54 protein-coding genes are annotated in these 53,184 nt (G+C 72.4%); 11 read left to right on the forward strand and 43 right to left on the reverse strand.

The window, feature by feature from the left end:
* Nucleotides 1-734: 734 nt before the first annotated feature.
* Together rdgB and rph are read right to left on the reverse strand one after the other, a co-directional pair.
* The gene (gene rdgB / locus ABD284_RS23945) at nucleotides 735-1,382 is read right to left on the reverse strand and encodes an RdgB/HAM1 family non-canonical purine NTP pyrophosphatase (protein ID WP_344148049.1); all 648 of its coding nucleotides are present in this window, start codon (nucleotides 1,380-1,382) and stop codon (nucleotides 735-737) included.
* Nucleotides 1,379-2,056, reverse strand: a complete 678-nt coding sequence (gene rph / locus ABD284_RS23950; protein ID WP_386699362.1) for a ribonuclease PH — start codon at nucleotides 2,054-2,056, stop codon at nucleotides 1,379-1,381. The genes rdgB and rph overlap by 4 nt, the downstream gene beginning before the upstream one ends.
* Before the next feature lie 244 nt (nucleotides 2,057-2,300).
* Here rph and ABD284_RS23955 point away from each other — a divergent pair, with 244 nt between their 5' ends.
* The gene (locus ABD284_RS23955) at nucleotides 2,301-3,059 is read left to right on the forward strand and encodes a hypothetical protein (RefSeq protein ID WP_344148055.1); all 759 of its coding nucleotides are present in this window, start codon (nucleotides 2,301-2,303) and stop codon (nucleotides 3,057-3,059) included.
* Nucleotides 3,060-3,104: 45 nt separating this feature from the next.
* Here the strand turns inward: ABD284_RS23955 and ABD284_RS23960 are convergent, their stop codons facing one another.
* The 7 genes from ABD284_RS23960 to clpS all read right to left on the reverse strand — a co-directional run bounded on the left by ABD284_RS23960 (nucleotide 3,105) and on the right by clpS (nucleotide 7,884).
* Nucleotides 3,105-3,875 (reverse strand): MBL fold metallo-hydrolase, encoded by a 771-nt coding sequence (locus ABD284_RS23960; protein ID WP_344148058.1) that lies wholly within the window; start codon nucleotides 3,873-3,875, stop codon nucleotides 3,105-3,107.
* 225 nt (nucleotides 3,876-4,100) lie between these two features.
* Nucleotides 4,101-4,910, reverse strand: a complete 810-nt coding sequence (locus ABD284_RS23965; RefSeq protein WP_344148061.1) for a thioesterase family protein — start codon at nucleotides 4,908-4,910, stop codon at nucleotides 4,101-4,103.
* 151 nt (nucleotides 4,911-5,061) lie between these two features.
* Nucleotides 5,062-6,009, reverse strand: a complete 948-nt coding sequence (locus tag ABD284_RS23970) for a PLP-dependent cysteine synthase family protein (protein ID WP_344148064.1) — start codon at nucleotides 6,007-6,009, stop codon at nucleotides 5,062-5,064.
* Between the two features lie 8 nt (nucleotides 6,010-6,017).
* Nucleotides 6,018-6,296 (reverse strand): MoaD/ThiS family protein, encoded by a 279-nt coding sequence (locus ABD284_RS23975; protein WP_344148067.1) that lies wholly within the window; start codon nucleotides 6,294-6,296, stop codon nucleotides 6,018-6,020.
* Nucleotides 6,297-6,509: 213 nt separating this feature from the next.
* Nucleotides 6,510-6,932 (reverse strand): M67 family metallopeptidase, encoded by a 423-nt coding sequence (locus tag ABD284_RS23980; protein WP_344148070.1) that lies wholly within the window; start codon nucleotides 6,930-6,932, stop codon nucleotides 6,510-6,512.
* Between the two features lie 64 nt (nucleotides 6,933-6,996).
* The gene (locus ABD284_RS23985) at nucleotides 6,997-7,566 is read right to left on the reverse strand and encodes a DUF2017 domain-containing protein (protein ID WP_344148073.1); all 570 of its coding nucleotides are present in this window, start codon (nucleotides 7,564-7,566) and stop codon (nucleotides 6,997-6,999) included.
* 27 nt (nucleotides 7,567-7,593) lie between these two features.
* Nucleotides 7,594-7,884 (reverse strand): ATP-dependent Clp protease adapter ClpS, encoded by a 291-nt coding sequence (clpS, locus tag ABD284_RS23990; RefSeq protein ID WP_344148076.1) that lies wholly within the window; start codon nucleotides 7,882-7,884, stop codon nucleotides 7,594-7,596.
* Between the two features lie 214 nt (nucleotides 7,885-8,098).
* Here clpS and ABD284_RS23995 point away from each other — a divergent pair, with 214 nt between their 5' ends.
* Nucleotides 8,099-9,409, forward strand: coding sequence for a nicotinate phosphoribosyltransferase (locus tag ABD284_RS23995; RefSeq protein ID WP_344148079.1), 1,311 nt, complete (start codon nucleotides 8,099-8,101; stop codon nucleotides 9,407-9,409).
* A gap of 40 nt (nucleotides 9,410-9,449) precedes the next feature.
* Nucleotides 9,450-10,025, forward strand: a complete 576-nt coding sequence (locus tag ABD284_RS24000; protein WP_344148082.1) for an isochorismatase family protein — start codon at nucleotides 9,450-9,452, stop codon at nucleotides 10,023-10,025.
* 88 nt (nucleotides 10,026-10,113) lie between these two features.
* Here the strand turns inward: ABD284_RS24000 and ABD284_RS24005 are convergent, their stop codons facing one another.
* The 14 genes from ABD284_RS24005 to ABD284_RS24070 form a co-directional block, all read right to left on the reverse strand.
* Complete coding sequence (locus tag ABD284_RS24005) at nucleotides 10,114-10,899, reverse strand: FkbM family methyltransferase (RefSeq protein WP_344148086.1); 786 nt, start codon at nucleotides 10,897-10,899, stop codon at nucleotides 10,114-10,116.
* Nucleotides 10,900-11,037: 138 nt separating this feature from the next.
* The gene (locus ABD284_RS24010) at nucleotides 11,038-12,048 is read right to left on the reverse strand and encodes a tryptophan--tRNA ligase (protein ID WP_344148089.1); all 1,011 of its coding nucleotides are present in this window, start codon (nucleotides 12,046-12,048) and stop codon (nucleotides 11,038-11,040) included.
* Nucleotides 12,049-12,135: 87 nt separating this feature from the next.
* The gene (locus tag ABD284_RS24015) at nucleotides 12,136-13,986 is read right to left on the reverse strand and encodes a serine/threonine-protein kinase (RefSeq protein ID WP_344148092.1); all 1,851 of its coding nucleotides are present in this window, start codon (nucleotides 13,984-13,986) and stop codon (nucleotides 12,136-12,138) included.
* A 169-nt stretch (nucleotides 13,987-14,155) separates the two neighbouring features.
* The gene (locus ABD284_RS24020) at nucleotides 14,156-15,184 is read right to left on the reverse strand and encodes a zinc metalloprotease (RefSeq protein WP_344148094.1); all 1,029 of its coding nucleotides are present in this window, start codon (nucleotides 15,182-15,184) and stop codon (nucleotides 14,156-14,158) included.
* Nucleotides 15,185-15,288: 104 nt separating this feature from the next.
* On the reverse strand, nucleotides 15,289-17,022 hold the full coding sequence (locus tag ABD284_RS24025; protein ID WP_344148096.1) for a DEAD/DEAH box helicase: 1,734 nt from the start codon (nucleotides 17,020-17,022) through the stop codon (nucleotides 15,289-15,291).
* Between the two features lie 152 nt (nucleotides 17,023-17,174).
* Nucleotides 17,175-17,348: a hypothetical protein gene (locus ABD284_RS24030; protein ID WP_344148099.1), complete on the reverse strand. Its 174-nt coding sequence runs from the start codon at nucleotides 17,346-17,348 to the stop codon at nucleotides 17,175-17,177.
* A 6-nt stretch (nucleotides 17,349-17,354) separates the two neighbouring features.
* Nucleotides 17,355-18,155 carry a class E sortase gene (locus ABD284_RS24035; protein WP_344148102.1) on the reverse strand — a complete coding sequence of 267 codons (801 nt, stop codon included), beginning with the start codon at nucleotides 18,153-18,155 and terminating at the stop codon, nucleotides 17,355-17,357.
* Between the two features lie 514 nt (nucleotides 18,156-18,669).
* Complete coding sequence (locus ABD284_RS24040; protein ID WP_311544202.1) at nucleotides 18,670-18,915, reverse strand: DUF3039 domain-containing protein; 246 nt, start codon at nucleotides 18,913-18,915, stop codon at nucleotides 18,670-18,672.
* Nucleotides 18,916-18,969: 54 nt separating this feature from the next.
* Nucleotides 18,970-19,557, reverse strand: coding sequence for a YqgE/AlgH family protein (locus ABD284_RS24045; protein ID WP_344148106.1), 588 nt, complete (start codon nucleotides 19,555-19,557; stop codon nucleotides 18,970-18,972).
* Between the two features lie 63 nt (nucleotides 19,558-19,620).
* Entirely contained in the window at nucleotides 19,621-21,063 is a 1,443-nt protein-coding gene (locus ABD284_RS24050; RefSeq protein ID WP_344148109.1) for an NAD-dependent malic enzyme, read from the reverse strand.
* A 311-nt stretch (nucleotides 21,064-21,374) separates the two neighbouring features.
* On the reverse strand, nucleotides 21,375-22,097 hold the full coding sequence (locus ABD284_RS24055) for a cytidylate kinase-like family protein (protein WP_344148111.1): 723 nt from the start codon (nucleotides 22,095-22,097) through the stop codon (nucleotides 21,375-21,377).
* A 258-nt stretch (nucleotides 22,098-22,355) separates the two neighbouring features.
* On the reverse strand, nucleotides 22,356-23,303 hold the full coding sequence (locus ABD284_RS24060) for a tetratricopeptide repeat protein (protein ID WP_344148113.1): 948 nt from the start codon (nucleotides 23,301-23,303) through the stop codon (nucleotides 22,356-22,358).
* Nucleotides 23,304-23,413: 110 nt separating this feature from the next.
* Complete coding sequence (gene icmA, locus ABD284_RS24065; RefSeq protein ID WP_344148116.1) at nucleotides 23,414-25,144, reverse strand: coenzyme B12-dependent isobutyryl-CoA mutase large subunit; 1,731 nt, start codon at nucleotides 25,142-25,144, stop codon at nucleotides 23,414-23,416.
* 126 nt (nucleotides 25,145-25,270) lie between these two features.
* Entirely contained in the window at nucleotides 25,271-25,843 is a 573-nt protein-coding gene (locus ABD284_RS24070) for a MarR family transcriptional regulator (protein ID WP_344148119.1), read from the reverse strand.
* Between the two features lie 167 nt (nucleotides 25,844-26,010).
* On the opposite strand from ABD284_RS24070, the gene ABD284_RS24075 reads away from it, so the two are divergent.
* Nucleotides 26,011-27,681 carry a glycosyl hydrolase family 18 protein gene (locus ABD284_RS24075; RefSeq protein WP_344148122.1) on the forward strand — a complete coding sequence of 557 codons (1,671 nt, stop codon included), beginning with the start codon at nucleotides 26,011-26,013 and terminating at the stop codon, nucleotides 27,679-27,681.
* 76 nt (nucleotides 27,682-27,757) lie between these two features.
* On the opposite strand, the gene meaB is transcribed toward ABD284_RS24075, so the two are convergent.
* Nucleotides 27,758-28,702 (reverse strand): methylmalonyl Co-A mutase-associated GTPase MeaB, encoded by a 945-nt coding sequence (gene meaB / locus ABD284_RS24080; RefSeq protein WP_344148125.1) that lies wholly within the window; start codon nucleotides 28,700-28,702, stop codon nucleotides 27,758-27,760.
* Between the two features lie 205 nt (nucleotides 28,703-28,907).
* Between meaB and ABD284_RS24085 the strand changes: the two genes are divergently transcribed.
* Nucleotides 28,908-29,321 (forward strand): PPOX class F420-dependent oxidoreductase, encoded by a 414-nt coding sequence (locus tag ABD284_RS24085; RefSeq protein WP_344148128.1) that lies wholly within the window; start codon nucleotides 28,908-28,910, stop codon nucleotides 29,319-29,321.
* Between the two features lie 34 nt (nucleotides 29,322-29,355).
* Here ABD284_RS24085 and ABD284_RS24090 read toward each other — a convergent pair whose 3' ends face one another.
* From ABD284_RS24090 to ABD284_RS24100, 3 genes are all read right to left on the reverse strand, one after another.
* A complete protein-coding gene (locus ABD284_RS24090; protein WP_344148131.1) occupies nucleotides 29,356-29,967 on the reverse strand; it encodes a DinB family protein in 612 nt (203 codons plus the stop codon).
* Nucleotides 29,968-30,130: 163 nt separating this feature from the next.
* On the reverse strand, nucleotides 30,131-30,835 hold the full coding sequence (locus tag ABD284_RS24095) for a carbon-nitrogen hydrolase family protein (protein ID WP_344148134.1): 705 nt from the start codon (nucleotides 30,833-30,835) through the stop codon (nucleotides 30,131-30,133).
* Nucleotides 30,836-30,927: 92 nt separating this feature from the next.
* On the reverse strand, nucleotides 30,928-32,121 hold the full coding sequence (locus ABD284_RS24100; protein WP_344148137.1) for an acetyl-CoA C-acetyltransferase: 1,194 nt from the start codon (nucleotides 32,119-32,121) through the stop codon (nucleotides 30,928-30,930).
* Between the two features lie 84 nt (nucleotides 32,122-32,205).
* Between ABD284_RS24100 and mce the strand changes: the two genes are divergently transcribed.
* Nucleotides 32,206-32,667, forward strand: coding sequence for a methylmalonyl-CoA epimerase (gene mce / locus ABD284_RS24105; RefSeq protein WP_344148140.1), 462 nt, complete (start codon nucleotides 32,206-32,208; stop codon nucleotides 32,665-32,667).
* 557 nt (nucleotides 32,668-33,224) lie between these two features.
* Entirely contained in the window at nucleotides 33,225-34,565 is a 1,341-nt protein-coding gene (locus ABD284_RS24110; RefSeq protein ID WP_344148143.1) for a DivIVA domain-containing protein, read from the forward strand.
* A 209-nt stretch (nucleotides 34,566-34,774) separates the two neighbouring features.
* Here the strand turns inward: ABD284_RS24110 and ABD284_RS24115 are convergent, their stop codons facing one another.
* The 4 genes from ABD284_RS24115 to ABD284_RS24130 form a co-directional block, all read right to left on the reverse strand.
* Entirely contained in the window at nucleotides 34,775-35,512 is a 738-nt protein-coding gene (locus ABD284_RS24115; RefSeq protein WP_344148146.1) for an alpha/beta hydrolase, read from the reverse strand.
* Nucleotides 35,513-35,600: 88 nt separating this feature from the next.
* Nucleotides 35,601-35,918 (reverse strand): ATP/GTP-binding protein, encoded by a 318-nt coding sequence (locus ABD284_RS24120; protein WP_344148149.1) that lies wholly within the window; start codon nucleotides 35,916-35,918, stop codon nucleotides 35,601-35,603.
* Between the two features lie 312 nt (nucleotides 35,919-36,230).
* On the reverse strand, nucleotides 36,231-37,421 hold the full coding sequence (locus ABD284_RS24125) for a 3-hydroxyacyl-CoA dehydrogenase (RefSeq protein WP_344148152.1): 1,191 nt from the start codon (nucleotides 37,419-37,421) through the stop codon (nucleotides 36,231-36,233).
* A 129-nt stretch (nucleotides 37,422-37,550) separates the two neighbouring features.
* A complete protein-coding gene (locus ABD284_RS24130) occupies nucleotides 37,551-37,937 on the reverse strand; it encodes an SCO5389 family protein (RefSeq protein ID WP_344148155.1) in 387 nt (128 codons plus the stop codon).
* Nucleotides 37,938-38,244: 307 nt separating this feature from the next.
* Here ABD284_RS24130 and nucS point away from each other — a divergent pair, with 307 nt between their 5' ends.
* The 4 genes from nucS to ABD284_RS24150 all read left to right on the forward strand — a co-directional run bounded on the left by nucS (nucleotide 38,245) and on the right by ABD284_RS24150 (nucleotide 42,426).
* Nucleotides 38,245-38,922 carry an endonuclease NucS gene (gene nucS / locus ABD284_RS24135; protein ID WP_344148158.1) on the forward strand — a complete coding sequence of 226 codons (678 nt, stop codon included), beginning with the start codon at nucleotides 38,245-38,247 and terminating at the stop codon, nucleotides 38,920-38,922.
* Between the two features lie 267 nt (nucleotides 38,923-39,189).
* Nucleotides 39,190-40,719, forward strand: coding sequence for a M20/M25/M40 family metallo-hydrolase (locus tag ABD284_RS24140; RefSeq protein ID WP_344148161.1), 1,530 nt, complete (start codon nucleotides 39,190-39,192; stop codon nucleotides 40,717-40,719).
* A gap of 429 nt (nucleotides 40,720-41,148) precedes the next feature.
* Entirely contained in the window at nucleotides 41,149-41,760 is a 612-nt protein-coding gene (locus ABD284_RS24145; RefSeq protein ID WP_344148164.1) for a cob(I)yrinic acid a,c-diamide adenosyltransferase, read from the forward strand.
* 66 nt (nucleotides 41,761-41,826) lie between these two features.
* Complete coding sequence (locus ABD284_RS24150; RefSeq protein ID WP_344148167.1) at nucleotides 41,827-42,426, forward strand: hypothetical protein; 600 nt, start codon at nucleotides 41,827-41,829, stop codon at nucleotides 42,424-42,426.
* Nucleotides 42,427-42,463: 37 nt separating this feature from the next.
* Here the strand turns inward: ABD284_RS24150 and ABD284_RS24155 are convergent, their stop codons facing one another.
* From ABD284_RS24155 to ABD284_RS24210, 12 genes are all read right to left on the reverse strand, one after another.
* A complete protein-coding gene (locus ABD284_RS24155) occupies nucleotides 42,464-42,763 on the reverse strand; it encodes an MTH1187 family thiamine-binding protein (RefSeq protein ID WP_344148170.1) in 300 nt (99 codons plus the stop codon).
* An 81-nt stretch (nucleotides 42,764-42,844) separates the two neighbouring features.
* A complete protein-coding gene (locus ABD284_RS24160; protein ID WP_344148174.1) occupies nucleotides 42,845-43,330 on the reverse strand; it encodes a DUF2550 domain-containing protein in 486 nt (161 codons plus the stop codon).
* A gap of 37 nt (nucleotides 43,331-43,367) precedes the next feature.
* A complete protein-coding gene (locus ABD284_RS24165; protein WP_344148177.1) occupies nucleotides 43,368-43,772 on the reverse strand; it encodes a F0F1 ATP synthase subunit epsilon in 405 nt (134 codons plus the stop codon).
* 78 nt (nucleotides 43,773-43,850) lie between these two features.
* Nucleotides 43,851-45,293: a F0F1 ATP synthase subunit beta gene (gene atpD, locus ABD284_RS24170; protein WP_344148180.1), complete on the reverse strand. Its 1,443-nt coding sequence runs from the start codon at nucleotides 45,291-45,293 to the stop codon at nucleotides 43,851-43,853.
* 4 nt (nucleotides 45,294-45,297) lie between these two features.
* Complete coding sequence (locus ABD284_RS24175) at nucleotides 45,298-46,218, reverse strand: F0F1 ATP synthase subunit gamma (RefSeq protein WP_344148183.1); 921 nt, start codon at nucleotides 46,216-46,218, stop codon at nucleotides 45,298-45,300.
* 3 nt (nucleotides 46,219-46,221) lie between these two features.
* Nucleotides 46,222-47,865, reverse strand: coding sequence for a F0F1 ATP synthase subunit alpha (atpA, locus tag ABD284_RS24180; RefSeq protein WP_344148186.1), 1,644 nt, complete (start codon nucleotides 47,863-47,865; stop codon nucleotides 46,222-46,224).
* Between the two features lie 77 nt (nucleotides 47,866-47,942).
* Nucleotides 47,943-48,752 (reverse strand): F0F1 ATP synthase subunit delta, encoded by an 810-nt coding sequence (locus tag ABD284_RS24185; RefSeq protein WP_344148189.1) that lies wholly within the window; start codon nucleotides 48,750-48,752, stop codon nucleotides 47,943-47,945.
* Nucleotides 48,752-49,294 (reverse strand): F0F1 ATP synthase subunit B, encoded by a 543-nt coding sequence (atpF, locus tag ABD284_RS24190; RefSeq protein ID WP_344148193.1) that lies wholly within the window; start codon nucleotides 49,292-49,294, stop codon nucleotides 48,752-48,754. The genes ABD284_RS24185 and atpF overlap by 1 nt, the downstream gene beginning before the upstream one ends.
* A 43-nt stretch (nucleotides 49,295-49,337) precedes the next feature.
* Nucleotides 49,338-49,547 (reverse strand): ATP synthase F0 subunit C, encoded by a 210-nt coding sequence (gene atpE, locus ABD284_RS24195; RefSeq protein WP_344148196.1) that lies wholly within the window; start codon nucleotides 49,545-49,547, stop codon nucleotides 49,338-49,340.
* Between the two features lie 90 nt (nucleotides 49,548-49,637).
* Nucleotides 49,638-50,498, reverse strand: a complete 861-nt coding sequence (atpB, locus tag ABD284_RS24200) for a F0F1 ATP synthase subunit A (protein WP_344148199.1) — start codon at nucleotides 50,496-50,498, stop codon at nucleotides 49,638-49,640.
* A 328-nt stretch (nucleotides 50,499-50,826) separates the two neighbouring features.
* Nucleotides 50,827-51,234, reverse strand: a complete 408-nt coding sequence (locus ABD284_RS24205; protein ID WP_344148202.1) for a Cg1360 family ATP-synthase-associated protein — start codon at nucleotides 51,232-51,234, stop codon at nucleotides 50,827-50,829.
* Nucleotides 51,235-51,571: 337 nt separating this feature from the next.
* Nucleotides 51,572-52,732, reverse strand: a complete 1,161-nt coding sequence (locus ABD284_RS24210; protein WP_344148205.1) for an MraY family glycosyltransferase — start codon at nucleotides 52,730-52,732, stop codon at nucleotides 51,572-51,574.
* Between the last annotated feature and the right edge of the window lie 452 nt (nucleotides 52,733-53,184).

A 53,184-nucleotide genomic window follows, 5' to 3' on the forward strand; every position in this document is an offset into this window, starting at 1 on the left:
ATGGCACAAAGAATAAACACGCGCTGTTGAGTTCTCAAGAAGCGACCGCTCATCCGGTACAAGCCCCGGCCCCGCAACCCTGCGGGCCCGCTCAGGCTCTTCCCAAGAGACGGAATCTCCCGGCGGATTTCCCACCGCACCCTCCGGAAAACGTGTCCCGGCGGCCGCGATTTCGCATCCGCGTTCTGTTGTGTCTCCACGTTAGCAGGGCTTTCGCGAACCCACCAAATCGGCGAATTCCAACTCGTCCCGCCAAACGCACGCCGACCGTTCACCCGGTCGGCATCTCCGCCTTCCGGACTGCGGCACCGCGAGCGGTGCCGAATCCGAACGAGTCCGCACGCTCAACCGCCGACATGTCGGCCGTTTTCTGTGGAGACTCCGGCAAGTACTGGGAGCGCGTCCGCCGTGCGTCCGCGCCGTCCGTATGTCGGACCGGGCCGACCGCCCATCCCGGGGGATGTCCGGTTCTCGGCTTCCTTGCTCTCTCCAGGATACTAGCTCGCGACAACCGCCGCGAACGCTTTTCCTGGAGACCGCGGACCCTGCCGGCACCGGATACCGGCTCCCGCCGGCCCCGAACCGCCGGACACACCGCGTCCGCGTCAGCTCTCCATCCTAACCACGCATCAGCCGCGGCGCCAAACCGGAACCGCCGCCGACCGGCCGGCGCCCGCTACACGATGACCCGGCCGGCCCGGCGACGTCGGATTCGCGCCGCGGCGGCGCCGCGGTCACAGCAGTTCGCCCAGCCGCACCGCGAGCCTGCGGAACGCGGTACCGCGGTGGCTCATGGAGTTCTTCTCCTCGGCGCTCATCTCGGCCGTGGTGCGGGTCTCGCCGTCCGGAACGAAGACCGGGTCGTAGCCGAAGCCGTTGGCCCCCCGGCGCTCGCCGACGATCCTCCCGCGCAGCACCCCCTCGACGACCTCCTCGACCTCCTCCTCGGGCCGGGGAGCGGTGCCCAGCGGGACGACGAGGGCCGCCGCCGCCACGAACTCCGCGCCGCGCCGGTCCTCGGGGGTGTCGGCGAGCTGGTCCAGGACGAGGTCGAGGTTGGCCTCGTCCTTGTCGCCCGAGCGCGAGCCGAAGCGCCCGGACCAGCGCGCCGACAGCACTCCGGGCATCCCGTTGAGCGCGTCGACGCGCAGCCCGGAGTCGTCGGCCACCGCCGGCAGGCCGGTGTGGGCGGCGATCGCGCGCGCCTTCAGCAGCGCGTTGCCGGCGAAGGTCGCCTCGGTCTCGGCGACCTCCGGCGCGTCCGGGTAGTCCGCGAGGCCGACCACGTCCGCGTCCAGTCCGGCTTCGCCCAGGATCGCCCGCATCTCCGGCAGCTTCTTGGCGTTGCGGGTGGCCAGCACCACCGTGATGCGGTCGCTCATCCCGCCAGGGCCTTCTTCTGGATCTCGGTCAGCTCGCCGCAGCCGGTCACGGCCAGGTCCAGCAGGCTGTCGAGCTTGGCACGGTCGAAGGGCGCGCCCTCCGCCGTCCCCTGCACCTCGACGAAGTCGCCGTCACCGGTGACCACGACGTTCATGTCGGTCTGGGCGACGGAGTCCTCCAGGTAGTTCAGGTCCAGGCGCGGCTGGTCCTGGATGACGCCGACGCTGATCGCCGAGACCGACCCCTTCAGCGGGTTGTTCTTCAGGTTGCGCTTCTTGCGCAGGTACTTGAAGGCGTCGGCCAGCGCGACGTAGGCCCCGGTGATCGCCGCGGTGCGGGTACCGCCGTCGGCCTGGAGCACGTCGCAGTCCAGCGTCACCGTGTGCTCGCCCATCGCCTTGAAGTCGACCACGGCGCGCAGGGAGCGCCCCACCAGCCGGGAGATCTCGTGGGTGCGGCCGCCGATCTTCCCTTTCACCGACTCGCGGGCGCCGCGGGTGTCGGTCGAGCGGGGCAGCATCGCGTACTCCGCGGTGACCCAGCCCTCTCCGGTACCGCGCCGCCAGCGCGGAACGCCGTCCTCGACACTGGCCGCGCAGAGCACGCGGGTGTCGCCGAATTCGATGAGCGCGGAGCCTTCCGCGTGCCGCAGCCAGTTGCGGGTGATCGTCACGGGGCGAAGTTGGTTCGGAGCGCGTCCGTCGGGTCGTGCCATGCGCGAAAGCTTATCTGCGTGTCCCGACGGACGCGCCGCTGCACCGGACACGGCAGGCGGGTGGGGCGGAGGTATCCCTTGGCTTACGGTCGCGCCGGCGCGCACCGGTGGACGTCCGGAAGGTGACACCATGGGAGGCGCCGACGCGGTCTCTGATCGCGGGCGGCCCGAGCACCGCTGGATGGTAGAAGGTCACCACGCGATGAGCATCGTTCCGAGAAGGGTGTACCGGGCGCGCTGGGCGGTCGGCGCGGCCGCCCTCGCGCTGGCCGCCACAGGCTGCGCGCCGGACTCCGACGCGTCCGCGGAGGAGTCGCCCTCGCCCAGCGGGTCCGCGTCCGCCCCGGGCTGGTCGGCCGTCGGAGGCGAGGCGGTGACCGGTCCCTCGCTTTCGCCCAGCGCCTCCCAGAGCGAGATCGACGAGCGCCGCGTCGACGCCCTTCCGCTCCCTGCGTCGTGCGAGGCCACCGGCATCGAGCAGGACGCCTCCCGCGTACTCGGGCAGCTGGAGAGCCCGGAGTTCACCGAGGTGCGCACGGACACCCGGCTGGAGTGCTCCTGGGCGGGGTTCGACCCCGACGAGGGCAGCGAGGTGGTCATGGTCACCTTCGCGCCCGAGAAGAGCCTGGTCGCCTACCCCGGCCACGTCCCGGTGAAGGCGCAGCGGCGCGACGACTTCTTCACCACCGGCGCGGTGGCCTCGATGGGCGGGATCGCCCAGTGGGACACCGGCGAGATGTTCTCCGGGGTGAAGCTGCATCTGCCGGGCATGCTGATCTCCACCACGAGCAACACGCCCCGGGTCGCGACCGGCGACCTGCTGCGCGCAGTCACCGCGACCGCCCAGGACCTCACCGGCGGCACCGCCCAGCAGGGCACCGCCGAGCCGGCTCCGCCGACGCCGGCACCCGAACCGACCGTGCAGGCCGACGCGGACTCCACCGCCGAGCCGCGGGACTGACTCCCCGGCGGCCGCCGACCGGTCGAAGCGGCGCGGCCCCGGCGCCTACACCGGGTTCAGGGCGGCCCTGCCTACCTCGTATACGGCGCCGGAACGTGCGACGTCGATGGGGCCGCCGAAGGTGCTGCGCGCCTCGGCGAGGGTGCAGTCGTCGTCGTTCCAGGGCACCAGGTGGGTCAGTACCAGCCGCCGGGCCGCCGCACGGCGCGCGTGCTCCCCCGCCTCGCTGCCGGTCAGGTGCATGTCCTTGGGATGTTCGCGGTGGTCGTGGAAGGAGGCCTCGCACAGGAAGAGGTCGGTCCCGGCGGCGAGCTCCACCAGCTCGTCGCAGGCGCCGGTGTCGCCGCTGTAGGCGAGGCTGGTGCCGCCGTGCTCCAGGCGGATGCCGAACGCGTCGACGGGATGGTTCACCCGGCCCAGGCGTGCGGTCATCGGCCCGATGGAGATCTCGCCGGGGGCGAGCTCGCGGAAGTCGAAGGTCTCGCGCATGCCCGGGTCGGGCTCCAGCCCGTAGGCCTCGGCCATGCGGTCGGCCACGCCGGGCGGCCCGTACACGGGGATGGGCGGCTTGGGCCCGCCGTGCGGATAGGTGCGGGCGACCCAATAGGAGCACAGGTCGAAGCAGTGGTCGGCGTGCAGGTGGCTGAGGTAGACGGCGTCGATCCGGTAGATGTCGACGTGGCGCTGCAGCACGCCGAGCGCCCCGTTGCCCATGTCCAGCAGGAGCCGGAACCCCTCGGCCTCCACCAGGTAGCAGGAAGCGGGGCTGGCCGGGCCGGGGAAGCTTCCCGACGAGCCGATGATGGTGAGTCGCACGGTGCATTGCCTTTTCGCTGGGGTGCCTCCGCGGAGACGCACACGTGAAGCCGGTGTATCGCGAGGTGGGCCCCTGCGTGTTCTCCGTGTTACGGGTCTACCCCAATGACCGCACCGGCGGTACCGAATGTGGTCCGAGTCTCACGCGTGTTGAATCACATGTGACGACTTCACACATCACAACGAGCGCCGTCCTCCCCGCCCACGGCCTCCTGCGGGAGCTCGTCAGCGTCCGCCCCGGGCGAGCTGGCGGCTCTGCGCGACGAGGGTTCCCTTCACGTCCCACACGTCGACGGTCTCGTCGAACCAGCCGTCGTTGACCGCGTCGGCGCGCGCCCGGAACGTCAGCGGACCCGGCTGGGGGACGCCGCGCATGTGCCAGGTCAGCTCGACCGTGGGCGCCCAGCGCCACGTGCCGAAGACGGTGACCACGGGCGGCAGCGCGTCGACGGCCAGCGGGAGGAACAGGGCGGGGTCGTCGGTACCGGGACCGCCGTCCTCCTCACTGAGGTGGACGTAGCCGGTGAGCTCGGGGACCGGGGGCTCCTCGCGGCCGCGCAGCCGCTGCCAGGACTCCTCGGTGTAGAACTGGGCGACGCGGTGGACGAAGGCGGGGGCGTTCCGCACGCCGGCGCGCGGGTCGTACCGGCGGCACTGCGACATCGGCGGAAGCTGCGGCGCCGCCGCGGCGTAGTCGGGGACCGACCCGTCAGCGACCTCCGACGTGGCGATGGTTCCGGTCACGCACGCCTTGCCCTCCTGGCGCAGGGTGACGCGGACGGTGGCGACGGTGCGCCCGGCCTTGAGGACCTCCACGTCCACCTCGGCGCTGCCGGCTGCGGCGGGGCGCATGAAGTGGAACGACGACGAGACGGCGTGGGGGTGCGGGGAGGCGTCCAGCGCCGCGCGCTGCAGCACGGCCATCAGGTAGCCGCCGTTCATCGCCTTGCCGATGAGGTAGCCGGGATCGAGCTCGGCGGTGTAGCGGCCCTCGGATGCGGCGGACACGGCGGTGGCGGAATCGAATCGCGTCATGGTGACATTGAACCGAACGGCGTCGCCGGTGAGGACACCCGCCCCTGCTCGCGGCCGGTCCCGACCGGTTCGGGTGCGGTACGGGTGCGGGCTCCCGGCGGCCGGCCGGAAGCCCGCCCGCTCGTCCGAACGCGGTGGTGCGCTCCGTGCGCTATGCCCAGAGCTGGCCCTCGATGCGCTCCTCGGCCTGCTCCAGCGTGCCCTCGTAGGCGCCGGTGGACAGGTACTTCCATCCCGCGTCGGCGATCACGAACGCGATGTCGGCCTCCTCGCCGGCCTTGGCGGCCTTGGCGGCCATACCCATCGCCGCGTGCAGGGCGCCGCCCGTGGAGATGCCGGCGAAGATGCCCTCGTTCTCCAGCAGCTCGCGGGTGCGCTTCAACGCGGCGTCGGAGGGCACCGAGAAGCGCGTGGTCAGCACGGACTCGTCGTAGAGTTCGGGGACGAACCCTTCGTCGAGGTTGCGCAGCCCGTAGACCAGCTCGCCGTAGCGGGGTTCGGCGGCCACGATCTTGACGCCGGGCCGCTGCTCGCGCAGGTAGCGGCCGACGCCCATGAGCGTACCCGTGGTGCCCAGTCCGGCCACGAAGTGCGTGACCTCCGGCAGGTCGGCCAGCAGCTCGGGCCCGGTGGTCTCGTAGTGGGCGCGGGCGTTGGCCGGGTTCCCGTACTGGTAGAGCATCACCCAGTCGGGGTGCTCGGCCGCCATCCCCTTGGCCACCCGCACGGCCTCGTTGGAGCCGCCCTGGGCCGGGGAGTAGTGGATCTCGGCGCCCCACATCGCCAGCAGCTGGCGCCGCTCGGCCGAGGTGTTCTCGGGCATCACGCAGACCATGCGGTAGCCGCGCAGCTTGGCCGCCATGGCCAGGGAGATCCCCGTGTTGCCGGAGGTCGGCTCCAGGATGGTGCAGCCGGGGGAGAGCAGTCCGTCCTTCTCGGCCTGCTCGATCATGTAGAACGCGGCCCGGTCCTTGATCGAGCCGGTGGGGTTGCGGTCCTCCAGCTTGGCCCACAGCCGCACACCCGGCGCCGGCGAAAGCCGGGGCAGCCCCACAAGCGGGGTGCCGCCCACGGAGTCCAGCAGGGAGTCGAATCGCATGGCGGCGGTCAGCGCATGCCGCCCGCGACCGCGGGCAGGATCGTCACGGTGTCGCCGTCGGCGACCGGGGACTCCAGCCCGCCCAGGAAGCGGACGTCCTCGTCGTTGAGGTAGACGTTGATGAACCGGCGCAGCTTGCCGTCTTCGACGAGGCGCTCCTGCAGGCCGGGGTGGCGCTTGTCGAGGTCGGTGATGAGCTCGCCGAGGGAGGAGCCCTCGCCCTCGACCGCCTTCGCGTCGCCGGTCAGGTTGCGCAGGATGGTGGGGATGCGGACCTCGATGGCCATGAGAGTTCTCCGTAGCGTGTGGACGTCTGCGTCTGTGTGGTGTCGCGGGGGTTCGGACGCCGGCCGCGCCCGCCCGCGGGGACCGCGCGCGGGCACGCACTCCTCCGCCTTGGTTTCCAACAGGCGGGGCTCACCCCTGATTCCGTGCCGCGGCCGCCGTGGGGGACTCGCCGGGCGAAGGAGCCGGCCGGTGCCCCCGTGCGCGCCGCCGCTCTACCGGGCCGGCTCGCCCTCGGCGACCTCGACCGGCTCCTCGGTCACCACCCCGTCGACGATGCGGTATGAGCGGAACTCCTCGGTCTCGGTGTCGCGCGTGGAGACCAGCACGTAGTGGGCGTTGGGCTCGGACGCGTAGGAGATGTCGGTGCGCGAGGGATAGGCCTCGGTGGCGGTGTGGGAGTGATAGATGACCACGGGCTCCTCGTCGCGGTCGTCCATCTCCCGCCACACCTTGAGCTGCTCCTTGGAGTCGAACCGGTAGAACGTCGGGGAGCGTTCGGCGTTGGCCATCTCGATGAACCGCTCGGGCCGGTCGGAGCCCTCCGGGCCGGCGACGACGCCGCACGCCTCGTCGGGGTGGTCGCGGCGCGCATGGGCGACGATCCGCTCGTAGATCGCGCGGTTGATCCTCAGCATGGGGCTCAGCCTAACCGAGGAAATTTCCATACCCACCCACTGGGTATGGCTTGTCGCCCGCCGTTCACTCCCCCTCGCGCCGCACGTCGAACAGCGCCTCGACCAGGCTCTCCTGCAGCATCCCCAGCCAGTCGTACAGGTGCAGCGCGGCGGCCTGCGACTCGGGAACCACGTCCTCGCCGCGCAGGTAGGCGTCGTGGGCCTCCTCGTCGATGCCCAGCCTGGTGCCCAGGGCCAGCCGGACGTCGTTCAACGACTTCAGCCAGGCGTGGGCGCCTCCGGAGTCCAGCTCGACGCGCCCGCCGCCGCCCGCGGGCAGCTCCTCGATGAGCGACCGGGCGTTCGCGCGCTTGTTCAGGCGCAGCCCGTCCTCGGTGTAGCGCCGGAAGTCGGCGGAGGACGAGGGGTCGGCGTCGTCGCCGCTGTAGGCGTCGGGGAACAGCCGCGCCAGCACCGGGTCATCGGGTTTCTCGGTGTTGGCGCCGATGCCGACGATCCGCTCGAACTCGTCCTTCTCCGGCGGTTCCTCGACCAGCTCCAGGACGAGCCCGGCCATGGCCCGCAGGATCTCGGTCTCCTCGGCGTCGAGGTCGACGGCCACACCGCCGCCCGCGGCGCGGAAGCCTCGTGTCATGTGGCGGTCCCTCCCGTGGCCCACCGGCTACTTGTCCTGCTGCAGTGTGGCCCACAGGCCGTACTCGTGCAGGGTGGCGACGTCGCGCTCCATCTCCTCGCGGCTGCCGCTGGAGACCACGGCCCGCCCCTTGTAGTGCACGTCCAGCATCAGCTTGTGCGCCTTGCTCTTGGGGTAGCCGAAGACGGTCTGGAAGACGTAGGTGACATAGGACATCAGGTTCACCGGGTCGTTCCACACGATCGTCACCCACGGGAGGTCCGGAGCCGTTTGCTCCTCGGTCTCCGGGCGCTCCAGCTCGACCGGTGCCGTACTCATGGATGGTTCTCCTGCCTCGACTCCGCCGCTGCCGGCCGCCTGCGGGGCCGCCCCGCAGCAGGGCGCTCCCCCGCTCTGCTGCAACGTACGGGCGGCGCCGGCGGTTTCCGGCCCCTGCCTCTATGGTGCCACTGTTGGAGGGCGGATCTCGTGGGCAGTGTCATAGCAGGCGACCTATTTTGATACCGATAGTCACAAACTAGGCTGGTCCGCTATGACCGACGATGCGAGCAGCGCGCTCCTCACCGACAGGTACGAGCTGACGATGCTGCAAGGCGCCCTGCACAGCGGGGCCGCGAACCGGCGGACGGTGTTCGAGATGTTCGCCCGTCGACTGCCCGAGAACCGCGGCTACGGTGTCGTGGCCGGCACCGGGCGCTTCCTCGACGCCCTGGAGCGCTTCCGGTTCGACTCCGCGGCGCTGGACTACCTCGCCGACGCGGGCGGACTGGACGACACCACGCTCTCCTGGCTCGCCGACTACCGCTTCTCCGGCGACGTCTGGGGCTACGGCGAGGGCGAGTGCTACTTCCCGGGCTCGCCGATCCTGGTGGTCGAGGGCACGTTCGCCGAGTCGGTGCTGCTGGAGACCGTGGCGCTGTCGATCTTCAACCACGACAGCGCCATCGCCTCGGCGGCCTCGCGCATGTCCCTGGCGGCCGGCGGCCGGCCCATGATCGAGATGGGCTCGCGCCGCACCCACGAGATGTCGGCGGTGGCGGCCGCGCGCGCCGCCTACCTGACGGGGTTCTCCTCGACCTCCAACCTGGAGGCGGGCCGCCGCTTCGGCGTCCCCACAGCGGGCACCAGCGCGCACTCCTTCGTGCTGGTGCACGACACCGAGCGCGAGGCGTTCGAGGCCCAGCTGCGCGCCCTCGGCGGCGACACCACGCTGCTGGTCGACACCTACGACGTGGAGGAGGCGGTGCGCACCGCCGTCGAGCTGGGCGGGTCCGGCCTGGGCGGGGTGCGCGTGGACTCCGGCGACCTCAGCAGTGCCGCGTTCCGGGTGCGCCGGCAGCTGGACGAGCTGGGCGCGCCGAAGAGCCGCGTCATCGTCACCGGCGACCTCGACGAGCACGCCATCCAGGCGCTGGCCGTGGCGCCGGTCGACGGCTACGGCGTCGGCACCGCGCTGGTCACCGGCTCCGGGGCGCCCACGGCGTCCCTGGTCTACAAGCTCGTGGCCCGCTCCGCCCACGGCACCGACGAGCTGGAGCCGGTCGCCAAGCGGTCGGTCGGCAAGCCCAGCAAGGGCGGGCGCAAGTGGGCGTCGCGCCGCCTGGACGCCTCGGGTGCGGCCGCCGCCGAGTTCGTGCACGAGAAGGAGCCGCAGGAGGAGCCGCGGCTGCGCCCGCTGCTGCGGCGGCTGGTCGCGGGCGGCGAGGTCGTGGGGCGCGAACCGATCGACGAGGCGCGCGAGCGCCACTCCCGCTCCATCGCCGAGCTGCCCGAGACGGTTCACCGCATGCACCGGGCCGAACCCGTCATCCCGACCCGGTTCGAGCAGCCCGACCTGGCCTGAGCCCGGTGATCCGCCGGGCGGAAAGAGAACGGAGACCGACATGCGGGCATTGATCGTCGTCGACGTGCAGAACGACTTCTGCGAGGGCGGCAGTCTGGCCGTGTCCGGCGGCGCCTCGGTCGCGGCCGCCGTGTCGCGCCACATCACCGAGCACCGCGGCGAGTACGCGGGGATCGCCGCCACCCGCGACCACCACATCGATCCCGGCCCCCACTTCTCCGACGACCCCGACTTCGTCGACAGCTGGCCGCCGCACTGCGTGGCCGGCACCCCCGGCGCCGAGTTCCACCCGCAATTCGCGGCCGGCGAGGCCGACGCCGTGTTCCGCAAGGGGCAGTACAGCTCGGGCTACAGCGGATTCGAGGGGGAGGCCGAGGACGGGCGGCGCCTGGAGGCGTGGCTGCGCGACCGCGGCGCCACCGCCGTCGACGTGGTGGGCATCGCCACCGACCACTGCGTGCGGGCGACCGCGCTGGACGCGGCCCGCTCCGGGTTCGACACCCGCGTGCTGCTCGGGCTGACCGCGGGCGTCTCGCGCGCGGGAACCGATGCCGCCCGGGCCCGGATGGCCGAGCACGGTGTGCGTCTGGAGGGCGAGCCCGTGGTGGCGGCCTGACGTATGCATGCGGGTTCGCGGGCGGGCCCGCGGGCGAGCGGCGCGTCCCCGGCGCCGCCGGGACGGTGCGGTGTGCCCGGACCCGGACTCAGTGCCGCGGCTCGGCGGTGAACAGGTAGTTGCGGTGGCCCTCGCGCACGCGGTCGGCCGCCCGCCAGGCGCCCGCGACCCGCACGCGCATGCGGTAGCCCAGGCCGGTCAGGCGATCGACGATGTCGCTCGCGCGCGCACCGTACTTCGCCAAATGGCGGTCCTCGATCTCCAGCAGCAGCGCCGGGCGGTGGTCGCGCAGCGTCCGCCGCCCCCCGTCGAGCACCCTCAGCTCCGCGCCCTCGACGTCGGCCTTGACGAAGTCGACCCGGTCGAGCCCGGCCTGCGCGACCAGGGTGTCCAGTGTCGTGATGCGCGTGGCGACCGTGCGCTCGCCGCCGAACTCGGCGTTGGGGCCCACGCCCTCGGCACCGGTGGTCAAGAACGCGCGGCCGTGCACGGGCAGGCCGCGGCGCAGCGGCAGGCTCAGTGTGCCCGCCCCCTCGCCGGATCCCACGGCACCGCGGACGACGCGTACGTGCTCCGCCCCGAGTGCGCGCACCACCGCGCGCAGGAACGCGGCGGGGCCGGGCAGCGGCTCGACGGCGAGGACCCGGCCGCCGGGACCGGCGAGATCGGCCAGCGCGCACGTGTAGAGCCCGTACTCCGCGCCGATGTCCAGGCACACGTCGCCGGGGCGGACGATCTCGGCGAGCCCGGCCACCTCGCGCTCGATGAAGAACGCGTGCGGAGCCAGGCCGCGCAGCGCGGCGCCCACCGCCCGCACCGCCGGTCGGCCGGACGGGGCTTGGGAGCGGGGCGTGCGGGGTGCGTCAGCGTCCATGGCTCCTCACCGCAACGGGGTCGTCTCCACGCCCGCCGCGCGGGCGGGCGGGGGCCATGCTAGTGCGGCCCCTGCCCGTCCGGGCGGGCAGGCGGTCCCGGCAGGCAGAGCCGCCCGGATCCGGGCGGCGGCGGATCGCTAGTCGATGCCGATCGCCCGGCGGACCTTGGCCATGGTGGCGGCGGCGCGGCCGCGGGCACGCGCGGCTCCGGCCTCCAGGATGTCGTCGAGCTCGCTCCCGGGCGCCACGAGCTGCTCGTAGCGTTCGCGCATCGGGCCGAACCGGTCGTTGATCGTGTCGAACAGCTCGTTCTTCAGCTCGCCCCAGCCCATGCCGCCGGCTTCCAGGCGCTTGCGGACGCCGTCGGTGCGCTCTGCGTCGGCGAAGTAGGCCAGCAGCTGGAACGGGACGGAGGAGTCGGGGTCCTTGGGCTCCGCGACGGGCGTGGAGTCGGTGGGGATGCGGCGCACGAGCTTCTTGAGCCTGTTCTCCGCCATGAACAGCGGAATGTGGTTGTCGTAGGACTTGCTCATCTTGCGGCCGTCGACACCGGGAAGGACGCTGCCCTCGCCCTGGGGATAGGCGCCCTCGGGGACGGGGAAGCTGTAGGCGTCGCCGTAGAGGTGGTTGAAGGCGCGGGCGATGTCGGCGGTGTACTCGATGTGCTGGGCCTGGTCGCGGCCGACGGGGACGACGTCGGCCTCCATGAGGAGGATGTCGGCCGCCATGAGGATGGGGTAGTTGAACAGCCCCATGTTGATCCCGGCGTCGAGCTCGGTGCTGCCCGCGGCCTCGTTGCGGTCGCGCGCGGCCTTGTAGGCGTGCGCCCGGTTCATCAGGCCCTTTGCGGTGACGCTGGCCAGGACGGTGGCGAGCTCGAAGACCTCGGGAACGCCGGACTGGCGGTAGAGCACGGTGCGCTCGGGGTCGAGCCCGCAGGCGAGCCAGGTGGCGGCGACCGACCGGACGTCCTCGCGCAGTCGCGCCGGCTCCTTGACGGAGTTCAGCGAGTGGTAGTCGGCGAGGAAGTACAGGGTGTCGTTGGACTCGGCGGCGGCCAGCGCGGGCTGGATCGCGCCGTAGTAGTTGCCGAGGTGGGGCATTCCGGAGGTCTGGATGCCCGTCAGGTAGGTCTTGGTCGCTGCCATGACGCCGAGTTTATCGGCGCGCGGGGCGGCCCCGGGCGCCGGTGCGGGGACTGGGGACGGGCGGCGGGCGGCCTACGCCGCGGCCGCTCACCCGCCGGTCTCGGCCTGCGCCAGCATGTCGTCCAGCTCCGGGACGCCGATGTTGTCGACCACCAGGATCCCGGAGTCGGGCAGCAGCCACAGGCGCTGGGCGTAGGTGAGGTCGATCCTGCCGGTGCCGCTGTTCACGCACGGCACCGCGAACTCGTTGTAGTAGGCCTCCAGGTCGCCGATCGGGGCGGTCTCGACGTCGTCGCTGGGACCGCTCTCGGCCTCGTTCCGGTTGAAGGGCCGGGTTGCGACGCCCTCGGGGCAGAGGGAGACGTCGGTGCTGGGGATGTAGTAGGTCCGCTCGTCGACGGGGGCCAGACCGGGGCCGCCCCGCTCGATCGCCTCGGGGCCCAGGATCTTGATGTGCTCGCACCCCTCGGCGCTGACGGTCGTCCACGTCAGGTCGGTTTCGCACGAGCCGCCGCCCGGGAAGACCGCCACCCACTCCGCCGGGATCGGGCCGTCGTCGCCGAGGTAGGCGAAGTCGTCCTGGACCCGCTGCACGTTCCAGTCCTCGGGAAAGCCCACCGTCATGGTCCGAAAGTCCACGGTCTGCGGGTAGGCGGCGCGGGTCGGCGACGGTGAAGGAGGAGGCGCGGGCTCGGGGTCGCCGGCCACGGCCCGCCCCGCCACCCAGCCGCCGGCGATCACCGCCGCGCTGGTCGCGGCGGCGACCGCCGCCGCCACGCCCTTGCTCATCCCGAGCACGGTGCCCGCTCCGGCTCCGGCACCTGCGGCGCCGGTCCCCGCCGCGCCGGCTCCGGCCGTTCCCGCGGCGGCACCGGTTCCGCCGGCGGCCGCGCCCGCTGCCGCTCCCCCGGCCGCCACCGCGCCGCCGCCGGCCGCCGCCGAGGCCGAGAGCACCGCGGCCGCCGCGACCCACGGCCCTGCGCCGCGCCCGGCGGCGCCGAAGCCCTGCCAGGCCGAACCCAGCAGGTTCCGCAGCCCTCCGCGGCGGTCGGCGCCGGGTTCGGCCGCTCCGGACAGCAGCAGGACCTCATCCAGCACCTCGGCCGCCGTCGGCCGCTGCTGCGGATCGGGGGCCAGCGCGCGTCGCACCAAGGGCGCCAGGTCCTCGGGCACGCCGTCGAGGTCGGCGGCGCCCTCACGGGCGCGCCGCAGCAGCGTCCCCGCATCGCCGGTGCCGAACGGGCCGCGGCCGGTCGCTGCGTAGGCGACGAGGGCTCCCCAGGCGAAGGTGTCGGCCGCCGGGGACGCCGCCCGGCCCAGGCGCTCGGGCGCCACCCACCCCGGTGTGCCGTAGACGCCCTCCTCCGGCGTCGTGTCGTCCAGCGAGCGGGCGATACCGAAGTCGATGACGCGGGGGCCGCCGGGTCCGAGGATGATGTTGGCGGGCTTGACGTCGCGGTGCACGATCCCCGCGGCGTGCACGGCGGACAGCGCCTCGGCGGTGCCGGCCGCGAAGGCCCGCAGCGCTTCGCCGGTGAGCGGGCCGTACTCGGCGGTGTGCCGCCGCAGGGTGTCGCCCTGCACGAACTCGGTGGCCAGCCAGGGCCGCGGCGCAGCGGTGTCGGCACCCAGGAACTCGGGGGCGCACTCGGCGTCGACGCGGCTGAGCAGCTCGGCCTCACGGGCGAAGGTCGCGCGGTAGGCGGGCTCGGCGGTGTAGCGGGGGTGGATGACCTTCACCGCGATACGGCGCCCGCCGGCGTCGAGTGCCCCGTAGACCGCGCCCATCCCGCCTGCGCCGATCCGGCCCACCAGCCGGAACGGTCCGACCGAGACCGGGTCCTCCGGCTCCAGCGGCGAGAACCCCGCGGGCAGCGGAGGCGCGCCGCCGGCCTCGTGGGGGCCGGGACCCGGGGGCGGGGGCGGGCTCTGTGCCATGGCGGTTCGCTGTCGTGGTCGCGGGGGCGGGCTGCGCTGGGGTGGTCCGACTATGGCATACCCCGATCCGGCCCGAATGCGCGGTTTTTGACCGGTACCGGCCTCCCGTGCCGGGGCGGTGCCGGCGGCGGGCGGCGGGTCGCCGCGCCGCCCGCCGCCGGGCCGCGGCTCAGTGCCGCAGCAGCGGAACGGCCGGGGCCCGCGACTCCCGGGCCCCCTGCGCCTGCTCGCCGCGGAAGGCCGTCCAGTGGTCGGCCATGCGCCGGGCCTGGCCAGCGGTGAAGCTGTCCATGCAGGCGTCGTCGCTGTAGTCCATGAAGTTGGTCACGGGGTCGTCGCCCCGGCGGTCCGGGCAGGTGTCGCGGCCTTCGGGGCAGCCCGACGCCTGCTCCGCCTCGTAGGGGGTGTCGTCGACGTAGTCGCCCGGGTCGGTGCACCCGTTCTGGAAGGTGTGGAACAGGCCGAGCCAGTGGCCGGTCTCGTGGACGGCGGTGTAGCCGCGGTCGAAGTCCTGCTGCGACCCACCGGGGACGGTGCGGTAGCTCATCACGACACCGTCGTTGCCGGGGTCGGAGGAGTACTCCTGCGGGAAGGCGGCCTGACCCAGCACCCCCTCGCCCAGGTCGGTGATGTAGAGGTTGAGGGTCTCGGCCCCGCCCTGGCGCAGGCGGTCCTTGATCTCCTCCTCGTGCTCGGCGAAGTCGGAGAACCACGCATTGTTCGCGGTGCGGGTGGTCTCGGCCAGGTCGAAGCCGAACCCGGTGTCGGCGCCGGCCAGGCCGCCGCCGAACGCCTCGTCCAGCACCGCGATCTGCTCCCGGACGGTGCCGTTCGAGACGTTGCCGGTACCGTCCTCGGCGTGCACGATGTGCACCGCCACCGGCACCGTGACGTCGATCTGCTGAGCCGCGCCGGGCCCCTGCTGGTCGCGCAGCTCCTCGCGCAGCTCGCGGTCGTAGGCGGCGGCCTCTTCCGAGGTGAGGTGGCCCTCGTGGTCGCGGCGCAGCCCGTCCCGCTGTTGCGTGCCCGATTCGGGGCAGTCGTCGAGGCGTGCGGCGGTGCCGGCCTGCGCGGCCGGAGCGGCGAGTGCCCCGCCCGCCAGCGCGCCGGCGCTGATCAGCAGGGCGCCGCACAGGCGCGCCGCAGTGCCCGCTTTGCCGCTGATGGCATTACCCAGGGTCTTTCCACCGTCGTCCATGAACACGGACGGTAGTCACCGGATAGCGGTGCATCTCTGGCGGCATGCCCAACTTGCGAAGTGTTTGCCCGTTCTTGCTCGGCAGCCGCCCCGGGGCGACCCGGCTACCGCTGCCCCGTCGCCCACGCGCGGATCCGGGCGATGCGCGTACGGATCTGATCCGCGCTGGCCTGGGCGATCGGCGGGCCGCCGCAGACCCGGCGCAGCTCACTGTGGATGACGCCGTGCGGCTGGCCGGTGCGGTGGTGCCAGGCCCCGACGAGCCCGTTCAGCTCCTTGCGCAGATCGGCGATGACCTCGTGGGCCGGCGGCCCGGAGTCCTCGTCCGTGGTGTCCTTGGCGCCCTTGGCCTTGCGCTCGTTGGCCTTCTGGTCCGCCTTGCGCTTGCGCAGCAGCTGGCTGACCTGATCGGGTTCCAGGAGGCCGGGCAGCCCCAGGAAGTCCTCCTCCTCAGGCGAGTCGGGAGCCCCGCCGCCGAACTCCGAGCCGTCGTAGAGCGCCCGGTCGAACTCGGCCGAGGCCTCCATGGTCTCGAAGGGGAGCTCCTCGCCCGCGTCGGGCGTGTCCCGCTTCTTGCGGGCCTCGTCGACCATGTCCTGCTCGGGGTCGAAGTCGTCCTCGCGGATCGGGCGGTCGAGCGCGTGGTCCCGCTCGCGCTCCATCTCGCCCGCGTACTCCAGCAGGGTCGGCACCGAGGGCAGGAACACCGAGGCCAGCTCGCCGCGTCTGCGCACGCGCACGAAGCGGCCCACCACCTGGGCGAAGAACAGCGCGGTGCTGGTGGTCGTCGCGTAGACCCCCACCATCAGGCGCGGCACGTCCACGCCCTCGGAGACCATGCGGACCGCGACCATCCACCGCTCGTCGGAATCGGCGAAGCGCTTGATCTTCTTGCTGGCCGTGGGGTCGTCGGACAGCACCACCGTGGCGCCGCGCCCGGTGATTTGGCGCAGGATGCGGGCGTAGGCGCGCGCGTTCTCGTGGTCGGTGGCCACGACGAGGCCGCCGGCGTCGGGGTGGCTGTTGCGGACCTCGGTGAGCCTGCGGTCGGCGGCGGCGAGCACCTTCTTGATCCAGTCGCCCTTGGGGTCGAGCGCCGCCCGCCACGCCTGGGCCAGCGCGTCCTGGGTGAGCGGCTCGCCCAGGCGCGCGGCGAGCTCGTCGCCGGCCGTGGTGCGCCAGCGCATCTCGCCGGAGTAGGCCATGAACATGACCGGCCGCACGACCCCGTCGGCCAGCGCCGGCGCGTAGCCGTAGCTGTAGTCCCAGGCGCAGCGCCGCACACCGTTGTGGTCCTGCACGTAGTCGACGAACGGGATCGGGTTGACGTCGGAGCGGAAGGGCGTGCCTGTCAGCGACAACCGCCGCGCCGCGGGGTCGAACGACTCGCGCACCGCCTCGCCCCAGGAGAGCGCGTCGCCGGCGTGGTGGACCTCGTCGAAGATCACCAGGGTGCGGCGGGCCTCGGTGCGGTTGCGGTGCAGCATGGGGTGCGCCGCGACCTGCGCGTAGGTGACGGCGGCCCCGAGGTACTGCTTGCCCAGCGCGCCCTGGCCGTTCTTGAAGTCCGGGTCGATCGGGATGTTGAAGGCGGCCGCGGCCTCGGCCCACTGCTTCTTCAGGTGTTCGGTGGGGCAGACGATCGTGATGGCGCGGACGGCATGGCGGGACAGCAGCTCGGCGGCGAGGGTCAGCGCGAACGTGGTCTTGCCGGCGCCGGGCGTGGCGACCGCCAGGAAGTCCCGGGGGTCCCGGCGGAAGTACTCTTCGAACGCCTCGCGCTGCCACTGCCGCAGACCGCTCAGCCGATCCTCGGTGTTGGTGTCGACAAGCGTCATCGTGCGATTCCCCAGATGCTCACGGGGACGAGGGTATCCCGCTGGGCCGGGGCGCATGGCGCCCGCCGTCCGGTGCGTTCGTCACGTCGCGCCCGCGCGGTGGGCCGCGCGCGGCCGGGCGCCCTCTCGCGCACCGGCCGCGCCGCCGCAGCTCAGCCGCCGCTGGTTGTGGTCTCCACGGCGCCGTCGTTGAAGGGCATGTAGGGGTCGATCGCCGGGAAGACGTAGAGCCACAGCCCCGCCGCGACGCCCGCCGCCAGCGCCAGCGCCAGCAGCAGCCGCACGGGCCAGGGCCCGGGGAGGATGCGCCAGATCAGTCCGTACATCGGCGCTCAGGCCCCCTCTCCCCGGTCCTGCGGCGCCATGTCGGCGATGTTGTCGGGCATGCCGTCCTCCTTGGGACGGGTGTCGGTCAGCTCCGCGTGGATGACCAGCCGGTGGGTGTTGTTCAGCTTGGGCGCGCACGTGGTCAGCGTCAGCAGGGAGCGCTGCGGGTCGTCGTTGTTCTCCGCGTCGAACGGGTCGGGGTCGACCACCTCGACCTGGTCGGGGGTGACGGTGGTCTCCTCGATCACCTCGTAGGTGTAGAAGCTGTCGGCGTCCTCGACCACGATCTCGTCGCCGCCCTCCAGCTGGTCGAGGTCCCAGAAGATGCCCGGGGTGCGGTGGCCGGCCACGGCGTAGTTGCCCTTCTCGCCGGCCGCGGTGGCGTCGCCGCCGGTGACGTCGTCGTCGGTGTAGTGGCCGGGGCTGTAGCGGATGTCCTCCGGGGAGACCCCGTTGACCACGACCCACTTCAGATCCAGGTCGGGGATGTAGAGCCGGCTGTTGGCGGCGCCGGGCATGGCTCCGGCGTCGGGGCCCTTCTCCTCCTGCTGGGCCCAGCTCTCCTCCAGCCCCTGGGCGAGCTGCTGCTGCTCCTGGTCGGTCTGCATCTGCTTGCCGTAGACCTCGTAGGCGGCGAAGAACAGCATCAGCACCCCGGCGGTGAACAGCAGTTCGCCTAGGGTGCGCACGGCCCCGCGGGCGAGGTCGCCGCCGGTGCGCCGCCGTGCCGGCGGCTTCCTGCGGCGCCCGCGGGCGCGGCCCCGGCGCCCGGCGCGGGGGGCGTCCAGTTCACTCGTGGAGACCATGTGACCTACCGTCGGTTGCCGCCGCCCCGGCCGCCCGGGCGCGGTGAGGGACGCGTGCCGCTGTGCATCGGGGCGGCTGTGCTCGGTGTTGGAGTCGGGAAGACGTCAGAGGGCGTCGCGGGGACGCGGGGAGAGCCAAGGCGCATTCCGGACGTACTTCCCCGTTGGTCCGAATGCGGCGATTGGTCCACAGAGGAGGGTACCGCGCCGCCGACTCGCGTACAGCGCACATCGCCGAATCCGCGGGCGATCGCGGTGGATCGGGGGAGGCGCAGGCTCGGCGCCGCACGCCGGGGCCCCGCCTATACGCGGCGCGAGCAGGGCGCTCCGCCGATGCGCCGCGTGTCCGCATCCGGACACGACGCAGTCGGCGCCGCTCGCGCGGCGACCTGAGGAGCAGACCCCGCTCGCGGCGGAAGGCGGCCTGCGGGGCCCGCCCGGCGGCGGGCCCGCGGCGCGACGGCCCGCGCGGGATCGCGGGTCCGCGTTCGCGCCCGGAGGGCGCACCGCGGACTCAGCCCTTCATCATCTCCTCGTAGATCTCCTTGCACTCGGGGCAGACCGGGAACCTCTTGGGGTCGCGGTTGGGCACCCACACCTTGCCGCACAGCGCGATCACCGGGCTGCCCGTGACAGCGCTCTCGGTGATCTTGTCCTTCTGCACGTAGTGCGCGAACCGCTCGCGATCACCGTCGTCGTGCGAAACGTCCGGCCGGGTCTCGCTCTCCGGAAGCACCTTGTTGACAACGTCCATTGCCATCGGGCCCTCACACCTCCTCCATGCTCGTTCCACGGTATCCGGCGGAGCCGGCGCTCAGTTCAGTGTCGGGTCGTCCGGATAGGTCGATACCAAGGCGAGATCCCCGCCCTGGCGGCGCAGCACCCGCGGCCACAGTGACGAGGGGTCGGCGGAGAAGACGTCGTCGGTCACGGCCGGGACCACGTACCAGGCGCCCTCGTCGATCTCATCGGCGAGCTGGCCCGCTCCCCACCCCGCGTACCCGGCGAAGACCCGGAAGCGGCCGAGCGCGCTGCCGAGGATCTCCGGCGGGGTGTCGAGGTCGACGACGCCCAGCCCGTCGACCCGCGAGCCCTCGTGCGGCGTGCCCTCCAGCGGGCGCCACCCCAGCGGAGCGTCGTCGCCGCCGGGCGTGCCCAGCGCCAGCCCGGCGCCCGTGCCCACCGGACCGCCGGAGAACATCACCGCCGGCTCCGTGGCGAACCCGCTCCAGTCCACCAGCACCTCACCCACCGCCAGCTCCAGGGGGCGGTTGACGATCACGCCGAGCGTGCCCTCGGCGGGTTCGTCGTCGACCACGAACACCACCGCCCGCCGGAAGTTGGGGTCCTCCAGCAAGGGGGTCGCCACGAGGAGGCTCCCGGTCAGAGTCGGCTCGTCCATGCTCCACGTGTACCCGCATCGCCGGGCGGAATCCAGTGCCGCCGGGCCGGGTGGGGACCGGGCTCAGTCCGCGGTGCGGGCCCGCCCCCCGCCTCCGCGGCGCTCGGACCGCTGCGCCTGCTCGCGCAGCGCGGCGTCGCGTACGGCGGTGGCGACCTGGTGGGCCAGGTCGGGCTGGAAGACGCTGGGGACGATGTAGTGCGGGCCGAGCTCGTCGGCGGTGACCACGTCGGCGAGCGCCTTGGCCGCGGCCACCATCATGTCGGCGTCGACGTGGTCGCTCTGCGCGTCCAGCAGGCCGCGGAAGACCGCGGGGAACACCAGCACGTTGTTGATCTGGTTGGGGTAGTCGCTGCGCCCGGTGGCCACGACGGAGGCGTGCAGGTGGGCGACCTCCGGGTCGACCTCGGGGTCGGGGTTGGCGAGCGCGAAGATGATGGAGTCGTCGTTCATCTCGGCGATGTCGGCGCCGCCGAGCACGTTGGGCGCCGAGACGCCGATGAACACGTCGGCCCCGTCGACCGCGCCGCGCAGGTCGCCGGCGTAGCCCTCGGGGTTGGTGTTCTCGGCGATCCACGCCAGGTTGGGGTCGAGGTCGCCGCGGCCGGAGTGCACCGCCCCGTGCAGGTCGCAGACCACGACGTGCTTGGCTCCGGCGTGCATGAGCAGCTTGAGGATGGCGGTGCCCGCGGCACCGGCCCCCGACATCGCGATGCGGACCTCGCCGAGGTCCTTGCCGACCACGCGCAGCGCGTTGCGCAGGGCGGCGAGCACCACGATCGCGGTGCCGTGCTGGTCGTCGTGGAAGACCGGGATGTCCAGCAGGTCGCGCAGCCGCTCCTCGACCTCGAAGCAGCGCGGCGCGGAGATGTCCTCCAGGTTGATGCCGCCGAAGCCGGGCGCCAGCAGTTGGACGGTGCGCACGATCTCGTCCACGTCCTGGGTGTCCAGCGCGATGGGCCAGGCGTCGATGTCGGCGAAGCGTTTGAACAGCGCCGCCTTGCCCTCCATCACCGGCATGGCCGCCTGCGGGCCGATGTTGCCCAGGCCCAGCACCGCCGAGCCGTCGGTGACCACGGCGACGCTGTTGCGCTTGATGGTCAGCCGGCGCGCGTCGTCGGGGTTGGCGGCGATGGCCTGGGAGACCCGCGCGACACCCGGGGTGTAGGCCATGGACAGCTCGTCGCGGTTGCGCAGCGGCACCTTCGACTTCATCTCGATCTTGCCGCCGAGGTGCAGCAGGAAGGTGCGGTCGCTGACCTTGTGCACCGTGACGCCCTCGATCGCGCCGAGCGCGTCGACGATGGACTGGGCGTGGTCGGTGTCGCGGGCGGCGCAGGTGACGTCGATCCGGATGCGCTCGTGGCCCGCCGAGGCGACGTCCAGGGCGGTGATCACGCCGCCCACGTGCTCGACGGCGTTGGTGAGGCTGCCTACCGCGCTGCCGTGCCCGTCGAGCTCCAGGCGAATCGTAATCGAGTAGGAGACGCTGGGAAGGGTGGCCACGAAATGCTCCTTGCGAATCACGGATCTGCCGCGGGGCCGCCGTCGGCCTGCCGGCGGGGGAGGTACGGAGCAGGTCGGGCCGCGCGATCATGCTGCCTGGCACCGGCACCGGCCCGCGCCTCGGGGGAGGCGGGCGGCGGTTCGGGCCGCCGCGCGGACGGCGGCACCTGGCGCCCCTCTCATAGTGCCATCACCGGTGATCATTCTGCGCGCTTCACAGGTGAGAAAACGGACACGGAATCGTATTCGGTATCCATTGGAGTGACACGGACGAGCGCCGCCGCGGCCGCGGCCGGCGGGTGCCGCGGCGCTCAGGCGCGCCGGGCGCGCTCGCGGGCGAGCCGCTCGATCACGTCGGTGCAGGTCTCCAGCGGGACCGACGTGGTGTCCAGCACCGCGTGGTACAGCGCCGCCGAGGCCGGGTCGACCCGGTAGAAGCGGCGCACGTAGGCCGAGCGTGCGCGGTCGTTGTCGCGCAGGTCGCGCTTGGTCGGCGGGTTCCACCGCCCCTCGGCGCCGCTGCCGCCGGTACCGCCGGACTCGCCGCCGGCGGCGGAGCCGGTGCCCGGGCCCTGCTCGCGCAGCTCGGCCGCCTGCATCAGCCGCGCCTCGGGCGGCCCGTCGAGGCGCACGTGCAGCGCACCGGGGTGGTCGGCGAGCACGCAGGCGCCGGCGCGGCCGAGGATCACGCCGCCGGTCCGGGCGACCTCGCGGATGACGTCCTCGGTGCGCTCGACGAACTCCTGGTCGAAGAGCAGGTGCCCGCTGCCCTCGGCCGCGCGCACGTAGGTCATGTCGACGCTGCCCGGTGTGACCGCCGGCAGCCGCGCAGCCCCGGCCAGCAGGCGCTGCAGCCCGGTGGGCGCGCGGTCGTCGTGTTCGAGCACGTCCTGCAGGGTGCAGCCGATCTCGCCGGCGACCGCCGCGGGGATGGCGCGGTCCACGAAGGCGACGCCGAGCCGCGCCGCGAGCGCCGGGCCGATCACGCTGCCGCCGGCCCCGAAGGCCGCCGAAACCGTCACCACGTACGCCATCGCACTCACCCGCCCGGGTCCGGCCGGTGCCCGCAGTGCCGGGCACCCGTGCCTCGGTAGTACCCGCCGCAAAGCACGCGGCCACGTCGGGGCGGCGATCCTCCTGCGGTGCGGCCAGGAGCGAAGCGCAGGCCGAGCCGCGGGCGCACCGCGGCGCTCGCGCGCTCCCCGGCGGCGGACGGCGCGGCAGGGGCCGCCCGCCGCCGGGCGGAGGCGCAGCTCAGCGGGGCCTCCTCGGCCTGTTCCCGTCCGTCGGGATCAGAACAGCGCGGAGGTGAGGGCGCGCCGCGCCTTGCCCACGCGGGGGTCGCCCGGTGGCAGGACCTCGAACAGCGACAGCAGGTGCTGGCGCGCCCGGTCGCGGTCGTCGTCGGCGGTGCGGCGCACGGTGGCCACCAGGCGGTCGAAGGCGTCCTCGATGTTGCCGCCGTACATGTCGATGTCGGCGACGTCGATCTGGGCCTGCACGTCGGCGGGGTCGTCGGCGGCGGCCTTGCGGCGCTCGTTGCCGTCGAGGCTGCGGACGCGGCCGACCAGGCGGATGTGGGCGAGCTTGATCTTGGCCTCGGCGTCCTGGGGGTCGGCCTCGACCGCCTTGGCGTAGACGGCCTCGGCGGCCTCGAAGTCGCCGCGCTCAAGCGCCTCCTGGGCCTCGGCGTCGGCGGGGCTCTGCTCGCCGGCGTCGGCGCCCTCCTGGTCCTCATCGGCCTCCTGGGGCTCGCCCAGGCCGCTGTACTCCTCGGGCAGCACGCCCTGCTGGCGCAGGCCTTCGAAGATCTGGCTCAGCCAGTCGCGCAGCTGGTCGTAGGTGGCCGGGCCGCCCGGGCCGGGCACGACCTGGCCGCCGATCACCATGGCGATGGTGGGCACCGCCTGGACGCGCATGGCCTGGGCGATCTCCGGGCTGGCCTGCACGTCGACCTTGGCGACCGCCCATTGGCCGCCGGCTTCGACCGCCAGCCGGTCCAGAGCCCGCTCGACCTGGTCCGACTGCTCGGAACGCGACTGGAGAACCGCGAGGACGACGGGTGCGCTCATCGAGCGCTCCAGAACCTCCTGCTGGAAGTTCTCCTCGTTGATGTCGATGGCGTAGGGATTGGCGCTGCCGGACGACGCCTCGGCCTGCCGCTTGGCCTCGCGTTCCAAGGCCGCCTTGCGAGCTCCGAGGTCGACCGCGCTCTGCATGGAGAAGTCCGAAGGCTGCATACCTCCATCCTGCCGCATAGCGCGGGGCGCCGGTGAAGGTTGTGGACGGCGGGCCGCCGCCCCGCGCGATCAGGGCCGCGCGCGGTGCCGCCCGCCGGGCCCCGCCGGCGTCACAGGTGCGGCTTCTCGGTGTAGGTGCCGAACTCCTCGCCCATGGTGCCGCAGATCTCGCCGAGGGTGGCCTCGGCGCGGACGGCGTCGAGGATGACCGGTATCAGGTTGGGGCGTGCGGGGTCGCGGACCGCCCCGAGCAGGTCGGCCAGCGCCTTGTCGACGGCCGCGCCGTCCCTGCGCTCGCGGCGCTCGGCCAGCACCCGATTCTGCTCGCGCTCGATCTCGTGGCTGATCCGCAGGGTCTCGACCTCGCCGGTGACCGAGGCGGTGTGGGCGTTGACGCCGACGATGCGCTTCTCGTCCTTCTCCAGGGCCTGCTGGTACTGGAAGGCGGACTCGGCGATCTCGGAGGTGAACCACCCGTTGTCGATCCCGGCGAGGATGCCCGAGGTGATGGGGCCGATGGCGTGGTCGGCGCCGGCTCCCCCGCCCATGCCCTCGATACGCTCGAAGATGCGCTCGGCCTCGGCCTCCAGGCGGTCGGTCAGCGCCTCGACGTAGTAGGAGCCGCCCAGCGGGTCGGCGACGTTGACGACCCCGGTCTCCTCGCGCAGGACCTGCTGGGTGCGCAGCGCGATCTCGGCGGACCGCTCGGTGGGCAGCGCGAGGGTCTCGTCCAGGGCGTTGGTGTGCAGCGAGTTCGTGCCGCCCAGCACCGCCGAGAGCGCCTCGACCGCGGTGCGCACGACGTTGTTGTAGGGCTGCTGGGCGGTGAGCGAGACCCCGGCGGTCTGGGTGTGGAAGCGCAGCCACTGGGCGCGCTCCTGGTCGGCGCCGAAGCGGTCGCGCATCCAGCGCGCCCAGATCCGTCGGGCGGCGCGGAACTTCGCGATCTCCTCGAAGAAGTCGACGTGGGCGTCGAAGAAGAACGACAGGCCGGGCGCGAACCGGTTGACGTCCAGCCCGCGGGAGAGGCCCAGCTCGACGTAGCCGAAGCCGTCGGCGAGGGTGAACGCCAGCTCCTGGGCGGCCGTGGCTCCGGCCTCGCGGATGTGGTAGCCCGACACCGACAGCGGCTTGAACGCGGGCACGTTCTCGCCGCAGTACTCCATCAGGTCGCCGATGAGGCGCAGGTGCGGCTCCGGCGGGTAGAGCCACTCCTTCTGCGCGATGTACTCCTTGAAGATGTCGGTCTGCAGGGTGCCGTTGAGCACGGAGGTGTCGGCGCCCTGGCGCTCGGCGGCGACCAGGTACATGCAGAAGACGGGGATGGCCGGGCCGCTGATGGTCATGGACGTGGTGATCTCGGCCAGCGGAATGGCGTCGAAGAGCACCTCCATGTCCGCGGCCGAGTCGACCGCCACACCGCAGTGGCCGACCTCGCCCAGTGCGAAGGAGTGGTCGGAGTCGTAGCCCATGAGCGTGGGCATGTCGAAGGCCACCGAGAGCCCGCCGCCGCCGGACTCCAGGATCATCCGGTAGCGCTCGTTGGTCTGGCTCGCGTTGCCGAACCCGGCGAACTGGCGGATGGTCCAGGGCCGCCCGCGGTAGCCGGTGGCGTAGAGCCCGCGGGTGAAGGGGAACTCCCCCGGCCAGCCGATCCGCTCGAAACCGGGGACCTCGGCGCCCTCCGGGGGTCCGTAGACGGGGTCGAGGGGCTGCCCCGAGATGGTGGTCCTGGCCTCGGGCGCGGCACTGCCCCGCCCGCCGGACCCGGGGGTGCGCGCGGCGTCGTAGCGCGCCTGCCAGCGGGCGCGGCCCGCAGCGATGTCTTCAGGGTTGGCCATACCCCAATAGTAGGACGTCCAACTAAAGATGCATAGAGCCTTCGACCGGCCGCCGATCACCCACTCCCGCGCACCCGGGCCGAGCGGTGAGCCGGTGCGCCGGGACGCCGCGGAACAGGCGGGTGCTCAGTGCGCCGGGCCGGCGTCCGCTTCGGGCGGCGGGCGCTCGGACGGGGTCCGGTCGCGGCGCTGGGCGGCCGGGAAGTCGCCGAACTCGACGCGGAGCTTGGCGAAGACGGAGTGGATCTGCCAGGCCTCCTCGTCGGAGTAGCAGTCCAGCCCGAAGTCCATGGCGACCAGGTCGCGGGTGGCCTGCTCGACGACCTCGCGGCCGCTGCCGGTGATCTCGGCGAGGGTGCCGCGGCCGTCGCTGGGGTTGGGCAGGCGGCGGACGAAGCCCTGGCGCTCCAACCGGTCGATGGTGTTGGTCACACTCGTGGGGTGCACCATCAGGCGCTCGCCGATTTTGCCCAGGGGCAGTGCGCCCGTCGAGCTGAAGGTGAGCAGCACCAGCGCCTCGTAGCGCGCGAAGGTCAGCGCGTAGGGCTTCAGCGCGGTGTCGAGCTGGCCGATGAGGATCTGCTGGGCACGCATGATCGAGGTGACGGCGGCCATCGACGGGTTGGCGCCCCACCGGCGCGTCCAGTTGTCGTGCGCGCGCTCGATGGGATCGAACGGGAGATTCAGCGGGTTGCCCACGCCGACACTGTACCGACCCGTAGGAGCCGCGTACTCGGGCGAAGCGCCCCTCCGCCGCGGCCGGCCGCCCGCGCCCGGCGCGCAGTGCACAACCCTCTTGCTCGCATATAAATCGGTAGTTAAGTTTCCTAATAAATATCCCCCGCCCGGACGGAGCGAGCGCACCCATGGCAACCCCCCGCTACCGACCTCCCGCACGGCTCGCCGCGGCGGCCGCCGTCGTCCTCGCCGCCCCACTCCTAGCGGCCGCGCAGGCGGCGACGGCCGAGGCCGACACCGCGACCGGGCGACTCACGGTCACCCAGGTCGAGAACGCCCGCTGGCCCGGCGGCTACCAGGCCCAGATCACCGTCGCCAACGGCACCGGGGCCCCGGTGAGCGACTGGACCGTCGAGTTCTCCCTGCCCGAAGGCGCGCAGGTCGGCCACATGTGGAACGCGGACCTGAACAGGGGCTCCGGCGGCTACACCGCAACCCCGCCCGCCTGGGGCGCCGCGATCCCCGCCGGCGAGAGCTACACGTTCGGCTACAACGGCGACCTCTCCGGCCGCGACACCGACTTCACCGCCTGCACGGTCAACGGCTCGCCGTGCTCCGGCCACGACTACCGCCAGGTGGGCTACTTCACCCAATGGGGCGCCGCCGACCGCGGCTACCTCGTCGAGGACCTCGTCGCGAGCGGGCAGGCGGAGCGCCTCACCCACCTCAACTACGCGTTCGCCAACCTGGACGAAGACGGCCGCTGCTTCATGTCCGACGAAGAGGGCCGCGGCGACGCCTACGCGGACTACGGCCGGGCCTACTCCGCCGCCGAGTCCGTCGACGGGGTCGCCGACACCCCCGGCCAGCGGCTGCGCGGCAGCTTCAACCAGCTCCGCGAGTTGAAGGAGCGCTACCCCGGGCTGCGCGTGAGCATCGCCATCGGCGGCTGGGCCTGGTCGGACCACTTCTCCGACGCGGCACTGCCCGAGAACCGCGAGGCCGCCGTGGAGTCCTGCGTCGACATGTTCCTGCGCGGCGACCTGCCCCGGCTCAACGGAGCCGGCGGCAAGGGCTCCGCGGCCGGCCTGTTCGACGGCATCGACCTCGACTGGGAGTGGCCCGCCACCCCCGGCGAACCCGGCAACGCGGTCCGCCCCGAGGACAGGGAGAACTTCACCGCCCTGGTCCGGGAGTTCCGCGACCGGCTCGACGCGCTGGAGCGCCGGAACGGCCGCGAGTACGACCTGACCGCCTTCGTACCGGCGAACACCGGCGCCATCGAGGCCGGCTACGAGGTCGACGAACTGGCCGAGGAGTTCACCTTCATGAACGTCCAGGGCTACGACTTCACCGGCGCGTGGAGCCCGACCACCGGACACCAGTCCAACGTCCGGGTCCCCGACGGCGACCCCTCCGCGGCGCCGCGCAGCTACGAGACCGTCGTCCAGGAGTACCTCGACCGCGGGGCCGAGCCCGGGAAGCTGGTCATGGGCGTGCCGTTCTACGGCCGGGGCTGGACCGGTGTACAGCCCGGCGCGCGCGGCGACGGGCTGTGGAGCGAGGCCGGCGGCGCGGCCCCCGGCGAGTGGGAGGCCGGCTTCAACGACTACGAGGTACTCAAGGAGTACGCCGAAATGGACGGCTTCGAGCTCTACCGCGACGAGCGGGCGGGGACCGCCTGGCTCTACGACGGCACCGAGTTCTGGAACTTCGACGACCCGGAGGCCGTCGCGCAGAAGGCCGCGTGGGCGCGCGAGGCCGGGCTCTCCGGTGTCATGGCCTGGTCGCTGGACGGCGACGACGACCGGGGCAGCCTGCTTGAGGCGGTCGACGGGCAGCTGAACGGCCGGGGCTGAACCCGCCGCCGGCCGGGGGCCGGCCGAGGGCTCGCAGGCCCTCCGGCCGGCCCCTCCCGCGCGCTTCGCGGCCGCGTCAGGCCTCCAGCGCCGCCAGCACGGTGTCGGCCGCCGCGTAGGGGTCCGCACCGGCGGCCACCTCGTCGGCGAGCTTGTCCAGCGCGGCGTGGCCGCGGACGTCGGCGAGCCGGCGGGTGAGCTCTCCCATCGCGATGCCCTCGATCTCGCGCCGGGCGCGGTCGCGGCGCCGCGCGCGCAGTCCGCCCGAGGCGCGCAGGTGCTCGGCGTGCTCATCGAGACGCTGGAGGAGGTCCGCCACGCCCTCGCCGTCGGCGGCGGCCATGCTCACCACCGGCGGCTTCCACTCGTCCGGCTCCCTGTCGATCTGGGCGACCATCTGGCGCAGGTCGCGCACGGCCGCCCGCGCGCCTTCGCGGTCGGCCTTGTTCACGGCCAGGACGTCGGCGACCTCCAGCACCCCGGCCTTGCCCGCCTGGACTCCGTCGCCCATGCCGGGTGCCGACAGCACGACCGTGGTGTCGGCGTGCGCGGCGATGTCGACCTCCGCCTGGCCCACGCCGACGGTCTCGACGAGCACCACCGAGAACCCGGCGGCGTCGAGGATCCGCAGGGCGTGCGGCGCCGCCCACGACAGCCCGCCGAGGTGTCCGCGGGTGGCCATCGACCGGATGTAGACACCGGGGTCGGTGGCGTGCTCCTGCATGCGCACCCGGTCGCCGAGCAGGGCGCCGCCGGTGAAGGGCGAGGAGGGGTCGACGGCCAGCACCGCCACGCTGTCACCGCGTTCGCGCAGCGCCTTGGCCAGTGCGCTGGTCGAGGTGGACTTGCCCACGCCGGGGGCGCCGGTCAGCCCGACGATCCGGGCGCTCCCGGTGTGCGCGGCGAGGCCGGAGACGATCTCCCTCAGCTCGGGCGCGGACTCCTCCACCAGCGAGATCGCCCGAGCGAGGGCCCTGCGGTCCCCCTCCAGCACCCGCTTGACCAGGTCGCCGACCTCCATCGGTCTCCCTCCGCGCTCGCCGCACTCCTTCGGACGTCCAAGTATCGCAACCGCCGGTCCCCCGGCGCACGCTCCCCCGCCTTCCGGTCTCCGCCGCCTGCCGGGCCCCGGCCGCGGGCGGCGCGCAACGGGCCCGGGTCCGGGCCGCGCGCCCGCGCGAGCGGTACGCTCCGATCGAGTCCCCGACGAGGAGGAGCGCGGGCCCATGGCCTTCACCGGTGACGAAGCGGCGTACCTGCGCGAGCACCCGATGGGCCGCCTGGCGACGGTCGCCGGCGACGGAGGTCCCGACGTGGTCCCCGTCGCCGTGGAGTTCGACGGCACGCACCTGTGGGTCGGAGGCGGCTCCACCGTCGTGCGCACGCGCAAGTTCCGCAACGTCGCCGCCGGCAACGACAGGGTGGCCCTGGTCGTGGACGACATGGTGTCCTTCGACCCCTTCGTCGCGCGCGGCATCCGGATCTACGGCAGGGCCGAGCAGCCGTTCGAGCGCGTGGGGATGGTCGGGCCGGGAACCTACATGCGCATCACGCCGACCGTCTCGTGGAGCTGGAACCTCGCGGGCGAGCCGGTGGGCGAGACGTGGTACGAGCCGCGGCGCACCGTCCACGGCTGCTGAGCGGGCGGCCCCGGCAGGGCGCGGTCACCCCCGCTCACCCCCCGTCGCCGGTCCTGCCGTCGGTCTGCTCCCGGAGGATGTCGGCGTGACCAGCGTGGCGGGCGGTCTCCTCGATCATGTGCAGCAGGATCCAGCGCAGCGACAGCCGCTCAGCCTCCTCGTGCCCGAACACGTGGTCGAGGCCGAACCGGGCGGCGGTCTCGCGGGACCGGGCGCACTCGCGCTCGTAGTCGGCCGTCAGCGACGCGAGCGTCGCTTCGGCGGGGACGTCCCAGGTGTCGTCGGCGGTGTCGAGCGGCAGCTCCAGCTCCGCCGCGGAGCGTCCGCCGACGACGCGCTGGAACCAGTTGCGCTCCACGAGGGTCAGGTGGCGCAGGAGTCCCGCCACGGTGGTGCGGGAGGGCACCAGCCGGCGGCGCGCCTGCTCCTCGGTCAGCCCGCGGGCCTTGTCCGCGACGACCCGGCGCAGATAGTCCAAAAACGCCTCCGCGGTCTCGCGCTCGGCGCCCACGGCCCGGGCCAGCACGGCCCGCTGCGCCTCGCGCAGGGCGCGGTCGTCGGCGGGCGCCGCGCCGCCGCCCTCCGCCTGCGGGGCGGCGGCGCCTGCCGGAGCGTCGGGACCGGGGTCTGAAGAGGGTTCGTCCATACCGGGAACCTACGCAAGCGCGTCCGATCGCCGGAACCCCGCCGGGGTGCGGAAGCACGGCCGGAAGCGGCCTCTCGGCGGCCCGGAGCGCCGGCGCCGCCCACCGGTCCCCCGGCATATCGCCCCTCGGCCCCGGCCCCGGTCCCGGCCGTGGCCGGCCCGGTCAGGCCAGCACGGTGCGGACGATGACGCCGGCGTCGGGCCCTGCCTGGGCGGCGACGGCTCCGCCGGGCCGCCAGACCCCCGATCGCCCCAGCGTGTGGGAGTAGCCGCCGCCGGTCGGTCCGGCGAAGCTGCTGACGGCGACCCACATCCCGTGCTCGGCGGCGGCGCGCGCGGCGCGCTCCTGCTGGACGGCCGCGTCGCCTGCGTGCTCGACGGTGGCCGCCGCGTAGACGACGGCGCCGAGTGCGGCGGTGCCGGCGGCGTGCGCGGCCACGCCGAAGTCCTTGCAGATCGCCAGGCCGACGCGGCGGCCGTCCACATCGAGCACAGCGGGCCCGGTGCCGGGCGCGAACCGCTCGGGCTCGGCGCCGCCCAGCCACGTCTTGCTGTAGACGTGCGCGGCCCCACCGCCGTCGACCGCCAGCATCGCGATGTGCTCGGCGCCGTCCTCGCCCCGCACGGGAGCGCCCACCAGCGCGGTCGCGCCCGCCCGGTCGCACGCCTGCACGATCGGCAGCAGCCGCGCGTCGCCGGGCGCGACCGGCGGCGCGTCCAGCTCGTAGCCGGTCAGCGACATCTCCGGGAACACCACGACGCGGGCGTCCGCGGCGCGGACCGCCTCGGCGTGCACCCCGGCGTTGGCCGCCACGGCGCGCGGCTCGCACACGGGCTGGGCGACCGCGATGACCAGCGGATCGCGCACCGGTCCGCCCCCTTTCCGGGTTTCGGGCCCACACTCGTTCCGCCGGGCGGGCGGCCGACGGCTCCCTCCGGCCGCCGCGGCCCGTCGGCCCCTCAGGCCCCGGGGACCTCGAACAGCAGCGCGTCGCCCTGCCCTCCGCCGCCGCACAGGGCGGCCGCGCCCAGGCCGCCGCCGCGACGCCGCAGCTCGTGCACCAGGTGCAGGGCCAGCCGCGCGCCGGACATGCCGATCGGGTGGCCCAGGGCGATGGCGCCGCCGTCGGGGTTGACCTTGTCGGAGTCCTCGGGCAGGCCGAGGTCGCGCATGGACTGCACGGCGACGCTGGCGAACGCCTCGTTGATCTCGATCAGGTCCAGGTCGGCCGCCTGGGCGCCGGCCTTGCCCAGCGCGTGGCGGACGGCGTTGGAGGGCTGCGACTGCAGCGCGTTGTCGGGCCCGGCGACGTTGCCGTGCGCGCCCACCTCGGCGAGGATCTCGCAGCCCAGCTCCTCGGCCTTGGCCCGGCTCATCACGACCAGGGCGCAGGCGCCGTCGGAGATCTGCGAGGAGGTGCCGGGTGTGATGGTGCCGGCGTCATGGAAAGCGGGGCGCAGCCGGGCCAGGCTCTCGGCGGTGGTGTCGGGGCGCACGCCCTCGTCCTCGGTGACCAGCCGGTCCTCGCCCTTGCGCTGCGGAACGCGCACCGGCGCGATCTCGGCCTCGAAGCGGCCGTCCTTGATCGCGGCGGCCGCCCGCTGGTGCGATCGCGCGGCGAAGGCGTCCTGCTCGGGGCGCCCGATGCCCAGGCGGGCGTTGTGCCGCTCGGTCGAGGCGCCCATGGAGTCGCCGTCGAAGGCGTCGGTCAGCCCGTCGTGCGCGGTGGCGTCGAGGACCTCGACCGAGCCGTACTTGTAGCCGCTGCGCGCCTTGGGCAGCAGGTGCGGCGCGTTGGTCATCGACTCCATGCCGCCCGCGACGACCACGTCGAACTCGCCCGCTCCGATGAGCTGGTCGGCGAGAGCGACGGCGTCCAGCCCCGACAGGCACACCTTGTTGATGGTCAGCGACGGCACGCTCATCGGGATGCCGGCCCCCACGGCCGCCTGGCGCGAGGGGATCTGGCCCTGACCGGCCTGGAGCACCTGGCCCATGACGACGTAGTCGACCCGGTCGCCGCCGATCCCGGCCCGCTGCAGCGCGGCCTCGATCGCAAGCGAACCGAGCTGCACGGCCGAGAATTCGGAGAGCGACCCGAGCAGGCGCCCGATCGGGGTCCGTGCTCCACTGACGATGACGGATCCGGGCATTGGCGAGCCTCCGTTGCGTTCCTGTCCGACCTCGTCTGCCACGATACATATGCGTCGTTCGGCGGATTCTCGGAGGTGGAGCCAGTGCTGACCCGGATCGACCACGTCGGCATCGCCTGTTTCGACCTGGATGCGACCGCGGACATGTACCGGCGGGTGCACGGCTTCGAGGTCGCGCACGAGGAGGTCAACGAGGAGCAGGGGGTGCGTGAGGCGATGCTGCGGGTGAACGGCACCGACGACGGCCACGCGACCTACCTGCAGCTGCTTGAGCCGGTGCGCGAGGACTCCCCGGTCGCCAGGTTCCTGGCGCGGCACGGTGAGGGCGTCCACCACATCGCCTTCGGCACCGGCGACGTGGCCGGCGCGGCGGCGGAGATCGGCGCCAAGGGGGTGCGCGTCCTCGACGAGGCTCCGCGCCCGGGGTCGATGGGCTCGTCGATCACGTTCCTGCACCCCAAGGACTGCGGCGGGGTGCTCACCGAGCTGGTGCAGGCGGCCGGCGGCAGCGGCGGGGCGCACCGCGAGGCGGGCACCGCGGAGTAGGCCCCGGCGGAGAGGGACGCCGGATCGGCCGGGCCGCCCGCACGCGGGCCGCGATCCTACGAAAACGCCCGTTATGCTGGTGCCGCGGCCGCGGGGCGTGCCTTCGCCGCGGCGGCGCCGGTGCGCGGTCCGCGCACCGCTGCGCAGCGCAACGGAACCGTCACATCCGCTATCGTCCCACGTCCCGCCCTCCGATTGCCCCGAGCCCCCGATCCGTATGCCGCAAACCCTCCTCTGCGGGGCGTTGAGCTTGATAAAGTCTGCTAGCTACCGGGACTTCCGGTACACACCGTCCCCTGCCCGTCGCGGCTCGCCGAGCCGGGCAAGCTGCGCAGAGCGTCCTCTTCCGTCGGTAAGGCTCCTTCGCTCCGCATTCCGTACCAATGGAGCGAACTCGCCCACAGACGCGTGGTTCCCGGAGTACCCTCCCCGGGAGTAGCTCGCGAAACCGCTGGATCGTGGCGAGAGGAGCGGCCGCAGGCGCCGGGCCGCACGCCCCCGACTCGACACGAACACCCGTAAGTAGCCGTCTCGTCACTCGTTCAGGATTCCGCCACATGTCGTCGTCCGATATTGAAGCCCAGCTGACCAATTTCTTCGAGGAAGGCAACCAGGCCACCGAGTTCGACGTGGTCCTGCGCGGTTACGACCGGCAGCAGGTGATGAGCTTCGTCGACCAACTCAAGACCGAGCTCCAGCAGGCAAAGGAAGAGGCCGAGCAGGGTCGGCACGACCTCTCCGAGGCCAAGCGCCAGCTGCAGGAGCAGGAGCGTCCCACCTACTCCGGACTCGGCGCGCGCATCGAGCAGCTGCTCCGCCTCGCCGAGGAGCAGGCCACCGAGCTCGTCCAGGGCGCCCGCGCCGAGGCCAACGACATCAAGTCCGAGGCCAAGATCGAGGCCGCCGAGATGCGCTCGGCCGCCGAGAACGAGGCCAACGACCTGCGCACGACGGCCCAGCGCGAGGCCGACGAGATGCGCTCCTCCGCCGAGTCCGAGTCGGAGGAGATCCGCACCACGGCGCAGCGCGAGGCCGACGAGCTGACCTCCACCACCGAGCGCGAGGTGCAGAAGAAGCGCTCGGCCGTCGACCACGAGATCGCCGAGAAGCGGGCGACCTTCGAGGGCGAGATCGCCAAGCTGCGCACCACCACCGAGCGCGAGTGCGCCCAGGCGCGCGCCTCGGCCAAGCGCGAGCGCGACGAGACCCTGCAGACCGCTAAGCGCCAGGCCGACGAGATGCGCGCCCAGGCCCAGCGCACGCTCGAGGAGAGCGAGGCCAAGCGGGCTCAGGAGGAGGCCGAGTTCGAGATCCAGCTGGCCGGCCGCCGCGAGGAGGCCGAGCGCCAGGACGCCGAGCGCCTGGCCGCCGCGCAGGCCGCGACGCAGAAGCTGGTCTCGGAGGCCGAGGAGCGGGCCGCCAGCGCCGAGCAGCGGGCCACCAAGGCCAGCAACCAGGCCGAGCAGACCCGCCGCGAGGCCGAGCAGCACGCTAAGCAGCTCGTGGCCAACGCCAAGAAGAACTCCGAGCAGATCTCGGCCGAGGCCAAGTCCAAGGCCGACCACATGGTCAGCGACGCCAAGGCCGAGGCCGACCGCATCATGACCATCGCCCAGCAGGAGGTCGAGGAGAAGAGCCGCCAGCGCGACAGCATCCAGTCGCACCTGGACCAGCTTCGCCAGCTGCTGGGTGCGGGCGGCGGGGACCCCGCGGCCGCCGCACCGCCGGCTCCGGCTCCCGCTCAGGTGGCCGCCTCCGAGCCGGCGCCGGCCATCGAGTCGCAGCAGGGCGGCGAGCAGCAGGCCCAGCAGCGCTCGGGCGGCGAGGCCGCCAAGCAGCCGGTGGGTGCCGCATCCGGCGCCAAGGCCGAGGACGACGAGGACTGGTGGCAGGAGTAGCCGCCCGGTCGTCGGGCCGCCAGGGCGCGGCCCGGCGGCAGTCGGCACCGCAGTAGCGGAAGGCCCCGGCACGCCGGAACGATCCGGGGGCCGGGGCCTTCTCGTGTGCCGGGGCCGCCCGGCGCACGCCTCGGCTGCGGCGGCTCAGGCGCGGCGGCCTGCGGCCGCTCCCGCGCGGCGGTGCCCGTCCCGCACGGGCTCGGCCGGGCTCAGCCGGAGAAGGCGTCGCGCTCGTAGGGGCCGTCCCACTCCACGGGCAGCGGCGCGGCCTCGGGCGCCACGCGCTCCACGACGGTGTTGAGCACGGTGCGGACGTAGGGCTCGCCCACCCACAGGTGCTTGGCGCCCTCGACTCCGATCACCTCGGCCCGGCCGACGCGCGCGAAGCGCTTGCGGGCCTCCTCGGGGCGGAGGTAGTCGTCGAACTCCGGTACCAGCGCGACGAGCGGCTTGCCGGAGCGGTCCCAGGCGTCCAGGTCGGCCTCGCCCGCCCGGTGCAGCGGCGGCGACAGCAGGATCGCGCCCTCGACCTCCGGGTCGCAGCCCCATTTCAGCGCCAGCTCGGTGCCGAAGGACCAGCCCAGCAGCCAGGGGCGGGGCAGGCCCTCGAACTCGGCGTACTCGATCGCGGCGGCCACGTCGTAGCGCTCGGCCTCGCCCTCGCCGAACTCGCCCTGGCTCCTGCCGTGCCGGGACGCGGTGCCGCGCGTGTTGAAGCGCAGCACGGCGGTGCCCGCCAGCGCCGGCAGCCGAAAGGAGGCCTTGCGCAGCACGTGGCTGTCCATCATGCCCTCGGCGGTGGGCAGGGGGTGCAGGCACACGATCGTGGCGACGGGCTCGCGGTCCTCGGGCAGGGCGAGCTCGCCGACGAGCTCCAGGCCGTCGGCGGTGTGCAGGGTGACGGGGCGGCGCTCGGCGGGCAGCACCGTGGTGGCGCGGATCTGCATGGTCCCTCGGTTCACGGACGGGGTGGCGGGGCGGCGCCGGCGCGGCCGGCGGTGCGCCGGTCCCGCCGCACCGCGGGGGTGGCGGGAGTCAGCGCCGCGGGAACCGGACGCCGCGGCTGGTCCGGTGCTCCCAGCAGGAGCTGTGCCAGTGGCGGCGGTCATCGCCGCCGCCGAACGGCCGCCAGGCCACGACGTGCGGCACGGCCGGCGGGATCTCCTGGTAGCAGCCCGGGCAGCGGTAGGTCTTGGTCGCGGCGGACCCGCTGATGCGGCGCACGGCCCACTCGCCGTCGGGGCCGGTCTCGCGGCGCTCGGCTCCGGTGATGCGCTGGAAGACCTCGTCGTCGCCGCCGGGCGGACGGCTCTGCCCGTTGCGGCGGCGAGGGCTGTTGCGGCGCGGACTCACCCTTCCAGGGTAGGGGCAGCCGCCCGCCGCGACCCACCCGGCCCGCGGCCCGACAGGAGCGCGCGCCCGCCGGCGCCGGTGCCGCCCGGGCGTACTCGATGGCCCGCTGTCCTCCTGCGCGGCGCCCCGGCCCCCCTCCCGCCGCGTTGCCGCCCGCCGGGCAGGGACCCGCCCCGGGTCCCTGCCCGGCCGTGCGAGAGCGGCAGCGGCCCCTCTCGCAGCGCCCGCACCGGAACGACGGCGCTGCGCGCCTCGCCCGCGGGTCCCACCCGAGTGCGCCGCCCGCAGCCGGTTCGGGATCCCGTCAACCCTCTAGTGCAGGCTCCGGTGACCGTTGACCTCCATCGCCAGCAGCACCGGGGCCGCGTCGGCGGTGGTGAGCCGCGCCGGTATGGGGGCTTCGAGGACGGCGCCGAACCACGGAATGCCGCGCTCCTCGAACAGCTCCACCGGGCCCTTGGGGTAGCCGCAGCCGAACCGCATGGCGGTGTCGACGTCCTGTGCCGAGGCGTAGCCGTCGCCGACCATCCGCAGCGCGTCGTTGACGTGCGGCACCAGCAGCATCGCCGCGAGGTCGAAACCGAAGCTGCCCGTGCGCACGGCCTGGGCGAGCTGGCCGGCGGGCAGGTCCTCGGGCATGTTGGCGCGGCCGCCGTGGTCGTAGAACCCGCGCCCGCTCTTGCGGCCCAGGCGCCCGGCGGCGACCATGCGGCGCAGCAGGGGGGTGGCCGCGTAGCGGGGAGTACGGAACTCCTCCCACAGCACGTCCATGACCGCCAGGCACACGTCGATCCCCACGAGGTCGGCCAGCGCGAGCGGCCCCATCGGCAGGTCGGCGTCCTTGGTGACGGCGGCGTCGATCTCCTCGCGCGAGGCGATCCGCCGCTCGTAGACGGAGACGGCGTCGTTGATGAACGGCACGAGCAGGGCGTTGGCGACGAAGCCGGCCCGGTCCGTGGCCGTGATGGGGGTCTTGCCGATCCGCTTGGCCACCTCGGTGGCGATGTCGACGGTCGCCTGGGCGGAGCTGATGGTGCTGACGACCTCGGTCAGTTTCATCACCGGAGCGGGGTTGAAGAAGTGCAGGCCCACGACCTTGTCCGGCCGGTCCGTCAGCGCGGCGATCTCGGTGACCGACAGGGAGGAGGTGTTGGTCGCCAGGATGGTGCCCGGAGGGCAGATGCGGTCGAGGTCGGCGAAGACGTCGCGCTTGAGGTCCATCCGCTCGGGGACGGCCTCGACGACGAAGTCGGCGTCGCGCAGGTCCTCGCGATCGGTGGTGAAGGCGATGCGGTCGAGGATGCCGCTGCGCTCCTCGGCGCTCAGCTTGCCCTTGTCCACCGCCTTGGACAGCGAATTGCGGACGTGGTCGCGGCCGCGCTCCATGGCGCCGCCGTCGACCTCCACACCCCACACCTGGAATCCGGCCCGGGCGAACACCTCGGCGATGCCGGCGCCCATGGTGCCCAGCCCGACCACTCCGACCTTGTCAAATTCCTGCATGCGCCCACCCTACGCGGTCGCCGTGACGGCACAGCAGCACGGAGCCCGCGCGGTGCACCCGGGGGGAGCGCCGCGGCGCCGGCCGCCGGGGGGACGGCGCCGCGTGCGGGCGGAAGCGGGAGCCGCGGATCAGCAGTCGACGAGCTCGGGCGACTGGTTGAGGAGCTGTGCGCGCGGCGAGGTGAACGCGGCGTGGGCGGCGTCGGCACCCGGCTTGAACAGCGCGACCCGGTGGCAGTTCTGGAAGGCCAGCCGCATCCCGAAGTGGTGCTCCACGGCGGCGCGCATGGCGTCGCTGGCGAGCAGCCGCAGCAGCTGCCCGCGCTCGGTCTCGCCGGGCGGGGGCACCTCGTTGGCCTCGAAGTCGGCATCGCCGCCCGCGGCTCGCTCGGCGAGCCCGCTGACCACGCTCCAGGCGTAGGGCAGCGATTCGCGGATGCAGGCGATGAAGTCGTCGTTGTCGACGGGGCCCTGCTCGGCCTTGTGCAGGAGTTCCGGCGAAACCGTCAGCGACATGGAGGTCCCTCTCTGTTGGCTACCGGGGCGAGCGCGAGATCCGCGGGGTTCGCCCGGTTCCGGCGCATGCCGGGGACCTCGCACACCGGTCTGCGACGTTAGTGCCATCGTGCGTGGATGGTCACGGTGCCGGAGAGCCACATGTAGCTAGCTCCGACGCCATACGAAAATAGTTATCATTCTCGTTTGGCGCCACCGGTTCCGGGAAATCCGTCGCCGCGGCCGCCCTCGGGCGGCCCCCGAGCGGCCCCCGAGCGGCCCCCGAGCGGCCCGCGCCGACCGCTCACCGGGGCTAGGATCGTGCAGCGTGAGACTCGTGATCGCCCGCTGCAGCGTCGACTACGTCGGACGCCTGACCGCCCACCTGCCCATGGCCCCCCGGCTGCTGCTGTTCAAGGCCGACGGCTCGGTCTCGGTGCACGCCGACGACCGCGCGTTCAAACCGCTGAACTGGATGAACCCGCCCTGCTCGGTCAAGGAGTCGGCCGCCGAGGACGGCAGCGAGCTGTGGACGGTCACCCACGGCAAGTCGGGCGAGAAGCTGGTGCTGCGCATCGAGGAGATCCAGCACGACAGCACCCACACCCTGGGCGCCGACCCCGGGCTGCAGAAGGACGGCGTCGAGGCCCACCTGCAGGAGCTGCTGGCCGAGCACATCACCACGCTCGGCGAGGGCTACACGCTGATCCGCCGCGAGTACCCCACCGCCATCGGCCCGGTGGACATCCTCTGCCGCGACGGCGAAGGCGGCACGGTCGCCGTCGAGCTCAAACGGCGCGGCGACATCGACGGCGTCGAGCAGCTCACCCGCTACCTGGAGCTCCTCAACCGCGACCCCTCGCTCAGCCCGGTCAAGGGGATATTCGCGGCCCAGGAGATCAAGCCGCAGGCCCGCGTGCTCGCGGGCGACCGCGGAATCGGCTGCGTGACGCTGGACTACGACGCGCTGCGGGGCATCGAGCCCGACACCCCGCGCCTGTTCTAGGCCACACGAGGCCCCCACCTGCGAACCGCCGCCGGCGCACCGCCGCGGCGGTCCCCTGTGCCGCGCCCGGCCGGGCGGGCGCGGCGGAAACCGTCCATGACACCACACATCGCCGACACGGCGGAAGATCTCTGGCTGGATGTGGCAATGCCGGGCGTATCACCTTGCTCTGCGGTATACGGCGGTGACAGAGTGCCCGATACCTCGCACGAATCGCGCCCGTCTCATCACCCCGAGTAGACGGGCGTCCGCAGCAGGAGGACGCCAGTGCCTACAAGCCCGACCGGACGATCCCCCAGACCCCGGCGACACGTTCCGCCGACCGTCAAGCGCCTCGCCTCTGCGGGTGCATCGGCCACACTGGTGCTGGGCCTGGGGCTCGCCCCCGGGACCGCCCACGCCGACGAAGCCGTGCTGCCGACCCTGGTCACCCCCGACGGTCTGCGCGAGCACATCGAGAACCTGAGCACGATCGCGGAGTACAACGGCGGCAACCGCGCCACGAACACCCCCGGCTACGACGTCGCCGCCGACTACGTGACCGACCAGCTCAAGCGCGCGGGCTACCGCCCCAAGCGCGACACCTACGACTACGAGCTGTGGGAGGAGCACTCCGAGGCCGTGCTCACCCAGCTCGCCCCCGAAAAGCGCGAGTTCGCCCCCGGCGAGGACTTCGTCACCATGAACTACTCCGGTGCCGGCGACGCCACCGGAGCGGGCGTGCCCGTCGACTACGACAGCACCGACAGCGGCTGCACCGCCGATGACTTCGCGGGCTTCCCCGAGGGCGCCATCGCGGTCATCATGCGCGGCTCCTGCTCCTTCCAGGCCAAGACCGCCAACGCCGCGGAGGCCGGGGCAGCGGGCGTCGTCGTCGCCAACAACGTCGAGGGCCCGCTCAACGGCACGGTCAGCGAGGAGTCGGCCATCCCGGTGGTGGGCGCCACCACCGCGACCGGCGACGCGCTCGTGGCCGCCGGCGACTCCCTGGAACTGCGGCTGAAGGTCGACGCCTCGGTGTCGGAGCGCACCTCCTACAACATCGTCGCCGAGACCAAGGGCGGAGCGCGCGACAACGTCGTCATGGTGGGCGCCCACCTCGACAGCGTGCCCGAAGGCCCCGGCATCAACGACAACGCCAGCGGCACGGCGGCGATCCTGGAGACCGCACAGCAGCTGGCCAAGCTGGAGGGGCAGAACAACAAGGTCCGGTTCGCCTTCTGGGGCACCGAGGAGCAGGGGCTGATCGGCTCCACCAAGTACGTCGAAGGCCTCAACGAGCGCCGGCGCGAGCGCATCGCGCTCTACCTGAACTTCGACATGCTCGGCTCGCCCAACTTCGGCCGCTTCATCTACGACGGCCGCGGCGAACTGGAGGGCTCGCTGCCGCCGCCTTCGGGGTCGGGGGCCATCCAGAAGATGTTCGAGGACTACTACGAGCAGCGCGGCCTGGTGACCGAGCCGACCGCCTTCAGCGGCCGGTCCGACTACAGCGCCTTCATGGAGGCCGGCATCGCCTCGGGCGGGCTGTTCAGCGGCGGCGACGCCACCAAGACCGAGCAGCAGGTCGAGTACTACGGCGGCACCGCCGGCCAGGACTTCGACCCCAATTACCACACCGCCCAGGACGACATCGACAACATCAACTGGACGTCGTTGGACCAGCTCTCCGACGGCGTGGCCCACGCCGTGGAGACCTACGCCGAGAGCACCCTCCCGGTCAACGGAGTGGCTCCGCGGACCCGGTCCGCCCAGGAGTTCCGCGCCGACCGGGTCGGAGACCTCTGGCTGCGGTAACCGTCCTGCCGCACTCATAGAGGCGCCCGTGGGCGAGGAGCCGGCTCCTCGCCCACGGGCGTTTTCCATGGCCGCTCCGCGGACCCGGCCGCTGCGCCTCGCGCCGCCCGCTCGCCGGTCCCCTCATGCGCGCCGACCCGGTCCCCCTCAACCCCGGTCGTCGCCCGGCCTGCGGGCGGCGCCCGCACCGGTCCCTTCGGATGGCCCCCGCACCGCACCCGATCCGGCCCGCGCAGCCGACCACGGGAAACTACTCTGAGTGTCTCCCTCGATTCGAAAAGTATCAGCACGGCGGTGCGGAGCGCAGCCCCCCGAAGCAGAACGATCGCCAGCGCGGTGCTCCCGCCGCCCCCGGCCGGTTCCCTCCGCGCCTCCCGCCATCCCGCACCGCCCGCCAGGCGAAGCGGTGCACGCGCCTAGAGTGGCCCCATGACCAAACGGGATTCCGAGACACCTGTCGTGCTATCCACGATCTACACGCGCGTGGGCGACGACGGCACCACCGCCCTGGGCGACATGAGCCGCACCGCGAAGACGGACTCGCGCCTGGTCGCCTACGCCGACGTCGAGGAGGCCAACGCCGCCATCGGGGCCGCGCTCGCACTCGGCGGCGACGGCGTACCCGACGGCGTCCGCACGATGCTCGTCCGCGTCCAGAACGAGCTGTTCGACCTCGGCGCCGACCTGTCCTGCCCCGTCGCTCCGCCCGGCCGGGAGCCGGAGTTCCCTCCGCTGCGCGTGGAGGAGGCCTACATCGAGCGCCTGGAAGCCGAGTGCGACCACTACAACGCCGACCTGCCCACGCTGCGCAGCTTCCTGCTGCCGGGCGGCTCGGCGCCGGTGGCGCTGATGCACCAGGCCCGCGTCGTGGTTCGGCGCGCCGAGCGCAACGCGTGGGCGGCACGCGAGGAGCACGGCGACAGCGTGAACCCGCTGACGGCGCGCTATCTCAACCGGCTCTCGGACCTGCTGTTCGTGCTGTGCAGGGTGCTCGGCACGGACGGCTCGGAGGTGCTGTGGAAGCCGGGCGGCGACCGCTGATTCCCCACGGTGCGACGGCTGGTCCGGCAGGTCTCCCGAAGGCGAACGAACAGGAGTGGCGTGCACATGCACTATGCGCGGGATGAGCTCGCACTGCGGCCGAACACCCGTGCGGGGCTGGTGATCGTGGCCGTCGTGGCGGTGCTCGGGACAGCCCTGAGCGCGGCCGCGGCATATGGGGCCGGCGCCGGGGCCGGGCTGGCCATAGCCGTCGTGTTCGGCGTGCTTCTCGCCCTCAGCATCGGCCACTTCCTCCGCGCCAAAATCGCCCTGACCGCGGACCAGATCGTTGTACGCGGACTGCTCTTCCAGCAGCGCCGGGCGCGCGCACGCGCCGCAGAGGTGGTACGCGCCGACATCGACGCCCATCGGGCGCCGCCCGGCGACACCCTGTTCGTACTCGACGAACAGGGCGAGCTGCTGATCAGGATCGCCGGCACCTACTACGCACGGGAGGACGTCGACCGGCTGGTGGAGTCGCTGGGCGTGCCGTGCGGCGGCCCCGACCGCACGGTCACCGCCGCCGAGCTCGCCACGATGTACCCCGACCTGCGCCTGGTGTCCTTCGTCGAACGCCATCCCTGGCGGATCGGGTTCGCGGTCACGGGAGTCCTGATAGCGGTGATACTGGGCCTGATGCTCGTCGCGACCGTGGCGGGGCTCTGACCCGCCTCCGCTTTCCGGCCGCGACCCGGGCGCGGACTCAGGAGGCGCCGAGCTCGCGCTCGACGGCCTCGACCTTGCTGGTGAGGCCCTCGCTGACGCCTTCGCGGATGTCGGCCTTGAGCGTGAGGCTGACCCGCGGCGCGCCCTCGCCGGCGGCGGCGACGGCGCGCTTGACGACGTCCATCACCTCGTCCCACTCCCCCTCGACGCTGGTGAACATCGCGTCGGTGCGGTTGGGCAGCCCGCTCTCGCGCACCACGCGCACCGCGCGGGCCACGGCCGGGGCGACGGAGTCGTCGCCGGAACCCATCGGACTCACTGAGAATGCAACGATCATGCGCCCAGCCTAGACGTGCGGCGCGCTCGGCGGCGGCCCCGCGGCGGCGGGTCGCGAAGGCACCGCCGCTGCGGCGCGGATTCAGGACTGCCAGTGCGTCCCGGGCGGCATCGACTCCAGCCACGAGAGGAACCCGGTGAGCGCGCCGTCGGTCATCGCCAGCTCGTAGACCGCCTCCGTGGGGTCGGAGCCGTCGGCGGCGACCCAGCCGACCTCGATCACCACCAGGTCCAGGGTGAGCTCGCGCAGGTCGCCGGGTGTGGGCGGGCGGCGGTGCAGAACGACGAGGCCGCGGCGCGACAGCTCGGCTGCCGGCCGCGGCCACAACGAGAAGACCCGGTACCAGCGCAGTTCCTCGCTGCCGTACCGGGCGAGCCCCATACGCCAGGGGAGGTCCGGTGCCCCGGCCCCCGGGCGCAGATAGCACTCGACGGCGCCGCCTCCGCGCTCCAGGGCATAGCGCCGCGCGGTGACGGCGAGCAGGGCGGCCACGGTTCCGATGAGGAGCGCGATGAACAGCCATTCCGCCGCCTTGAACCACGGCTGGCCGAATATCAGCTCCTGCACCGGCGCATCTCCCCCGTTCAGCGCCCGCCGGCGCCGCTCATTCGCTGACGCCGGCGGCCTGCAGGCGGCTACGCGCCCGCGCGGCACGCCCCTGGGCGTCCTCGTCCTCGGTCTCGCCTTCGGACTCGGCGCCGCGCAGCGCCGCCTTGGCCCGCTCGACGTCGACGTCCTCGGCCAGCTCCGCGAGCTCGGCCAGGATCGACACGCGGTCGCCCATGGTCACGACCATGAAGCCGCCGTGGACCGCGGCGCGGACCTCGCCGGTCTCCCGGGCGCCCAGCACCCGGACGACGGCGCCGGGCGCCAGCAGCGCCAGCACCGGCGTGTGGCCCGGCTGCACACCGATCTCGCCCTCGACGCTCTTGGCGATGACCATGTCACCCTCGCCGGCCCACAGCTCCCGCTCCGGCGAGACGATCTCGACGAAAAGCTTCTTCGACACTGCCACAAACTCCTCTGCTAGTGGGCGGTTTCACGGGGCGCGGCCGACCGCGGGTGCCGTCCGCGCCCCGTTGAACGTCTAGCCCTGCAGCGTCTTGGCCTTCTCGACGGCCATCTCGATGTTGCCGACGTCGAGGAACGCCTGCTCGGGCAGGTGGTCGTACTCGCCGTCGCAGACCGCCTTGAACGAGGCGATGGTCTCCTCCAGCGGCACGAACACGCCCGCATTGCCGGTGAACTTCTCCGCGACGAACATGTTCTGCGACAGGAACCGCTCCAGGCGGCGCGCACGCTCGACGATGATCTTGTCCTCCTCGGACAGCTCGTCGATGCCCAGAATCGCGATCTGGTCCTGCAGGTCGTTGTTGCGCTGCAGGATCCCGATGACCCGCTGGGCGACGTCGTAGTGCTCCTGGCCCACGTACTGCGGGTCGAGGATGCGCGAGGTCGACGCGAGCGGGTCCACCGCCGGGTAGATGCCCTTCTGCGAAATCGGCCGCGAGAGCTCGGTGGTGGCGTCCAGGTGGGCGAACGTGGTCGCCGGAGCGGGGTCGGTGTAGTCGTCCGCGGGAACGTAGATCGCCTGCATGGAGGTGATCGAGTTGCCGCGGGTCGAGGTGATCCGCTCCTGGAGCACGCCCATCTCGTCGGCCAGGTTGGGCTGGTAGCCCACGGCCGAGGGCATCCGGCCCAGCAGGGTGGAGACCTCCTGGCCGGCCTGGGTGAACCGGAAGATGTTGTCGATGAACAGCAGCACGTCCTGGTTCTGCACATCGCGGAAGTACTCCGCCATGGTCAGGCCGGACAGCGCCACCCGCAGACGGGTGCCGGGGGGCTCGTCCATCTGGCCGAAGACGAGCGCGGTGTCCGGGAGGACCCCCATCTCGTCCATCTCCAGGAACAGGTCGGTGCCCTCACGGGTGCGCTCGCCGACACCGGCGAACACCGACACACCGCCGAAGTTGCGGGCGATACGGGTGATCATCTCCTGGATGAGCACCGTCTTGCCCACACCGGCGCCGCCGAACAGGCCGATCTTTCCGCCGCGGACGTAGGGCGTGAGCAGGTCGATGACCTTGATGCCGGTCACCATCATCTCCGTCTTCGACTCCAACTGGTCGAAGGGCGGGGCCTTGCGGTGGATCGGCCAGCGCTCGGTGACCTGCAGCTCCGAGCTGGGTACGTCCATCGACTCGCCGAGGGCGTTGAATACGTGCCCCTTGACGCCGTCGCCGACCGGCACGCTGATGGGCTCGCCGGTGTCGCGGACCTCGCCGCCCCGGACCAGGCCGTCCTGCGGGTTGAGGCTGATGGTGCGCACCAGGTTGTCGCCCAGGTGCTGGGCGACCTCAAGGGTCAGCGTCCTGGTCTCGCCGCCGAGGGTGACCTCGGTCTTGAGGGCGTTGTTCAGAGGGGGCAGGGCGCCGACCGGGAACTCCACGTCGACGACCGGGCCGGTGACCCGGGCGATTCGCCCGGTGGCCGTGCCAGGCGCGGCCGTCCCTTCAACAGTCGCAGTCAATTTCCTACTCACTTCCCGCGCTGGCACCAGCGAGCGCGTCGGCGCCGCCGACGATCTCGCTGATCTCGTTGGTGATCTCCGCCTGGCGGGCTTGGTTGGCCTGGCGGGTCAGGTTCTGGACAAGCTCCTCGGCGTTGTCGGTGGCAGCCTTCATCGCGTTGCGGCGCGAGGCCTGCTGCGAGGCGGCCGACTCCAGGAGCGCGAAATAGATCCGGTTCGCCACGTACTGGGGCAGCAACTGGTCCAGCGCCTCCTTGGCGGAGGGCTCGAAGTCGTAGAGCGGCATGGGGCCGCCCTGCTCGGCTTCGAGGACCTTCGGCTCGACCTCCTCCACCTCCAGCGGCAGCGCCCGGTGCGAGGCCGCGTGCTGGGTCAGCATGGAGACGAACTCGGTCGAGACGATGTGGATCTCGTCCACCCCGTCCTCGGTCCCGCTGTCCTTGGTGAAGCGGTCCATCAGGGCGTCGGCGATCTCCCGGGCGTCCAGGTAGGTCGGCCGCTCGGTGATGCCCTCCCACGTCTGCTCCATGGCGCGGCGGCGGAACTGGTTGTAGGCGATGCCCTTGCGCCCCACCACGTACTGCAGGACCTCCTTGCCCTGGCTGTCCAGCAGGGCGCTCAGGCGCTCGGACTCCTTGATCGAGTTCGCGGTGAACGCGCCGGCGAGGCCCTTGTCGCTGGTGATGACCAGTACGGCGGCCCGCGTCGGGTTCTCCGACTCCATCAGCAGCGGGTGGTCCTTGACCTGCTGGGCCAAGGCGGAGACCGCCCGGGTGATCTCCCGCGCGTAGGGCTGCGCCGCCTGCATCACCCGCTGGGCCCGGGTGATGCGGGTCGTGGCGATGAGCTCCATCGCGCGGGTGATCTTCGCCATCGACTTCGTCGAGCGGATCCTCCGGCGGTAGACGCGAAGCTGTGCACCCATGGGCTACTTCCCGCTGCTCTTGGCGACCTTGATGGTGTCCTGGCCGACCTGGCTCTCCTCCAGCGCCTCGGCTTCCTCCTCGGTGCCCAGCACCGTGCCGGCCGAGGTCTGGAAGGTCAGCTTGAACTCGGAGACGGCCTCCTTGAGGGTGGCCTCGGTCTCGTCCTCGAACTTGCCGCTCTCGCGGATGTTGTCGAGGACCTTGGAGTGCTCGCGGGCGAGGTAGTCCAGGAAGTCCTCCTCGAAGCGGCGGACGTCCTCGACGGGGACGTCGTCGATCTGGCCGGTGGTGCCCGCCCAGATGGAGACGACCTCCTTCTCCATCGCCAGGGGCTGGTACTGGCCCTGCTTGAGCAGTTCCATCAGCCGCTCGCCGCGCTCCAGCTGCGCCTTGGAGACCGCGTCCAGGTCCGAGCCGAAGGCGGCGAACGCCTGCAGTTCGCGGAACTGGGCCAGGCCCAGGCGCAGCGAACCGGTGACGTTCTTCATCGCCTTGGTCTGGGCCGAACCGCCGACACGCGAGACCGAGACACCGACGTTGATGGCCGGGCGCTGGCCCTGGTTGAACAGGTCGGTCTCCAGGAAGACCTGGCCGTCGGTGATGGAGATGACGTTGGTCGGGATGTAGGCCGAGACGTCGTTGGCCTTGGTCTCGATGATCGGCAGACCGGTCATCGACCCCGCGCCCATCTCGTCGGAGAGCTTGGCGCAGCGCTCCAGCAGGCGAGAGTGCAGGTAGAAGACGTCGCCGGGGTAGGCCTCGCGGCCCGGCGGGCGGCGCAGCAGCAGCGACACCGCTCGGTAGGCCTCGGCCTGCTTGGTGAGGTCGTCGAAGACGATCAGCACATGCTTGCCGTCGTACATCCAGTGCTGGCCGATGGCCGAGCCGGTGTAGGGCGCCAGGTACTTGAAGCCCGCGGGGTCGGACGCCGGGGCGGCGACGATGGTGGTGTACTCCATCGCGCCGGCCTCCTCCAGCGCGCCGCGCACGCCGGCGATGGTCGAGCCCTTCTGGCCGATGGCGACGTAGATGCAGCGGACCTGCTTCGCGGGGTCGCCGGAGTCCCAGTTGCTCTTCTGGTTGATGATCGTGTCGATGCCGATGGCGGTCTTGCCCGTCTGGCGGTCACCGATGATCAGCTGGCGCTGGCCGCGGCCGACCGGGGTCATCGAGTCGATGGCCTTGATGCCGGTCTGCATCGGCTCGCCCACCGGCTGGCGCTCCATGACCGAGGGGGCCTGCACCTCCAGGTCGCGGCGCTCGGTCGTCTCGATCTCGCCCTGGCCGTCGATGGGGGTGCCCAGCGGGTCGACGACCCGGCCGAGGAAGTTGTCGCCTACCGGCACCGAGAGCACCTGGCCGGTGCGGCGCACCGCCTGGCCCTCCTCGATCTGGGCGAAGTCGCCGAGGACGACCGCGCCGATCTCGCCGATCTCCAGGTTCTGGGCCAGGCCCAGCGTGCCGTCTTCGAATTGCAGCAGCTCGTTCGCCATCGCCGAGGGAAGGCCGCCGACGCGCGCGATCCCGTCACCGGAGTAGGTGACGGTGCCGATCTCCTCGCGCGCGGCGGCGTCGGGCTCGTACGACTGGACGAAGCGCTGCAGCGCGTTCCGGATCTCATCCGGCCGGATCGTCAGCTCCGCCATCTCACGTATGTCCTTGCTCTCGTATGGCGCCGCGTTCCCCGGCGCCGGTGCGTTCTGCTTGGGGGTGGGTCGTCGCCTCAGCCGGCCAGGCGTCGCCGGACCTCGCCGAGCCGCCCGGTGATCGTGCCGTCGATGACTTCGTCGCCCACCCGGATGGACAGGCCGCCCACGATCGAGGGGTCGACGTCGATGTTCAGGTGGATCGGGCGCCCGTAGATCCGGGCCAGGGTGGCGCGCAGCCGCTCCTGGCGGTCCTCGCTCAGGGCGACCGCCGTGCGCACCAGCGCCACGTAGCGCTGGGCGCGCTCGGCGACGAGCTGCCCGTAGTACTCCAGACCGTCTTCCAGGGTACGGCCCCGCGGATGCGTCACAACCCGGGTGACCAGGACGGTCGTCGCCGGGTCCGCCTTGCCCGCCAGCAGGGCCTCGACGATGCCGCCCTTGCGCACCTCGGAGACGGACTCGTCGGTGAGGGCGGCACGCAGTTCGGTGTCGCCGGCGACGACGCGGCTGAACCGGAAGAGCTCGTCCTCCAGCTCGCCGAGCCGCTGCTCGCTCTCGGCCCGGGCGATCGTCGCGAAGACGGCCGCCCGCTCGACGGCGTCGATCAGGTCGCGCTGGCGCGACCAGCGGGCCTGGACGACGTCGCCGACGACCATCACGGTCGACGGCGACGCCTGGGACTCCAGCAGCTCGCCGATCAGCCCGGACTTCGACTCCGCCGCGTTGGCCGGGTCGGCCAGCCACCGCCGCAGCGTGTGCTCACGCTCCAGCAGCGCCACCACGTCGAAGAGCTCGCTGCCCAGCGCCGCGGTGTCGGCCGACTCCAGCACGGTGCCGAGCCGTTCGGTGACCTCCTGCAGGGAGGCGCGGCTGATGCCCCGCATCAGCGCACCTCGGCCTGGGAGGTGTTCTCGCTCCGCTCCAGCTCCTCCAGGAACCGGTCGATGACCCGGTTCTGGGCGTCGCTGTCGCCGAGCGACTCGCCGACGATCCGCTCGGCGAGGTCGGTCGAAAGCGACCCGATCTCGCCGCGCAGCTGCGCGAACGTGTGCTGGCGGTCGGCCTCGATCTGGGCGTGTGCGGCGTCGAGAATCCGCTGCGCCTCGGCCTGGGCCTCCTCACGCGCCTCAGCGATGATGGAGGCCCGCTGCTCCTTGGCCTTCTCCAGCTCGCGGGCGTACTCGCGGTGCGCCTCGTCGAGCTTCTCGCGGTACTGCTGGCGGATCTCCTCCGCTTCGGCCTCGGCCTTCTGAGCGCGCTCGATACCGCCCTCGATCTGGTTCTTGCGCTCGTCCAGCATCGCGGTGAAGCGCGGCCACATCCTGGTGATGACGACGAGGAGCAGGATGAAGGCGATGGACCCGAAAGCGACCTCGTCCCAGTGGACGCGCAGGACGTTCGGTTCATCGGCTGCCAAGAACATCATGGCTGGCTTCCCTTCGCTGTTTCCGTTGACGACCAGCCGGCCACTACAGGGCGAAGGCGAGCACCAGGCCGATGAGGGCCAGCGCCTCGGACAGGGCGAATCCGATGATCATCTGGCCCTGGAGGAGGCCGCGGGCCTCGGGCTGGCGGGCGATGGCCTGGACACCCAGACCGAAGACGAGCCCCACGCCGATGCCGGGGCCGATGGCGGCGAGGCCGTAGCCGATGACGTTGAGGTTACCCGTGATGTCCATTACTGCTTTCCTTTACTCAGAACCCGCCGGCGGGCGTTCTCGCCGCCGGACTGACGTTGGTTATCGGGCTGGGGTCAAGATGGGGAGAGGTCAGTGTGCTCCCTCGATGGACTCGCCGATGTAGTTGGAGGCGAGCGTCACGAACACATAGGCCTGCAGCGCCATGATGAACAGTTCCAGGGCGGTGAAGACCAGGAAGGCCACGAGCGCGAGCAGCGAGTAGCCGATCGAGACGATGGTGAGGGCGCCGCCCGCGTCGAGGTTGAGCATGTACCACCCGGCCGCCGCGAACACCGCGAGCAGCAGGTGGCCGGCCAGCATGGTGGCGAAGAGCCGGACCGCGTGGGTGAACGGCCGGATCAGGAAGGTCGAGGCGAATTCGAGGGGGACGAAGATCGGCAGGACCCACTTGGGGACCGTCGGCGGCACGAGCTTGCCGATGACGTGGCCGCGGAACCCGTGCTCGCGGAGGCCGATGTAGTTCCACAGCACGTAGATGTACACGGCCAGCACGATCGGATAGGCCAGATGGCTGGTCACTGGAAGTTGCAGGAAGGGGATGATGGCCATCACGTTCATCGCGAAGATGAACAGGAACAGCGTCATCATCAGCGGCATGTACTTCTCGCCGCGCTTGCCGCCGATCTGCTGGTGCACCACGTTGGTGCGGATGAACTCGATGACCAGCTCGCCCGCCGCCTGGACGCGCCCCGGCACGACCGAGGGCCTGCGCAGCATGAAGTAGCTGAAGGCCAGTACCAGGAGCACGCACAACACCAGCAGCACCGTGTACTTGGTGATGCCGGAGGTGCCCGGAATCCCGAAGCTCAGCCACGGCTCCGGAAAGAAGACCTCCGCGCCGGGCACGACTGAGTCGAATCCGCAGCCGTTGTCTCCGAAGAGATGGCAGCTCTCCTCCCCGGACGCGAGGAGGCGCGCTTCAGCACTCACGGCGAATCCTTTCGTCGTGACACAACTCAAACCTCGTTCGTGGTTGGGGGTGCCGCGCCGTCAGTGCGTGCGGCGGAGCACCGGAGTGGTTGGTCAGGATGGCAGCTCGAAGACGGCCGCGCCTATGCCGTTCCCACTGATCCGTGCGGCTCGCCGCTGGATAAGGACAGCGCCTGGATGGCGGCCCAGCCGATGCCAACCGAGACGAACATACCGTGCGGAAAGCCCATGATCGACGCGGGGCGATGCCCCGCGGCCCGGCAGCACTCGCCCCCGCGCCTTCGCGCGGCGGCGGACGCGGGCACGCGGGCCCCGAGGCCGGCGGGCGTCACGTTCCCTCCTCCGCGGGCTCCACGTACAGGATCTTCGCGGTGTTCAGCGCCCACAGGTGAGCGCCCATCCAGACCACGGTGCACGCCGAGGCCGTGATGGCGAAGGAGAGGTGGTTGAACACGGCGGCGTCGCCGAAAGCCACGAGCAGCACGCCGAGCAGCACGATCTTGGCGAGATACGTGCCCATGGCGGCTGGATACAAGTATTTCGGGTTCTTGTCCCCCGCCCACGTGACCACCAGGAAGCTCAGCCCGAAGAAGGCCAGCGCCAAGACCGTCCCCGAGACCGCGCCGAGGAGCCCCTGCGCACCCGATACCGTGCCCGCGACGGCCGTTGCCAGCGCACCTGCGACAGCGGTTGGAATCGCGGCGCCGCGGAGGATCCGGGCGTCGTGTCCCTTCATAGGCTCGGCTCCGGTAGTGGACGTGGGGGTGCTTGCTCGTGAAAGCTATCACAAGGATTCGGGCATCCGAGCACGGGTCACCCCTGCGGTCACCCCCGCCGCTCGCGCGGAGTCGAGATCACCGGCCGTCTATGCAGGTTGTCGAGTTTGTCGCCGCTGTTGGGTGAACGCGGGTCATGTGGCGTTCGGCTGGGTTCGACCTCCGGTTCCGGACGGGTTCACTGCGGGATGGGACCGGTGCGGGGCCGGCGCGGTTCCGTGCCGGCGGGGACCGCGGTCCGATGGAGCGGGGAAGCGACCGGCCGGGCGGCGGGGCGTGATCAGCATCTCGTTCCCCCTACTCCGCCGAAGCCGACGTCGTCGACGCGGAGCCGGCGGCCGCGGCCCGGGCGCGGGCGTCGCGCGCCCGGTTCCGGCGGCGCAGCCGCGGCAGGGTGATAAGGCCCACCGCGCACGCCGCCACCAGCAGCGTGACGGTCAGCACGACGAACGGGGTGTCGAAGACCGACAGCGACACCGACGCGAACGCGATGATCGCGGCCCACAGGTACATCAGCAGCACCGCGCGGGCGTGGGAGTGGCCCAGCTCCAGCAGCCGGTGGTGCAGGTGCTTCTTGTCGGGGGCGAACGGCGACTTCCCGGCCAGCGTGCGCCGCACGACCGCGAGCACCAGGTCGGCCAGGGGCAGCGCGATGACCAGCAGGGGGAGGAACACCGGTAGGAACAGCGCGATGCCGTGCACGCTCGTGCGGCCGTCGGGGTAGAACTGGCCGGTCACCGTGATGGTGATCGAGGTCAGCAGCAGTCCGAGCAGCATGGCGCCGGTATCGCCCATGAACACCCGGGCCGGGTTGAAGTTGTGCAGCAGGAAGCCGATACAGACGCCGGCCAGGATGATCGCGATCATGGCCGGGTAGGACTGCCGTTCGAATCCCTGGTCGACCGCCGCGACGTAGTAGTAGGCGAAGAACGCGAACGCCGAGATCGCCACGATCCCGGCGGCCAGGCCGTCGAGCCCGTCGGCGAAGTTCACGGCGTTGATGGTGACCACGATCAGCACGACCGAGACGAGCGACCCCAGCCACGGCCCGAGCGACAGCTGCGTGCCCGGAACCGGCAGCCAGAGCATCTGCACGCCCGACCACACCATGATCCCCGCCGCCGCGGTCTGGCCGGCGAGCTTGGGCACGGGACCCATCCCCCACCGGTCGTCGATGATTCCGATGACGACGATCAGGCCGCCGGCCAGCAGCAGTCCGCGCCAGGTGTTGTAGACGAAGACGTCCTGCAGGTGGGGCAACCGGTAGGAGATCAGCAGCGCCGCCGCGAAGCCGCCGTAGATGGCGATGCCGCCCATGCGCGGGATCGGCTCGGAGTGCACGTCGCGGTCGCGCACCGGGGGCACCGCGCCGAACGTGATCGCCGCACGCCGCACGAACGGGGTCAGCAGATAGGTGACCGCCAAGGCGATGACGAAGGTGAGCGCATACTCACGCACGGCGTGTCCGGTGCCTTCCTCGGATTGCGCGCCGACGGCGGGGGAGCCTGCGGAGGCGGTCGGCGTTTCGGCGCTGGGCTGACGGCTTCTGCTGCTGGTGCGGCCCCCGGGAGGGACGGGCCGCGAGCCGGCGATCGGCGGGACGGCGGTCGGCCACCGGCCGCCCTCGGAGGTGCGGGGCCGGTCGCGACCGCGGTGCGAGCGATGTCGGATACGGCTGCCGTTTCGGTGACCGCGGTGCAGTCGAAACTAGCACTACCCGCCGCAGGTGCGCGGCAATACGATTCGGCTACGCAGAGTGAGAAACGTGGGCGGCATCACAGTGCGTGCCCGTGCACCGGGCGCCCGTTGCCGCCGGCGCGGGCCCGGGCCCTCCCCCGGCGCGCGGGCGCGGGCAGGGCGGCGCGGCGCCTCCGCCCCGCGGCAAGTCGGAGGCCAAGCGGTCTTAGGAA

The sequence above is a fragment of the Streptomonospora arabica genome (assembly GCF_039531585.1).
Lineage (GTDB): Bacteria > Actinomycetota > Actinomycetes > Streptosporangiales > Streptosporangiaceae > Streptomonospora > Streptomonospora halophila.

What these genes read in the sequence shown, in the direction of transcription:
- ABD284_RS23985 (WP_344148073.1), bottom strand. Translation starts at nt 7,566, where the DNA reads ATGACACGAGGCTTCCGCGCCGCGGGCGGCGGTGTGGCCGTCGACCTC.
- ABD284_RS24025 (WP_344148096.1), bottom strand. Translation starts at nt 17,022, where the DNA reads ATGACGCTTGTCGACACCAACACCGAGGATCGGCTGAGCGGTCTGCGG.
- ABD284_RS24040 (WP_311544202.1), bottom strand. Translation starts at nt 18,915, where the DNA reads ATGGCAATGGACGTTGTCAACAAGGTGCTTCCGGAGAGCGAGACCCGG.
- ABD284_RS23965 (WP_344148061.1), bottom strand. Translation starts at nt 4,910, where the DNA reads ATGACGCGATTCGATTCCGCCACCGCCGTGTCCGCCGCATCCGAGGGC.
- ABD284_RS24075 (WP_344148122.1), top strand. Translation starts at nt 26,011, where the DNA reads ATGGCAACCCCCCGCTACCGACCTCCCGCACGGCTCGCCGCGGCGGCC.
- ABD284_RS23955 (WP_344148055.1), top strand. Translation starts at nt 2,301, where the DNA reads ATGAGCATCGTTCCGAGAAGGGTGTACCGGGCGCGCTGGGCGGTCGGC.
- ABD284_RS24090 (WP_344148131.1), bottom strand. Translation starts at nt 29,967, where the DNA reads ATGGACGAACCCTCTTCAGACCCCGGTCCCGACGCTCCGGCAGGCGCC.
- ABD284_RS24205 (WP_344148202.1), bottom strand. Translation starts at nt 51,234, where the DNA reads ATGAAGGGACACGACGCCCGGATCCTCCGCGGCGCCGCGATTCCAACC.
- ABD284_RS23970 (WP_344148064.1), bottom strand. Translation starts at nt 6,009, where the DNA reads ATGCGATTCGACTCCCTGCTGGACTCCGTGGGCGGCACCCCGCTTGTG.
- ABD284_RS24000 (WP_344148082.1), top strand. Translation starts at nt 9,450, where the DNA reads ATGCGGGCATTGATCGTCGTCGACGTGCAGAACGACTTCTGCGAGGGC.
- ABD284_RS23995 (WP_344148079.1), top strand. Translation starts at nt 8,099, where the DNA reads ATGACCGACGATGCGAGCAGCGCGCTCCTCACCGACAGGTACGAGCTG.
- atpF (WP_344148193.1), bottom strand. Translation starts at nt 49,294, where the DNA reads ATGATGTTCTTGGCAGCCGATGAACCGAACGTCCTGCGCGTCCACTGG.
- ABD284_RS24115 (WP_344148146.1), bottom strand. Translation starts at nt 35,512, where the DNA reads ATGCAGATCCGCGCCACCACGGTGCTGCCCGCCGAGCGCCGCCCCGTC.
- ABD284_RS24175 (WP_344148183.1), bottom strand. Translation starts at nt 46,218, where the DNA reads ATGGGTGCACAGCTTCGCGTCTACCGCCGGAGGATCCGCTCGACGAAG.
- ABD284_RS23975 (WP_344148067.1), bottom strand. Translation starts at nt 6,296, where the DNA reads ATGGCCATCGAGGTCCGCATCCCCACCATCCTGCGCAACCTGACCGGC.
- ABD284_RS24100 (WP_344148137.1), bottom strand. Translation starts at nt 32,121, where the DNA reads ATGCCCGGATCCGTCATCGTCAGTGGAGCACGGACCCCGATCGGGCGC.
- ABD284_RS24010 (WP_344148089.1), bottom strand. Translation starts at nt 12,048, where the DNA reads ATGGCAGCGACCAAGACCTACCTGACGGGCATCCAGACCTCCGGAATG.
- ABD284_RS24045 (WP_344148106.1), bottom strand. Translation starts at nt 19,557, where the DNA reads ATGGACGAGCCGACTCTGACCGGGAGCCTCCTCGTGGCGACCCCCTTG.
- ABD284_RS24030 (WP_344148099.1), bottom strand. Translation starts at nt 17,348, where the DNA reads ATGTACGGACTGATCTGGCGCATCCTCCCCGGGCCCTGGCCCGTGCGG.
- ABD284_RS24035 (WP_344148102.1), bottom strand. Translation starts at nt 18,155, where the DNA reads ATGGTCTCCACGAGTGAACTGGACGCCCCCCGCGCCGGGCGCCGGGGC.
- ABD284_RS24020 (WP_344148094.1), bottom strand. Translation starts at nt 15,184, where the DNA reads ATGGACGACGGTGGAAAGACCCTGGGTAATGCCATCAGCGGCAAAGCG.
- ABD284_RS24085 (WP_344148128.1), top strand. Translation starts at nt 28,908, where the DNA reads ATGGCCTTCACCGGTGACGAAGCGGCGTACCTGCGCGAGCACCCGATG.
- ABD284_RS24015 (WP_344148092.1), bottom strand. Translation starts at nt 13,986, where the DNA reads ATGGCACAGAGCCCGCCCCCGCCCCCGGGTCCCGGCCCCCACGAGGCC.
- ABD284_RS24155 (WP_344148170.1), bottom strand. Translation starts at nt 42,763, where the DNA reads ATGATCGTTGCATTCTCAGTGAGTCCGATGGGTTCCGGCGACGACTCC.
- icmA (WP_344148116.1), bottom strand. Translation starts at nt 25,144, where the DNA reads ATGGCCAACCCTGAAGACATCGCTGCGGGCCGCGCCCGCTGGCAGGCG.
- ABD284_RS24145 (WP_344148164.1), top strand. Translation starts at nt 41,149, where the DNA reads ATGACCAAACGGGATTCCGAGACACCTGTCGTGCTATCCACGATCTAC.
- atpA (WP_344148186.1), bottom strand. Translation starts at nt 47,865, where the DNA reads ATGGCGGAGCTGACGATCCGGCCGGATGAGATCCGGAACGCGCTGCAG.
- ABD284_RS24125 (WP_344148152.1), bottom strand. Translation starts at nt 37,421, where the DNA reads ATGCAGGAATTTGACAAGGTCGGAGTGGTCGGGCTGGGCACCATGGGC.
- clpS (WP_344148076.1), bottom strand. Translation starts at nt 7,884, where the DNA reads ATGAGTACGGCACCGGTCGAGCTGGAGCGCCCGGAGACCGAGGAGCAA.
- ABD284_RS24110 (WP_344148143.1), top strand. Translation starts at nt 33,225, where the DNA reads ATGTCGTCGTCCGATATTGAAGCCCAGCTGACCAATTTCTTCGAGGAA.
- ABD284_RS24185 (WP_344148189.1), bottom strand. Translation starts at nt 48,752, where the DNA reads ATGCGGGGCATCAGCCGCGCCTCCCTGCAGGAGGTCACCGAACGGCTC.
- ABD284_RS24055 (WP_344148111.1), bottom strand. Translation starts at nt 22,097, where the DNA reads ATGGCGTACGTGGTGACGGTTTCGGCGGCCTTCGGGGCCGGCGGCAGC.
- ABD284_RS24130 (WP_344148155.1), bottom strand. Translation starts at nt 37,937, where the DNA reads ATGTCGCTGACGGTTTCGCCGGAACTCCTGCACAAGGCCGAGCAGGGC.
- ABD284_RS23980 (WP_344148070.1), bottom strand. Translation starts at nt 6,932, where the DNA reads ATGCTGAGGATCAACCGCGCGATCTACGAGCGGATCGTCGCCCATGCG.
- ABD284_RS24150 (WP_344148167.1), top strand. Translation starts at nt 41,827, where the DNA reads ATGCACTATGCGCGGGATGAGCTCGCACTGCGGCCGAACACCCGTGCG.
- atpE (WP_344148196.1), bottom strand. Translation starts at nt 49,547, where the DNA reads ATGGACATCACGGGTAACCTCAACGTCATCGGCTACGGCCTCGCCGCC.
- meaB (WP_344148125.1), bottom strand. Translation starts at nt 28,702, where the DNA reads ATGGAGGTCGGCGACCTGGTCAAGCGGGTGCTGGAGGGGGACCGCAGG.
- ABD284_RS24005 (WP_344148086.1), bottom strand. Translation starts at nt 10,899, where the DNA reads ATGGACGCTGACGCACCCCGCACGCCCCGCTCCCAAGCCCCGTCCGGC.
- ABD284_RS24060 (WP_344148113.1), bottom strand. Translation starts at nt 23,303, where the DNA reads ATGCAGCCTTCGGACTTCTCCATGCAGAGCGCGGTCGACCTCGGAGCT.
- rdgB (WP_344148049.1), bottom strand. Translation starts at nt 1,382, where the DNA reads ATGAGCGACCGCATCACGGTGGTGCTGGCCACCCGCAACGCCAAGAAG.